The following is a 47,948-nucleotide window of genomic DNA, read 5'->3' as shown; positions in this document are numbered from 1 at the left end:
CGTATTGATATCATCCTTGCTACGGAAGCTGATAATCGCGCCGAGCAGCGTATCGCCGTCGTCGGAGCGGATGGTCGCCCGGTTGGCTATCACGCTCAGCCCGTTAAAGGTGAGAATGGCATCGCGCCGATCTTCATTGATGCGATCGGTGAAAAAGCCCGACGGCGAAACCACCTGGCTTATCGGCTGCCCCAGCCACTGGCGACCCGGCGCGCTTAGCCCCAGCATTTTGCGAGCATTGCGATTTATTGCCGTGATCTGTCCGTCAGGATCGACCGCAATCAGGCCCTCAAAGACCGCGCCGAACAGGGCCTCCATCTGACGCACCACCCGGGCTATCTGGCGCGGCTCCATCCCCATCATCTGTCGTCGGATATGCGCGGCAAATAGCCAGGAGAGCAGCATCAGCAGCAGCAGCACGCACACGAAGACCCCGGCCATGGGCAGCAGAAAGTCCAGGCGCCAGCTATCGATCTTGCTGACCAGATAGCCCAGGGAAACGACCCCGATCACCTGCCCCTGATGATCGAAAATGGGCGTTTTCGCGCGCAGCGCCTGGCCCAGAGAGCCTTTGCCTGAGATAAAGTAGCTCTCGCCCTTTTCAATGGCGCCCGGCTTATTGAACTGCATCTTGTGGCCGATTTTAGCCGGATTGGGGTGATACAGACGAATAGCGTTCCGATCGCCGATGACCACATAGTCAAAGTCAGTCCCGGTTCCCAGACGATCGGCAATCAACGCTAGACGGTGGGTATCGCGATCCTTCACCCCATCCACGATGCTGTCCATCGATGCGATGATCTTGGCCTGGTTCATCGCCATATCACGCACCTGCCTCATCATGTAGTCTTCAAAGCTGGCTGACAGGTACTTCCCCAGCGCGGCAAACAGGCAGCAGGAAACCAGCAGTAACAGTAAAAAAATACGCAGGGGGAACGCCATACGGCGAAAGAAATTCACCGCACTGTTATTCGGCATTCTTACCATCGTTACCTCACCTTTTAATACGTTTCGCTTACCTTTGAACGACTCAAATGTAATCGTTTTGTTTCCTGACACTCTGGCCATAATGCTTTTCTACTTTTGCAGATTATCGCTATTAAACTAATTAAGCAAATAAAAACCAGTCTATAAAAATCTTTATTTTAAATTACGAAGATAAAAACTATTAAGGCGATTTAAAACTGCTTTCCGTTTGTGAATCAGGTCAAAAATTCCCACCCGATTCCTATTTAGGATTAATTTAACAACAGCCAAGGGGAATAAAAATAGGCAGAAAAGTTTTATTACCTTTGATTGAAAATGAAAAGTTATTGAGTTGATAAAAGATACATTTATTTAACGTAACCATCGCGACGCAGAGCAGGAATCCTTATGTTCAGCAATACTGTTTTCACCCAGATTAAGCGCTCTGAGCAAAAAAGGATTGCCGACATCACTCATTTTCTGCGTGAAAATGGCCTCAACATTGATACATCAGTAGAAATATTTATTTGCGCACAGCGGGATAACAAAATCATCGCCTGCGGCGGTATCGCCGGCGATATCATAAAGTGTGTCGCCATCAGCGCCACCGCCCGCGGCGAAGGATTAGCCCTGACGCTGGCCACCGAATTGGTCAACCTGGCCTATGAATTAGGACGGAATAATCTTTTCATCTATACAAAAGAAGAAAACGAAGAGATGTTCCACCAGTGCGGTTTCTCTACCATTACCCGGGTTCCCGGGATTATGGTTCTGATGGAAAACAGTAAAGTACGTCTTCAACGCTATGCCGAAACATTAGCGACGCTGCGCCACCCAGGGAAAAAAATCGGTGCCATCGTGATGAACGCTAACCCGTTCACCAACGGACACCGTTACCTCGTCCGACAGGCCGCCAGTCAATGCGACTGGCTACACCTGTTTTTAGTCCGTGAGGATACCTCACGCTTTCCTTATGAAGATCGGCTGGCGCTGGTACGCTCCGGCGTTAGTGATATCGCCAATATCACGCTGCACCCGGGCTCTGAATACATCATCTCCCGCGCCACCTTCCCCTGCTATTTCATTAAAGAGCAGGGGGTAGCCGACAACTGCTACACCGAAATCGATATCAAGATATTCCGGCAGTATCTGGCGCCGGCACTGGGCATTACCCACCGCTTCGTCGGGACGGAGCCCTTCTGCCCGGTCACCGCCAAATACAATCAGGATATGCGTTACTGGCTGGAAACCCCGGCGCTGCCCTCTCCGCCGATCCATCTGGTTGAAGTGGCCAGGCTGACCTATCACAACACCCCCATTTCAGCCTCTTGGGTACGCAAGCTGCTGGTACGCAAAGATCTTCCGGCAATCACCCCACTGGTACCCGACGCGACGCGGGCCTATCTGGCCCGGCTGATCGCATCGATGCCGGCGGGTGCGGAGCGCCGGCCCCAGGAATCCGTCTTAGTTACAGGTGACAAATGAAAATAAACCACGCAGCCGTCGCCGGCACCCTAGAGTCAAGCGACGTGATGGTGCGCATCGCGCCCATTGAAGACGACCAGGCTCTCGATCTGCAAATTAGCAGCAGCGTCGAAAAACAGTTTGGCGACGCCATCCGCGCCACCGTGCTGGACGTCCTCAACCGCTACCAGGTTCGCGGCGTACAGCTGATCGTTGACGATAAAGGCGCGCTCGACTGTGTCCTGCGCGCACGTCTGGAAACCCTGCTGGCGCGCGCCGCCGATCTGGTCAGCCTGCCTTGGGAGGATCGCGCATGACACCGCAACAGAAAACCCGCACCCGTCGCAGCATGCTGTTTGTTCCCGGCTCCAACGCCGCCATGCTGAGCAACGCCTTTATCTATAAAGCCGATGCGCTGATGTTTGACCTGGAGGACTCCGTGGTGCTGCGTGAAAAAGACGCCGCCCGCCGTCTGGTCTACCACGCGCTGCAGCATCCTCTGTACCACGATATCGAAACCATCGTGCGCGTGAATGCCCTGGACTCTGCGTACGGCGTCGCCGATCTCGAGGCCGTCGTGCGCGCCGGCGTTGACGTCGTGCGCCTGCCGAAAACCGACTCCGCCGACGACGTCATCGCTATCGAAAACGAAATCGCCCGCATCGAACGCGCCTGCGGGCGCGAGGTGGGCAGCACCGGTCTGCTGGCCGCCATCGAGTCAGCCCAGGGGATCACCCAGGCCGTGGCCATCGCCCACGCCTCCCCGCGCCTGATCGGGATTGCGCTCGGCGCCGAAGACTATGTGCGCAATCTGCGCACGGAGCGCTCGGCAGAGGGCATCGAACTGCTGTTCGCCCGCTGCAGCATCCTGCAGGCGGCCCGCTCCGCCGGCATCCAGGCCTTTGACACCGTCTACTCCGATGCCAACAACGATGAGGGCTTCCTGCGCGAAGCGTCCCATATCAAACAGCTGGGCTTTGACGGTAAATCGCTGATCAACCCGCGTCAGATCGAGCTGCTGCACAACCTGTACGCGCCGACGCAGAAAGAGGTCGATCACGCCCGTCTGGTGGTCGACGCCGCCGAAGCCTCCGCCCGCGAAGGACGCGGCGTGGTTTCCCTGAACGGCAAGATGGTTGACAGCCCGGTGATCGAGCGCGCGCGTCTGGTACTTTCCCGCGCGGCCCTGTCCGGCATCCGTGAAGAATAAGGCGATAAAGATGACACAAGATACCCAACGAAACGCCCGCGTAGCCGCCTTTAGCCAACGGGACGGCGCGCTGCCGGCCTTCAACGACGTCAGCAAGGCGCAGTACCACGACGGTCGCGCGCGCGATCGCAAGCTGTGCACCTCTCTGGAAGAGGCCATCCGTCGCAGCGGCCTGCGCGACGGCATGACCATCTCCTTCCACCACGCCTTCCGCGGCGGCGATCTGACCCTGAATCAGGTGATGGACGCCATCGCCGCCATGGGCTTCAAAGATCTGACCCTGGCCTCCAGCTCCCTGAGCGACTGCCATGCGCCGCTGGTCGGCCATATTCGCAATGGCGTGGTACGCAAGATCTACACCTCTGGCCTGCGCGGCCCGCTGGCTGACGCCGTCTCCCACGGCCTGCTCGACGAACCGGTGCAGATCCACTCCCACGGTGGCCGAGTGCACCTGATCGACAGCGGCGAGCTGAGCATCGACGTCGCCTTTCTCGGGGTGCCGGCCTGCGACGCCTTCGGTAACGCCAACGGCTATACCGGCAACGCCTGCTGCGGGTCGCTGGGCTACGCCCGCGCCGATGCCGAAGCGGCCAACAGCGTCGTCCTGCTGACCGAGGAGATTCTGCCTTACCCGCACAACCCGGCCAGCCTGACGCAAGACCAGGTCGATCTGATCGTCCAGATCGATCACGTCGGCGACGCCAGCAAGATCGGCGCTGATGCCACCCGCATGACCTCTAACCCGCGTGAGCTGCTGATCGCCCGCAGCGCAGCAGAAGTAATCGCTCACTCCGGTTACTTTAACGAGGGCTTCTCGCTGCAGACCGGCACCGGCGGCGCCTCACTGGCCGTGACCCGCTTCTTGGAAGACAAGATGCGTCGCGCCGATATTCGCGCCGACTTTGCCCTGGGCGGCATTACCTCCACCATCGTCGATCTGCACGAGAAGGGATACATCCGTAAGCTGCTCGATGTGCAGAGCTTCGACCGCGCCGCCGCAGGCTCCCTGGCACGCAACCCGAACCACATCGAAATCAGCGCCAACCAATACGCCAACTGGAGCTCCAAAGGCGCATCGGTCGACCGTCTTGACGTGGTGGTGCTGAGCGCGCTGGAAGTGGACACTCACTTCAACGTTAACGTCCTGACCGGCTCCGACGGCGTTCTGCGCGGTGCCTCCGGCGGCCACTGCGACACCGCCATCGGCTCCGCGCTCTCCATCATCGTGGCGCCGCTGGTGCGCGGACGCATACCGACCATCGTCGATAGCGTGCTGACCTGCGTCACCCCCGGCTCCAGTATCGACATCCTGGTCACCGACCACGGCATCGCCGTCAACCCGGCGCGCCCGGAGCTGGCGCAGCGTCTGCGCGACGCCGGCCTGCCGTTGGTCAGCATCGAGTGGCTGCGCGATCGCGCGCTCTCCCTAACCGGCGAGCCGAAGCCGATCGCCTTTACCGACAAGGTTGTGGCCGTGGTGCGCTACCGCGATGGCAGCGTTATTGACGTGGTTCGCCAGGTCAAGGAATAAGCGATGATGACCCTGCTCCCCCATTTGGCGGCCAGCCATACCGTCACCCTACCGGAACTGCTCCTCAGCCGTGAATGCAGGCAGTCCCGGCAGGCGGCATGGCTGACCCGCCATACCTGTACGCTGATCTCCTTTACCGTGGTCGCCCCCGGCCCGGTCAAGGATAGCCCGCTGACGCGCCGCATCTTCAATGCGGGCATCGCGGCGCTGAACCAGCTAGCACAGCGTCAGGAATGGCCCCTGCGGGAGCAGCGTTCACTGGAGTTAGCCACCGGCCCGGAAGGGCTGATGGCCATCGATGCGCCGGCCGAGCAGGTCAAACGGGCGGCCATCGCACTGGAGCAGGCCCACCCCCTGGGTCGGCTCTGGGATATGGATGTCTTGGCCAGCGACGGACAGATCCTGTCGCGCAGCGATTATCAGCTGCCGGCCCGCCGCTGCCTGATTTGCCAACGCCCCGCCGTGCTGTGCGCCCGCGAGCGCCGCCACGACGTGGCCCAACTTCTCGCCCATATGGAGGCACTGGTTCACGATGCAACACCCAACAACGTATAGTCCGCATCGCCTTTCCCTGAGCCAGGCCTGTCGCCACTATGCCACGCTGGGCTGGCGCGCCATGCTGGCCGAGGTCAATCTGACGCCCAAGCCAGGGCTGGTCGATCGCCACAACAGCGGCGCCCACCGCGACATGGCCCACAGCGACTTTGTGCGTAGCGCCGATGCCATCGCCCCCTGGCTGGCTCGCTTTGTCGAATACGGCGCCGACAGCGCCGCGCTGGACGGCGGCAGCGTATTGCCCGGCCTGCGCGCGCTCGGCATCGCCTGCGAGGCGGACATGTTCCGCGCGACCGCCGGCGTCAATACCCATAAGGGCAGCATCTTTTCTCTCGGCCTGCTGTGCGCCGCCGCCGGGCGCAGCCACCAGCGCGGCCACCCCATTACCCCCGCGCGGCTGTGCGGCTATGCGGCTCAGTTTTGCCGCGGGCTGGTCGCACGCGAGCTGGCTCCCCTGCGCCCGGCGCAGGCGTCCACGGCCGGACAGCGTCTGTTTATGACGCTGGGCATTACCGGCGCCCGCGGCGAGGCGGAGGCCGGCTACCCCCTGGTGCTGAATCTGGCGCTTCCCCATTACCAGCGGACGCTGGCCGCCGGACGCGATCCGGAGCTGGCGCTGCTCGATACCCTGGTGCAGCTGATGGCGCATAACCAGGATACCAATGTCGCGGCGCGCGGCGGCGAGGACGGGCTGCGCTGGATGCAGCAGCGCGCCGCCGCGCTACTGGCAACCGGCGGCATCCGCACCCCGGCCGATCTGCAGGCGCTACGCCGCTTTGACGCCGAGTGTATTGACCGTCACCTGAGCCCGGGCGGCAGCGCGGATCTGCTGATCCTCACCTGGTTTCTGGCTCACCTCTGTTACCCGATTTTGCAAGCTGAACATTAAAAATATCATCCTTACCGGAGTCATCAGTTATGTCCAAAGAGAAAATAGGGAAACTACTCGCGCCCCTCGTGGTGATGGGGATTATGTTTATGATCCCAGTCCCCGATGGCATGCCGCCGCAGGCCTGGCACTATTTTGCCGTGTTTGTCGCCATGATCGTCGGGATGATCCTTGAGCCCATCCCGGCCACCGCCATCAGCTTTATCGCCGTGACCATCGTCGTTATCGGTAACCAGTTCCTGCTGTTTGACGCCAAAGAGCTGGCCGATCCCGCCTTCAACGCCAGTAAACAGGCGCTGAAGTGGGGCCTGGCCGGCTTCTCCAGCACCACCGTGTGGTTGGTGTTCGGCGCCTTTATCTTTGCCCTGGGCTATGAGGTCAGCGGACTGGGTCGGCGTATCGCCCTGCTGCTGGTCAAGTTCATGGGTAAGCGAACGCTCACTCTCGGCTACGCCATCGTCATCATTGATATTCTGCTGGCGCCCTTTACACCGTCTAACACCGCGCGTACCGGCGGCACCGTCTTTCCGGTGATCAAAAACCTGCCGCCGCTGTTCGACTCCCATCCCAACGATCCCTCTTCACGCCGCATCGGTAGCTATCTGATGTGGATGATGGTGATCAGTACCAGCATCAGCTCCTCCATGTTCGTCACCGGCGCCGCGCCGAACGTACTGGGCCTGGAGTTTGTCAGTAAAATCGCCGGTATCCAGATCTCCTGGATGCAGTGGTTCCTCGGCTTCCTGCCGGTGGGGCTGCTGCTGCTGATCGTCGCCCCGTGGCTCTCCTACGTGCTGTACAAGCCGACCGTGACCCACAGCGAGCAGGTCGCCACCTGGGCCGGTAGCGCGCTGAAAGAGATGGGCGCCCTGACCCGCCGTGAAATCACCCTGATCTGCCTGGTGCTGCTGAGCCTGGCGCTGTGGGTCTTTGGCGATGATTTCATCAACGCCACCGCCGTCGCCCTGCTGGCGGTTGCCCTGATGCTGGCGCTGCACGTGGTGCCGTGGAAGGATGTCACCAAGTACAGCGGCGCCTGGAATACCCTGGTCAACCTGTCTACCCTGGTGGTGATGGCCAACGGGCTGACCCGCTCCGGCTTTATCGAATGGTTCGCCAAAACCATGAGCACCCATCTGGCCGGTTTCTCACCGACCGCGACGGTCATCGCCCTGGTGCTGGTGTTCTACTTCGCCCACTACCTGTTCGCCAGCCTGACCGCCCACACCGCCACTATGCTGCCGGTGATCCTGGCCGTCGCCCAAAGCATTCCGGGGGTTCCGATGGACCAACTGTGTCTGCTGCTGGTGCTCTCTATCGGCCTGATGGGCTGTCTGACCCCTTACGCCACCGGCCCGGGGATCATCATCTACGGCTGTGGCTATGTGAAATCTCAGGATTACTGGCGACTTGGCGCCATCTTTGGGGTTATCTATATCGCCGCGCTGCTGGGCATCGGTTGGCCTATCATGGCCATGTGGAACTAACCACTCGCCTAACGCCCATTGTGTTATGTCATAACCCCCTGCGCATCAGCGCGGGGGGTTATGTTTTCCGACGCGGGCAACTGAGCATAAATCCATGGGCCCCCCTCTAAACGACACCTCGGTTACCAATGCGTCCACAGAATGCTGACCCAAACAAACAGCGCCAACCACAGCGCCACGAATACCGCCGCCGATCCCATATCTTTGGCGCGGCCGGACAGCTCATGGCGCTCGCTGCCAATCCGATCCACCACCGCCTCTATGGCGCTGTTGAGGATTTCCAGGATCACCACCAGCGTCACGCTGCCGATCAGCAAAATGCGCTCGACCGCCGTGACGTCAAGCCAGCAGGCCAGCGCCACCGCGGCAGCCAGCAGCAGACTCTCCTGACGGAACGCCGCCTCATGGCGCCATGCCGCCTGCAGCCCTTTGATCGAGTAACCGGCCGCTTTAATGATTCGAGTCAAACCTGTAGTACTATTCATAGATAATCCATAACGATGAGCATTGGCGGGCATTTTAGCTGCTTCCCGAGATCCCGGCACCACAGATCTCAGGGCCGCTTTCTGGTATTCTTGCCGCGCATTGCTAACAAGAGGCTGATACTTTTATGTCTGGATGGCGTAAAATATATTATAAGCTGTTGAATTTACCGCTTAAATTACTTGTAAAAAGTAAAGTTATCCCCACCGATCCGGTGGCCGAACTGCGTTTGGACACCACCCGGCCGGTCTTCTATGTTCTGCCCTACAACTCTAAGGCGGACTTACTGACCCTACGCGATCGCTGTCTGGCGCTGGATCTGCCCGACCCGCTGGATGACAATGAAATCGACGGCGTCATCCTGCCGCGCTATGTTTTTATAGACGATGGCCCGCGGGTCTTCCGCTACTACGCGCCCAAGCAGGCGTCGGTCAAACTGTTCCTCGACTATCTGGATCTGCACCGCGGTAACCCGGCGCTGGATATTCAGATGATACCGGTCTCCGTGATGTTTGGCCGCGCGCCGGGCCGCGAGGACCACAAGGGCGCCCCGCAGCTGCGCCTGCTCAACGGTATTCAGAAATTCTTCGCCGTGCTGTGGCTGGGACGCGACAGCTTTGTGCGCTTCTCCAATACCGTCTCACTGCGCTACATGGCCGATGAGCACGGCACCGACAAAACCATCGCCCAGAAGCTGGCGCGCGTGGCGCGTATGCACTTCTCCCGCCTGCGCTTGGCCGCCGTCGGCCCGCGCCTGCCGGACAGACAGGCGCTGTTCAATAAGCTGCTCGGCTCCAAGGCCATTGAAAAGGCCGTTGAAGACGAAGCCCGCAGCAAGAAAATCTCCCGCGAGAAGGCCCAGCAGAATGCGGTCGCGCTGATGGAAGAGATTGCGGCTGACTTTACCTATGAGGCGGTGCGTCTCTCCGACCGCGTACTCAGCTGGACCTGGAACCGCCTGTACCAAGGGATTAACGTCCATAACGCCGAGCGCGTGCGCCAGCTGGCCCAGGACGGTCACGAGATAGTCTATGTTCCCTGCCACCGCAGCCACATGGACTATCTGCTGCTCTCCTATGTGCTCTACCACCAGGGGCTGGTGCCGCCGCATATCGCCGCCGGCATCAACCTGAACTTTTGGCCGGCCGGGCCGATCTTCCGTCGGCTGGGCGCCTTCTTCATCCGCCGGACCTTTAAGGGCAATAAGCTCTACTCCACGGTGTTCCGCGAATACCTCGGCGAGCTGTTCAGCCGCGGCTACTCCGTCGAATACTTTATGGAGGGTGGGCGCTCACGTACCGGCCGCCTGCTGGAGCCGAAAACCGGCACCCTGGCCATGACGCTGCAGGCCATGCTGCGCGGCGGTAAGCGTCCGATCACTCTGGTACCGGTCTATATCGGCTACGAGCACGTGATGGAGGTCGCCACCTACGCCAAAGAGCTGCGCGGGGCGACGAAAGAGAAAGAGAGCCTGCCGCAGATGGTGCGCGGACTGCGTAAGCTGCGCAATCTGGGTCAGGGCTACGTCAACTTTGGCGAGCCAATCTCCCTGAACGTCTGGCTCAACCAGCACGTACCGGAGTGGCGTGAGGCTATCGATCCTATCGAGGCCCAGCGCCCGCACTGGCTCACGCCCAGCGTCAACAGCATCGCCGGCGAAGTGATGGTCAACATCAATAAGGCCGCCGCCGCTAACGCCATGAACCTGTGCGCCACGGCGCTGCTGGCCTCGCGTCAGCGCGCGCTGACCCGCGAGCAGCTGCTGGAGCAGCTGGAGTGCTATCTGCAGCTGCTGCGAAACGTGCCCTACGCACCAGATGCGACGCTGCCGCAGCGCACGCCGCAGGAGCTGTTGGACCACGCCCTGCAGATGAACAAGTTTGAGGTTGAAAAGGATAACATCGGCGATCTGATCATTCTGCCGCGCGAGCAGGCGGTGCTGATGACCTACTACCGCAATAACATTCAGCATATGCTGGTGCTGCCATCGCTGGTTGCCAGCATGGTTATCCACCATCGCCAAATCTCACGCGGCGAGCTGCTGCGCCAGGCGGCGGTGATCTACCCGATGCTGAAGCAGGAGCTGTTCATGCACTACGCGCCGGAAACGCTGCCGCAGGTGCTGAGCCCGGTCATCGATGAACTGTGTCGCCAGCAGCTGATCAGCCTGCAGGATGACACCCTGAGCATTAACCCGCCGCGTATCCGCGCCCTGCAGCTGCTGGCCGCCGGGGTGCGTGAAACCCTGCAGCGCTATGCCATCACGTTCTCGCTGCTGAGCGCCAACCCCAGCATCAGCCGCGGTGCCCTGGAGAAAGAGAGTCGGATCCTGGCCCAGCGTCTGTCGGTGCTGCACGGTATCAATGCGCCGGAGTTCTTCGACAAGGCGGTCTTCGCCACCCTGGTGACGACGCTGCGCGCGGAGGGCTATATCAACGACGTCGGCGATGCGGTGCGCGAGCAGACGCTGGAGATCTATAACCTGCTTGCCGATCTGCTGACCCCGGAGATCCGCCTGACCATCGAAAGCGTCAGCATCGCTGCGCTGGAGGATGCCAGCGGCGCGAGCGACGGCGCGGCGTAACGCACGCGACGATCCCCTCGACAACGCCCGGCCTGCGCCGGGCGTTTTTATCTTCGCCTACCCAAACAGCTGTCCGGCCTGCAGCAGCGTAATCCAGCATCCCCACAGCAGCGGCAGCCCCACGGCCAGCCAGGAGAGCGCGACCCACGGCCGGCTGCCGGCGTCCGCCGCCCAGCTTAGCTGGGCATTCGGGTTCACCTTATACAGAGAGCGCGCCTGCGCCAGCTGAGCCTCGCTCATCGAATGGCGTCGATCGACCGGGCGGATCAGCAGATTACACACCAGGCCGACCAGCAGTAGACCCGCCAGGATGTACAGCGTCTCGGAATAGGCCTGCGCGCGGGCGACGCCGCGGCTGAGCTGATACTCACGCAGATAGTTGACCAGCACCGGCCCCAGGATCCCCGCCGCCGACCAGGCGGTCAGCAGGCGACCATGGATCGCCCCCACCATCTGGGTACCGAAGAGATCCGCCAGATAGGCCGGCACCGTCGCAAAGCCACCGCCGTACATCGACACGATCAGGCAAAACGCCAGAACAAACAGCGTTACGCTACCCAGCGCACCCAGCGTCGGCAGCAGGCTATACAGCGCCACGCCGAGGGTAAAAAAGAGAAAAAACGTCCTCTTACGCCCGATGCGATCGGACAGCGAGGCCCAGAAAAAACGCCCACCGATATTGAACAGGCTCAGCAGGCCGGTGAACCCGGCGGCGATGGCGGCGATCTGCGCCAGCTGGGCGCTGGACAGCTCGGCAAAGGTCTGCGAGCCCCCCAGCAATCGCCCGGCAAAGACCTCCTGCAGCAGCGGGGAGGCCATGCCGATAATGCCGATACCCGCGGAGACGTTGAGACACAGCACCGCCCACACCAGCCAAAACTGCGGCGTACGGCAGGCCACGCTGACGTGCACCTCCACGTGCGTGAAGCCCCGCGCCGCGGGCGTCGCCGTCGCTGCCGCCATCCCCTGAGGACGCCAGCCGATGGGTGGAATGCGATAGGCCAACGCGCCGGACAGCATGAACACCCAGTAGATCAGCGCCAGCGTCAGAAAGGTCTGCCATACGCCGACGCCCCCGGCTGCGGCGTAGAAATGCATCAGGCTGTTCGCCAGGGGCGCCCCCACCATCGCGCCGCCGCCAAAGCCCATTATCGCCAGCCCCGTCGCCATGCCGCGCCGATCGGGAAACCAGCGGATCAGCGTCGATACCGGTGAAATATAGCCGAGCCCCAGGCCAATACCACCGATAACCCCAGACCCCAGCCACAGCATCCACAGCTGATGCAGGTAGACCCCCAGCGCGGAAAACATCAGGCCACCGCACCAGCAGCAGGCCGCGACGACCCCGACCTTACGCGGCCCCGCCTTCTCTAGCCAGCTTCCCCACAGCGCCGCCGAGCAGCCCAGAAAGATAAAGAAGAGAGTATAGGTCCAGCCCAGCATGGAGATGCGCCAGTCGCACTGGGTGGTAAAGAGCTCTTGCCAGGCGGACATCGGCGCCGGACAGGCGCGCGCCGCGCCGTCCCCCAGCGCCTGCGACAGCGGCAGCCAGAAGACGGAAAAGCCATAGGCCATGCCAATGCACAGGTGGATCGCCAGCGCCGCCGGCGGAACCAGCCAACGGTTAAACCCCGGGCGGGCAATGATACGCGCCTTACTGAAAAAACCGGGACGGACGTCAGCCGCCCTCCGCTCACCGTCCCGCGGCGTCGGCACTGAATTATCGACACTCATTATGCTTCTCCTGATCCTGAATGCGTTGCCGCTATGGTGAGCGGCGCATCCTGACATAGCAGAAGGCGTACCATGACTGGTCAAAATTTGTGCGACAACAAAATTCATCCTGGCTTTGTGACAGGTAACAAAGAAAGGTGAAATGTTAAATTACAGTTTCATTTTAGCGTTCGACTTTCGCGCTACTCGACGAGGATGAGACTATCAATGTGGGTCAAAATGGATGGAAAAATGATAATTGCGTGGCGATTATGAGAAAAATGGCGGGCATCATGCCCGCCATCTCGTTTACAGCGCCAGCAGGATCCCCAGAAACAGGATCAGCCCGACGTAGTTATTGTTCATAAACGCCCGAAAACAGGAGGTGCGCGCCCGCCGGACAATCAGCCGCTGCTGGTAAACGAACAGCGCCGCGGCCAGCAGTACGCCCCAGTAGTAGGCGCCCTGTAGCTGATTCAGATCGCCGACCCACAGCAGCAGCAGCAGCGTAGCGAACTGCAGTAGGCCGATCATCAGACGATCGTAACGGCCAAACAGGATCGCCGTCGACTTGATGCCGATCCGCAGATCGTCGTCGCGATCCACCATGGCGTACTGGGTATCATAGGCGACCGTCCAACAGATATTGGCCGCAAACAGCAGCCAGCAGCTGAGCGGCAGACTCTCGCCGACGGCCGCATAGGCCATCGGTATCGACCAGCCGAAGGCCATGCCCAGGATCACCTGCGGCAAATGGGAGAACCGCTTCATAAAGGGGTAGAGCCAGGCCAGCGTCAGCGCCGCCACCGACAGCCAGATCGTCATCGCATTCAGCGTCAGCACCAGGGCAAAAGAGAGCGCCACCAGCAGCACGAACAGCGTTTTGGCCTCGCGCTCGGACAGCGCACCGCAGGGTAACGGGCGCTGACAGGTACGTTTGACATGACCGTCGAAGTGACGATCGGCAAAATCATTAATCACGCAGCCTGCGGCGCGCATAAAAAACACCCCGCAGGTGAAAACCAGCAGCAGCTTTCCCCCCGGCGCCGCGCCGCCTGCCAGCCACAGCGCCCAATAGGTCGGCCACAGCAACAGCAGCGAACCGATGGGCTTGTCGATCCGCATCAGGCGGCAATACGCCAGCCACTTGCTTTGGGTCACACATCCCTCCACGCCTTGCTCTCTCCGCTTACGTGCGTTATCCATAGATAGGGGCATCGGCCAAGAACAGCTCCGTCAGCAGCAGCGGCTGACCGGCGACGCGCAGTCGGCTGCGACGGGCCCAGAGCGGGCCCAGACAGCCAACCCGCAGCGACTCGCGCTCCAGGGCGACCCCGCTGAACAGATAGCGCCCCAGCGGGGTACTCCCCAGCCGCCGCAGCGCCTCGCCTTCGCCCTGCAGCGTGCTGGAAGGCGTCAGGGTTCGGCCAAACAGCCAAGGGATACCATCGCCGAGCAGGATCACCTCTCGCAGCCAATACTGCGCACAGGGCGACAGCTGCCCGCGCTCATCGTCGCTCAGCTGCGTAGCGTCCACCGGCCCTTCGCGCAGCACCGTCACCTGTAGCCTGTCGCACCGCTGCTCCAGGCGGCGGGTCATCGATCCCTGCTCCGCCAGCCAGCTGCCGTAGTCCGCCGGCGCCGCCGCGTCAGCCAACGGCTGCCAGTCGATATTCGCCAGCGCAGCAGAATGTTCTGCCATGCCATACACCCCATCGTCTCAATTCCTGCGTCGCTGCGCTATCCGCGGCGCGCCTTATTACGTTTCAGTGTACCGCAGATTCACCGTCTGGGGCACTCTCGCAGCAATCCATGAGCATTTGGCTAACAAAAGAAAGCGGAAACCACAACAAGCGCGCAAACGCCTGCGCGGGCGGGAATAAATAAAAAAAAGGTGCGCCGCTGCGCACCAGTCATCAAGCCACATCCGTAACGCAGTACGGCGGGGCGCCTTTGCGCCCCGCCGCTTAACCCTTGCCTTTTACGCTGCGGATAAAGGTTTCCCGGGCCGTCGTCGACCCCAGTCGCTCCGCCTCATTCATCAGGCGCAGCGCTTTATCGATATCACCTTGGCGTACCGCGCTGCGGATGCTGCGATCGAAATAGGCAGCGGTGTCATCCAGCATCGGCGTCGCAGGGGCGGCGGCGACGGCCGCACTCGCCGGACTGCCGACCGCCACGTCGGCCGGCGTATCGCCACCCGGCAACAGCCCGCCGATCATCACATTGCCGCTTTGCCGTTCAACCCTGGCCTGAATGCTCAGCACCCCCTGTGACGCGTGCGCCGCCTGCGGATCGGGGATATCCGGCACCGCGTTACCGACGCCGGCGGCATAGGCCTTGGCGGGGTTAACCATGCGGGTCGTCGTGGCCAGATCCTGACGGGTCGTATAAATCAGCAGATAAATCTGCTGCTGACCCAGCACCGGCGTCAGCTTCAGCGTTCCCTCTAGCCGATCGCCGCTCATCACGCCGGGCTGGCGGTAGGTAAAGTAGCTGCCGGGGTAGTAGGCCGCCGGGCGCAGATGCTGATCGAGCACCAGCACATTGGGAACATACAGCCGTTTATTGTGCAGTCGGCTGCTTAAGGTTATCTCGAGCGAGCCCCGATTCGCCGGCAGAGCCAGCGCGGCGACGGCGCCCTGAATATCCCCCTGCGCCAGCGTCTGGCTGTCGGGGCCCAGGGTGATAGTGGTATCCACCGGCGGCGTCAGCGGCTGCCAGCGTAGCGCCTGCAGAGCGGTATGGCTCAGTTCTGGCGCGGCGGCCACATCCGTTGGAAGCAGCGTATCGGCGAACGCCTGCGGCGCGCTGCAGAGTGCACAGGCCAGCAGTACACCGCGGGAGAGACGGTTTAAGGCGGTTTTCATCATTATTATCCTTATTATCCTTCTTTCATACGGCACAGCCGGCGTCAGGCAAGGGACGCCGGCGTGCAATCCGGGCGGTGCAGGCACCGCCTCAGGCCCTTACCACCAGGCTTCCATCTGGGCGCCGAACGACCACCCTGGAACCCCCTCAGCGCGAATATCGCCCGGCTGAGTATTGACCTGGATACCGTCTTTATCGGTATTCCAGTTGTTCTTACCGTTCGCATAGGTGGCGAAGATACGGATAGCGGGGCGCGACCACACGCTGTCGCCCGCCTGCCACTGCTGCGCCAGCGTCAGCTTGTACAGCTCGTTGCGCGCGCCGGTTTTCTGCGATTTCACATTGTCATAGCCCGCTTCAAACAGGGTGCTCATCGTCGGCGTCCACTTGTACATCGGACGCACGCCGGCGGTATACCAGGTCGAACCGTTCTGAACATCGTGATCGACATCCTGATACATCGCGACATACATCAGGCCCCACTTATCGTTGAAGTCCATCGCACCGTGGTCGAGTACGCGGATCAGGTGACCGTCGTTGTTAACGCTAGAGCCGCTGGAGTGGCCCGCATTGTTGGTGTTGCTCATCGCGTCGGTCGCATACTGCACGACAAACTTGTTAAAGCCGCCCCACAGCGACTGGGTATGCTCGGCTGTGAACATGTAGCCATCTTTGGTCGCGCCCGGTGCCAGGTGATAACCGTCGTCCAGATTGGCGCGGCCATAGTCGAAACCCAACTCCAGCGAGCCGCCCGGGTTGGTCTGCAGCCCGGCCAGGCGGATGTCATACACATCGTTAGCCGTATTGCGGATATATTTCTCGTTGCTCTGATTCACAAAGTAGGAGTAAGAGCCGCCGGATTCGGTGTTACGGGTCACCGCCAGAGAGAGCTTACCGAAGCCGAGGTCGATATTTTCCAGACCGGCGCCCGGACCGGAGATATCCCAGTAGTAGAAGTCGATCATATGAACGTCATGACGCTGGTAGTAACGCTTACCGGCCCACAGGGTCGAGCCGGGCAGCCAGGTAATCACGTTCTTGCCCTGCACGTTGATCTCACGAAACGCCGGAGAGGTGGACTCCCAGTCGTTGGCCTGATCGATACCGTAGGCCACGTTGGTATCCAGGTAGAAGCTCTGATCGCCGCTCTTCCACAGCTCTTGGCCCAGCTTCAGTTCGGCGTAGGTATCACACTCATTGCCAAGACGGTATTTGGAACCGGCGCCATCAGCCTGAAAACACTTCTGATCGCCGCCCTTTGAGCTCCAGCCGATGCCGGAACGGGCGTAGCCGTGAAAGTCGACCGCCATGGCCTGAGCCGACAGCACGACGCTGGCAACGGCCAGCGCCAGCGGAAGTTTGCGCATATTCATCATCAATCTCCTGTTAGGGGTGCCTAACGGCGTTATTATTGCTTTTCAATGCGTTGTCACAGGGTAGGAGCTACACTCCCGGCTCCTGATACAACCGCTGACAGGCGCTGCCGTCCTCTCGAAACAGGTGGCAACGTTCCGCAGGCAGGCCGATGGCCAGCGTGGCGCCTTCATCGACCAACACCACGTCGTTCTGGCGGTACACCAGGTTTTGACGCAGGGCCGGGATTTGGATATGGATCTGGGTTTCGTTACCCAGCTGTTCGACAACCTGAACCTCGCCCGACAGCGTCACATCGGCCGCGGCGCTGGGCACCAGATGTTCGGGGCGGATCCCCAGCGACAGGTTGCTGCCGGGACGCAGTCCCTCTCCCGCCACCGGCAGCCAGATATGCTGGCCGTTGGGGAGCTCAACCCGTACGCGCTGCGGCTGCGCCTCGCTCACTTTGACCGGCAGGAAGTTCATTTTGGGGGAGCCGATAAAACCGGCGACAAACCGATCGGCGGGATAGTGATACAGCGCCAGCGGCTTACCAACCTGAGCAATGCGCCCGGCGTCCAGCACCACAATCTTGTCTGCCAGGGTCATCGCCTCAACCTGATCGTGGGTGACATAAATCATGGTGCGCTGCAGGCGCTTATGCAGGCGGGAGATCTCGATGCGCATCTGCACCCGCAGCGCGGCATCCAGGTTAGAGAGCGGCTCATCCAGCAGGAAGACATCCGGCTCCGCCACCAGGGTACGGCCAATGGCCACCCGCTGACGCTGGCCGCCGGAGAGCGCCTTGGGGCGCCTATCCAGCAGATGCGCCAGCTGCAGGATCTCCGCGACCTGATTCACCCGCCGCTGGATCTCCGCCTTGTTGACGCCGGCCAGCTTGAGGCCAAACGACATGTTGTCCGCGACCGACAGGTGCGGATACAGGGCGTAGGACTGAAACACCATGCCGATGCCGCGCTTCGCCGGCGGCACATCGTTCATCCGCACCCCGGCGATCTGCAGCTCGCCGGAGGTAATGTCCTCCAGGCCGGCGATCATGCGCAGCAGCGTCGATTTACCGCAGCCCGAGGGGCCAACGAACACCACAAACTCGCCATCCTCAATGTCCAGGTTAATATCCCGGGAGATCACGGCCTCACCGTACGCCTTATACACATTACGCAGTGATACGTTCGCCATGCGCCGCTCCTGTCCGTTGTCATGGGATGGCCGCAGCGCGCCGCAGAGGGCGGGGGAAAGGGCGCTGCGCCTCAATGAATGGACATGATAGTGCGCGAAAAACCCGCACCCGCGGATCATCCATCGGCGCTTTTTTGCTGGCGGAGGAGGCGGGAGGATAGCGCGCGCCGGATCGGGGCGAAGGACGCCGCGGCGGTGGAAGAATCGTGATCGTGGCTGCAAAATCGACCCAGAGATTTCGTGCCATTCACCACATATTGCCAAGTTGTGTTAAGCAGATCACAAGAAAGCCCCACAGGGCGTAGAGCGGGGGAGGATGAGAATCGGGCGGCTCTCGCGGACTATGACACAACATCGGCGCTCCTGCCCCCCGGTGACCGGCCGGAACACGGCGATAGCCCCATGAACGCAGCGTACGATACGCGGCCATCGACCCCCGACCCGCGTTCGTAAACTCCCCCGACAGGACTACAAGGACTGCACTATGACAAAGACATCCGCTATAAAAACCATCGCTCTTAGCGCACTGGCCGCACTGGTCATCTCTGCGCCGGCGCTGGCCAAGATCGAAGAGGGTAAACTGGTCATCTGGATCAACGGTGACAAGGGGTATAACGGTCTGGCGGACGTGGGTAAGAAGTTCGAGCAGGAGACCGGTATCAAGGTCACCGTAGAGCACCCGGACAAGCTGGAGGAGAAATTCCCCCAGGTTGCGGCCACCGGTGACGGACCAGACATTATCTTCTGGGCCCATGACCGCTTTGGCGGCTATGCCCAGTCCGGCCTGCTGGCCGAAATCCATCCGTCCAAAGCGTTTCAGGAGAAGCTCTACCCCTTTACCTGGGACGCCGTGCGCTACAACGGCAAGCTGATCGCCTACCCCATCGCCGTCGAGGCACTGTCGCTGATTTATAACAAAGACCTGCTGCCCAACCCGCCCAAGAGCTGGGAAGAAATCCCGGCGCTGGACAGCAAGCTGCGCGCCCAGGGCAAGAGCGCCATCATGTGGAACCTGCAGGAGCCCTACTTCACCTGGCCGCTGATCGCCGCCGACGGTGGCTACGCTTTCAAGTATGCCAACGGCCGCTACGAGACCAATAACGTCGGCGTCGACAACGCCGGATCGCGCGCCGGTCTGCAGTTCCTGGTCGATATGGTGAAAAACAAGCATATCAACGCCGATACCGACTACTCCATCGCCGAGGCGGCCTTTAACAAAGGGCAGACCGCCATGACCATCAACGGCCCCTGGGCCTGGTCCAATATCGACAAGAGCGGCATCAACTACGGCATCACCCTGCTGCCGACCTTCAAGGGTCATCCTTCCAAGCCCTTCGTCGGCGTGCTGAGCGCGGGGATCAACGCGGCCAGCCCGAACAAAGAGCTGGCGACCGAGTTCATTGAGAACTACCTGCTGACCGACAGCGGCCTGGCGATGGTCAACCAAGACAAGCCGCTGGGCGCCGTGGCGCTGAAGTCGTATCAGGAGATCCTGGAGAAGGATCCGCGCATCGCCGCCACCATGCAGAACTCGCAAAACGGTGAGATCATGCCGAATATCCCGCAGATGAGCGCCTTCTGGTACGCCGAGCGCGCCGCGATCATCAACGCGATCAACGGCCGTCAGAGCGTGACGCAGGCGTTGGAAAGCGCCAAGGAGCGGATCCTCAAAAAATAATCTCCGGCTGACCCGCCGCCTGCCCGTCTGTTCCCCCGCAGACGGACGCGGCGGGCTCATCACCGTATTAACCTGATGCCAACCGCGCCCGAACGGCGCGCCGTCACCGGTGTGGCAAGTAAAACGAGGGCGTGTCCATGTCACTATCTCAAACTGAATATCCGGCCAGCGAGCCGCGCCGGCTCTGCCCGCGCACCGGGCTAAAATGGCTGGCGGTCGGCCTGCTGACGCTGCTGACCGGCTATCTGACTATCGTCATGTATGCCCAAGGCGAATACCTATTCGCGATGCTAACCCTGATCCTGCTGGGGGGCGGACTGTATATCTTCGCCAATCGGCGCGCCTACGCTTGGCGCTATGTCTATCCGGGGCTGGCCGGCATGGGGCTGTTCGTCCTGTTTCCGCTGATCTGCACCATCGCCATCGCCTTTACCAACTACAGCAGCACCAACCAGCTCAGCCAGGAGCGCGCCCAGTCGGTCCTGCTGCAGCGCATGTTCACCAGCGGCCAGACCTACGCGTTCAGCCTGTATCCAGACGGCGACCAGTGGCGCCTGCAGCTCACCGATGCCCAGAACGGTCAACGCTACCTTTCCGGCCCCTTTACGCTGAGCCAGTCCGACCTACAGATTTCGATGGCGCCGGCAGACGGCGCGCCACAGGGCAGCGCTGCCACGCTGCGCACCGTGACCCAGCACCGGCAGACGCTGAACAGCCTGGTCGCCCTGCTGCCCGACGGCGCCGCGCTGCGCATGAGCTCGCTGCGCCAGTTTGCCGCCAGCCGCCCGCTCTACACCCTGGGCGACGATGGCCGCACCCTGACGGACAACCAAAGCGGCATCGCCTACCGCCCCAATATGCAAAGCGGCTTCTATCAGGCGGTCAACGCCGACGGCAACTGGCGCAGCGAGCGCCTGAGCCCGGGGTTTACCGTGACCACCGGCTGGAAAAACTTTCTACGGGTGCTCGACGATGAAGGAATCCGCCAGCCCTTCATCAGCATCTTTATCTGGACCCTCGTCTTCTCGGTGCTGACCGTCATCTTCACCGTGGCCGTCGGGATGGTGCTGGCCTGCGTGGTACAGTGGGAGGCGCTGCGCGGACGCGCCGCCTATCGGGTGCTGCTGATCTTGCCCTATGCGGTGCCGGCGTTTATCTCCATCCTGATCTTCAAGGGGCTGTTCAACCAGAGCTTCGGCGAGATCAACATGATGCTCAGCCAGCTGTTCGGCATTCGCCCGGCCTGGTTCAGCGATCCGCTCACCGCCAAGTGCATGATCCTGATCGTCAACACCTGGCTCGGCTATCCCTACATGATGATCCTGTGCATGGGGCTGCTGAAGGCGATCCCCGAGGATCTGTATGAGGCCTCGGCCATGGACGGCGCCGGGCCGCTGCAAAACTTCTTCCGGATTACGCTGCCGATGCTGATCAAGCCGCTGACGCCGCTGATGATCGCCAGCTTCGCCTTCAACTTTAATAACTTTGTGCTGATCCAGCTGTTAACCAACGGGGGGCCGGATATGCTGGGAACCTCGACGCCGGCCGGCTATACCGACCTGCTGGTCAGCTATACCTACCGCATCGCCTTCGAGGGCGGCGGCGGACAAGACTTTGGCCTGGCTGCCGCCATCGCGACCCTGATCTTCCTGCTGGTCGGGGCGCTGGCGATCCTCAATCTGAAAGCCAGCAAAATGAATTTTGACTAAGGAGACGCCTGACTATGGCCATGGTTCAACCCCAATCCCTGCGCTATCGCCTATGGCTCACCCATTTGCTGATGATTCTGTTTATCGCGCTGATCATGTTCCCCCTGCTGATGGTGATCGCCATTTCGCTGCGCGCCGGCAACTTTGCCACCGGTAGCCTGATCCCGGACCAGATCTCCTGGGAGCACTGGAAGCTGGCGCTGGGCATCAGCGTGACGGCGCCGGACGGCCGCGTGACCCCGCCGCCGTTTCCCGTGCTGCTGTGGCTGTGGAACTCGATCAAGGTCGCTGTCACCACCGCGCTGGGTATCCTGACGCTCTCCACCACCTGCGCCTATGCCTTCGCCCGCATGCGATTCCGCGGCAAATCCTCGCTGCTGAAAGGGATGCTGATTTTCCAGATGTTCCCGGCGGTACTGTCGCTGGTCGCGCTGTATGCCCTGTTCGATCGGATCGGCCAGTATGTGCCGTTCCTTGGCCTGAATACCCTGGGGGGCGTCATCTTCGCCTATATGGGCGGTATCGCCCTGCACGTTTGGACCATCAAGGGCTACTTTGAAACCATCGACGGCTCGCTGGAGGAGGCGGCGGCGCTGGATGGCGCCACGCCGTGGCAGGCGTTCCGACTGGTACTGCTGCCGCTTTCCGTACCGATACTGGCGGTGGTGTTCATCCTCTCCTTTATCGCCGCCATCACCGAGGTGCCGGTCGCCTCGCTGCTGCTGCGCGACGTCAACACCTATACGCTGGCGGTCGGCATGCAGCAGTATCTCAATCCGCAGAACTACCTGTGGGGGGATTTTGCCGCGGCGGCGGTGCTGTCGGCGATGCCGATAACCGCCGTCTTCCTGCTGGCGCAGCGTTGGCTGGTGGGCGGTCTGACCGCCGGCGGCGTGAAAGGCTAGTTTATGCGTTACCCTTAAAAAAGCAGTAACCTGTGTGCGTAACTGGCGGCCTACGGGCCGCCCTTTTTATGTCCGTATCCTGCGGCGTCTATTCGCGCTTCAGGCGATCGGTGTTAGCCAGGTACAGCGCGATCACCAGTACCAGAATGGCGAACGAATAGATCAGCGTATCGTTGGGGCTTTCGTGATCGACGATAATCAACCGGATGATCGCCGTGATGCCGATGTAGATAAAGTAGCGCAGCGGGAAGTGATAGCCTGATTGAAAATATTTAACAATCAATGCAATAAACTCGAAATACAGAAAATAGATCACGATCCCTTCCACCAGCATATAGGTCGACGCATTCTGGTTGGCGTCAAACAGCACCCCGGCCAGCGTGAACGTCTCCTTCGCCAGAAAAATCACCAGAATCGCCGCCAGCGCCATCAGGCCGATGTTCAGTATCCACTGCAATACCGTGGCGACACGGTTTGCGCGCTCGGTTCCCGGCATAAAGTAACTCCTTGCGTAATAGCTTTATAATGTGAGCTAGTTAACAATATTGCCGTTTTGCCGTCTATCCCCCGGCGCCAAAAAACCGCCGACGTCGCATGCGGCGCGGCGAGCGTCACACAAATTTGGCGCCGGCGGCGACAAGGGCAGATAATTAGCATAATCCGCCAGGATCAACACACCCTCCGCCGCCGCGCGGTGGCAAGAAAGGGCTCGACTGGGATACCCACACAATGCATATACTCCGACACTATACGTTTACCCTCTGCCTGCTACTGGGCATTATCCTCGGCGGGCTGGCCGGCATCCTGTTTGGCGAACGGGCGACCCTAGTTCAACCCATCGGCGAACTGTTCCTGAACCTGATGTTCGTAGTGATCGTTCCGCTGGTGTTCCTCAGCATCGCCTCCTCTATCGCCGACATGCGGCAGATGTCGCGCCTGGGCAAAATCATGGGAACGGTCTTCTCGGTCTTTATCGCCACCGCCCTGTTCGCCGCACTGATCGGCTTTGTCGCCACCCACCTGTTTAATCCGTTCCACAACGTGGATACCCAATCGCTGATAGCCCACCTGCCTCCGGCGCCGCAGGAGCAGAGCAAAGGGCTGGGCGAGGTGATCGTCTCCACCTTCACCGTACCCGATTTTCTACAGCTGTTTACCAAGTCCAACCTGCTGCCGCTGATCGTCTTCTCTATCCTGTTCGGCCTGGCCACGGCCTTCAGCGGTGAGCAGGGCCGTCCCGTCGCCCAGTTTCTCAGCGCCGGAACCACGGTGATCCTGAGGATGGTCAAGATCATTATGTACGCGGCGCCGCTGGGGCTGGGCTGCTACTTTGCCGCCACGGTCGGCGCGCTGGGGCCGCAAATCATCCACGGCTATCTGAATGCCTTCTTGCTGTACGTGGTGCTGACGGTGATCTACTTCTTCGGTGCCAATACGCTGTACGCCTTTATCGCCGGAGGGCGCCCCGCCGTCCGTCTCTTCTGGGGCAACGTATTTACACCGGCCATCACCGCCATCGCCACCGCTTCCAGCGCCGCCTGCATTCCGGTCAACCTGGTGGCCAGCAAGAAGATGGGCGTACCGGCGGATATCGCCGAGACGGTGATCCCGCTGGGTGCCAACACCCATAAGGACGGCTCGGTTATCGGCGGCATCATCAAGATCGTCTTTCTGTTCACGCTGTTCGGCCGCGACATGAGCGATCCGATGAGCATCGCGGCCATCATCAGCGTGGCGTTCCTGGTCGGCGCCGTCATGGGGGCTATTCCCAGCGGCGGCATGACCGGCGAACTGATGATCTGCGCCGTGTTCGGCTTTTCGCCGGAGTTGGTCGGCACCATCATGATCATCAGCACCATCATCGATATTCCGGCCACCCTACTGAACTCCACCGGCAATACGGTCTGCGCCATGCTGGTCACCCGCTTTGTTGAGGGTAAGGCGTGGCTACAGCGCCGATGGGAAACGGCGGAGTAACGCCGGCGCCAGACGTAAAAAAACCCGGACAAGTCCGGGTTTTTCTTTGGCTGCGCGTCGTTATGCCCGCCAGGCCTTGAAACGGTTGATCAGGGCATTGGTCGAACTATCGTGGCTGCGTACCGGCTGCGCATCCTCCAGCTCCGGCAGGATACGGTTAGCCAGCTGTTTACCCAGCTCAACCCCCCACTGATCGAAGGAGAAGATGTTCAGAATGGCGCCCTGGGTGAAGATCTTATGCTCATACAGCGCAATCAGCATCCCCAGGCTGTACGGCGTGATTTCACGCAGCAGGATGGAGTTGGTCGGGCGGTTCCCCTCAAACACCTTAAACGGCACGATATGCTGCACCTCTGCCGCGCTCTTGCCCGCCTTGGCAAACTCCTCTTCGACCGCCTCACGGGATTTACCGAACGCCAGCGCCTCGGTCTGGGCAAAGAAGTTGGACAGCAGCTTGCTGTGATGATCGCCCAGCGGGTTATGGCTGATGGCCGGCGCGATAAAGTCGCAGGGAATCAGCTTAGTGCCCTGGTGGATCAGCTGATAGAACGCGTGCTGGCCGTTGGTGCCCGGCTCGCCCCAGATGATGGGGCCGGTCTGGTAATCCACGGCCTGACCGTTGCGATCGACATATTTCCCGTTCGACTCCATATTGCCCTGCTGGAAATAGGCCGGGAAGCGGTGCATATACTGATCGTAGGGCAGAATGGCTTCGGTTTCGGCACCGAAGAAGTTGTTATACCAGATGCCGATCAGCGCCAGCAGTACCGGTAGGTTCTGCTGCAGCGGCGCGCTGGCAAAGTGGCGGTCCATGGCGTGGGCGCCGGCCAGCAGCTGCTCAAAGTTATCGTAGCCGATGCTCAGAGCGATAGAGAGCCCGATGGCTGACCACAGGCTGTAGCGGCCGCCGACCCAGTCCCAGAACTCAAACATGTTGGCGGTATCGATACCGAACGCCGCCACCGCCTGCGCATTGGTGGAGAGCGCGGCAAAATGCTTGGCCACGTGGCGCTCATCGCCGGCCGCCTGCAGGAACCAATCGCGAGCGCTGTGGGCATTGGTCATGGTCTCCTGGGTGGTGAAGGTCTTCGAGGCCACCAGGAACAGGGTCGTCTCCGGGTTCAGGCGCTGCAGCGTCTCGGCGATGTGCGTGCCGTCGACGTTGGAGACAAAGTGCATAGCCAGGTGATTTTTGTAAGGGCGCAGCGCCTCGGTCACCATGTAAGGGCCGAGATCGGAGCCGCCGATACCAATATTCACCACGTCGGTAATCGTCTTACCGGTGTAACCCCGCCACTCGCCGTCGATCACCCGCGCACAGAACTGCTTCATCTTAGCCAGTACGGCGTTAACCTCCGGCATCACGTCTTTACCGTCGACGTAGATCGGCGTATTGCTACGGTTGCGCAGTGCGATGTGCAGCACGGCGCGATCCTCGGTACGGTTGATTTTTTCACCGGCGAACATGGCGGCGATAGCGCCCTGCAGATCGGTTTCACGGGCCAGCGCCTGCAGCTTTTCCAGGGTCTCTGCGTTAATCCGGTTCTTGGAGTAATCGACCAGCATCTGATCGTCGAAGGTAGCAGAGAACTTAGAGAAACGGTCGGCATCCGCGGCGAACAGATCGCGCATCTGCACGGACTTCATCTGCTCGAAATGCTGCTGCAGCGCTTGCCAGGCAGCAGTACGGGTCGGGTTGATATTTTTCATAGCGACGCCTTATGCTTGAGTAACGGTCGGTGGTTTCCGAGGCGCCGTTCAGCGGCTGAACGCGCCCCGCACATTCCGGATAATCGCCGCTCCCGGGAACGACAGGGATGACGGCATAGGGTACCGGTTCATCTTTTCCTACGTGCGTTAAATTGTATCCATTTCACGCCGTGTTGCGATCCCTTTTATTGCGATCGACTAAAACTCTCACCCCTGATACTGCCTGATACTGACTCCATTCAGCAACCTTTGTTTCCCGCGCGGAAAATCACGGCGTCATCCGCGAGAGTCCGCGGGTGTGAACGGTCGGAACGCCAAGAGGCGGCGGTGATTTTTTAGGCGGCAACATTAGCGAATACGATGTCTATACGCCGCGATCCCGCGCGACCTAATTACCAAGTGATTATTTTTATTTCATATATTTCAATGCGATAAAAACAATAATCAGTAACGGTAATACTGCGCGGGTCAAATTGAAAATCACTCATCCCAATGCCATTGACACACCCGGCATAAGCCGTTATTTCTAAAAATGCCCTGTACATCCCGTGTACAGGCCCGTCTGCGCAAATCGTGGCGGCACGCCGCCCCCGGCATCGCCCTTCAGCAACGCGGCCCCGGATCGCCGGGCCAGCGCGCAGCGGCCTTCTGGGCACCCCCTTGGGCTGTCACCTCGTCCCCCTGCCTCGGTGGAAGGAACGGTAAGGTGGAGTACCTGCGGAGCGCGCATACGCCGCCCCGTACCGTTTAGCGCGCGCCCGGCGCCGGGCTAATGGACTGACCCGCCGGACAACACGGACACCGGCTCCTGACACGAGGCATCATATGCAACAGACAATCATTGCAAAGTTTGGCGGCACCAGCGTAGCCGACGCCGACGCCATGCTGCGCTGCGCTGACATCATTCTCTCCAATCCCGCCGTACGCATGGTGGTGCTTTCCGCCGCCGCGGGCGTCACCAACCACCTCATCGCGCTGGCCGAGGGGCAAGAGGCCGCGGAACGGCTGCGCCTGATAGGCGAGGTTCGCCGAATTCACGATGCGATCCTGGCGGCGCTCCCCGACGACGCCGTGGTACGCAGTGAAATTGAACGCATGCTGGAAAATATCGCCATGCTGGCCGAAGCCGCGGCGCTGGCCACCTCTGCGGCGCTGACCGATGAGCTGGTCAGCCACGGCGAACTGATGTCGACGCTGCTGTTCAGCGAGCTGCTGCGCGTCCGCGGCGTCAGCGTGGAGTGGTTTGATATCCGCAGGATCATGCGCACCGATGACCGCTTTGGCAAAGCCGAGCCGGATCGGGAGCAGCTGCAGGCGCTGGCGCAGCAGTCTCTGGCGCCGCGCCTGACCACGCACCTGATCATTACCCAGGGGTTTATCGGCAGCGAGCGCAAAGGTCGCACCACGACCCTGGGACGGGGCGGCAGCGACTACACCGCCGCCCTGCTGGCCGAGGCGCTGGACGCGGCGCGCGTCGATATCTGGACCGATGTGCCGGGGATCTATACCACCGATCCGCGCATCGTCCCCGCCGCCCGGCGCATCGATGAGATCGCCTTTTCCGAGGCGGCCGAAATGGCGACCTTCGGCGCGAAGGTGCTGCACCCGGCCACCCTGCTGCCGGCGGTACGCAGCGATATCCCGGTCTTCGTCGGCTCCAGCCGCGATCCCGGCGCCGGCGGCACCCTGGTATGCAACAAAAGTGCGCAGCCGCCGCTGTTCCGCGCGCTGGCGCTGCGGCGCAGCCAAACGCTGCTGACGCTGCACAGCCTGAATATGCTGCACGCCCGCGGCTTTCTGGCCGAGGTGTTCGGTATTCTGGCCCGCCACCGCATCTCCGTGGATCTGATCACCACCTCAGAGGTCAGTATCGCGCTAACGCTGGATACCACCGGCTCTTGCACCGGCGGCGCCAGCCTGCTGACCAGCGCCCTGCTGACCGAGCTTTCCGCCCAGTGCCGGGTAGAGGTTGAAGAGGATTTGGCGCTGGTGGCGCTGATCGGTAACCAGCTCAGCAGCGCCTGCGGCGTGGGTCGCCAGGTATTCGGCGCGATGGAGCCGTTCAATATCCGCATGATCTGCTACGGTGCCAGCAGCCATAACCTGTGCTTCCTGGTGCCGGGCAACGACGCCGATGCGGTGGTGCGCACCCTGCACGCGCGGCTGTTCGAATAGCCCGGCGGGGCGGTCATCCGGCCCTCTTGGGCCGGATACGCGAGAGCTCACGCCACCTCATAGCCCAGATTGGGCGCTAGCCAACGCTCGGCCTCCGCCAGCGTCATCCCTTTACGCGCGGCATAGTCCGCCACCTGATCGCGCTGCACGCGCGCGACGGCAAAGTACTTGCTGTGAGGGTGGCTGAAGTACCAGCCGGACACCGAGGCGCCCGGCCACATCGCGTAAGACTCCGTCAGCCGCATGCCGGTGTGGCGTTCGACGTCTAAAAGACGCCACAGCGTGGCCTTTTCACTGTGCTCCGGACAGGCCGGATAGCCCGGCGCCGGGCGAATGCCGCGATAGTTTTCGCGGATCAGCTGCTCGTTGTCCAGCGCCTCATCGGCGGCATAGCCCCAGTGCACTTTGCGCACCTGCTGATGCAGGTATTCGGCAAAGGCCTCCGCCAGACGATCCGCTAACGCCTTCACCATGATTTTATGGTAGTCATCGTGCTGCGCATCAAAGGCCTGCGCCAGCGCCTCCTCCTCCAGCCCGCCGGTCACGGCAAAGGCGCCGATATAGTCAGCGATCCCCTCATCCGCGGCGGCGACAAAGTCAGCCAGGCAGTAGTTGGGCCCCGCGCGTTTATCGCTCTGCTGGCGCAGATGGTGGCTGACGGCCAGCACCTCGCGGCGGCTCTCGTCGCGGTAAATCAGCACATCGTCCCCCCGCCGGTTCGCCGCGAACAGGCCGAACACCCCGCGCGGCGTCAGACTACCGGACGCCTCCAGCCTATCCAGTAACCCATTGGCATCCGCGAGCAGGCGCCGCGCCTCCTCACCGACCACCTCATCCTGCAGGATCCGCGGGTATTTCCCGGCCAATGACCAGGTGAGGAAAAACGGCGTCCAGTCGATATAGTCGCGCAGACGCGCAATCCCCGGCTGCACCGTCTGTACCCCTAAGCGCTGCGGCACCGGCGGCGGACAGGCTGACCAGTCGGTGACGACGCCATTGGCGCGCGCCTGCGCCAGCGTCACCGGCGGCGTGCGCGGCGTCTGGCGACCATGCTGGGCACGAGCCGCCTCATACTCCCGGCGCGTCCGTTCGATAAACGGACCCCGCTGCGCCTCCGACAGGAGGGCGGCCACCACGCCGACGGTGCGCGACGCGTTCTGCACATAGACCGTCGGCCCGCCGTAGGCGGGCGCAATCTTCACCGCCGTATGCGCCTTGGAGGTCGTCGCCCCGCCGATCAGCAGCGGCAGCGTGAACCCCTGCCGCTCCATTTCGCTGGCCACGTTGACCATTTCATCCAGCGAGGGGGTGATCAGCCCCGACAGCCCGATGATATCGACCCGCTCCTCGCGCGCCACCCGCAGGATTCGCTCGGCGGGCACCATCACCCCCAGATCGATAATTTCATAGTTATTGCACTGCAGCACTACGCCGACGATATTCTTGCCGATATCGTGCACGTCGCCCTTCACCGTCGCCAGCAGCACCTTACCGGCGCTGCTGCCGCGCTGCTTGCTGGCCTCGATAAACGGAGACAGATAGGCCACCGCCTGCTTCATCACGCGCGCCGACTTCACCACCTGCGGCAGAAACATCTTACCGTCGCCAAACAGATCGCCGACCCGGTTCATCCCCGCCATCAGCGGCCCTTCGATCACCGCAATCGGCCTGTCGGCCTCCAGACGCGCCGCCTCGGTATCCTGCGCAATGAACTCGCCGATGCCCTTGACCAAGGCATACTCCAGGCGCTGGGCCACCGGCCAGCTGCGCCACTCGGCCTGCTGCGCCTCCGCCTGCGCGCTGCCCTGCGTGTCGCGGTAGCGCTCCGCCAGCGCCAGCAGGCGATCGGTGGCGTCGGGGCTCTGGTTCAGGATCACCGCCTCGGCCGCCGTACGCAGATCGTCCGGCAGGTCGTCATAGATAGCCAGCTGTCCGGCGTTAACGATCCCCATGTCCATGCCGTGGCGAATCGCGTGATACAGAAAGACCGCGTGGATCGCCTCTCGCACCGCCTCGTTACCGCGGAAGGAAAAAGAGACGTTCGACACCCCGCCGGAGATCAGGGCGTGGGGTAATTGCGCCTTAATCTCCGCGCAGGATGCGATAAAATCGACGGCATAGTTACTGTGCTCCTCAATGCCAGTGGCCACGGCAAAAATATTGGGGTCAAAGATGATGTCTTCAGGCGGGAAACCGATGCGCTCGGTCAGCAACTGATAGGCGCGACGGCAGATGGCCACCTTACGCTCTCGGGTATCCGCCTGCCCCTGCTCATCGAAGGCCATCACCACCAGCGCGGCGCCAAAGCGGCGAACCTGACGGGCGTGCTCCAGAAAGTTCGCCTCTCCCTCTTTAAGAGAGAGCGAGTTGACGATGCCTTTCCCCTGGATGCACTTCAGCCCCGCCTCGATCACCGACCAGCGGGAGGAGTCGATCATCAGGGGCACCCGGGCGATATCCGGCTCGCCGGCAATCAGGTTGAGGAAGCGGACCATCGCCGCCTCGGCATCCAGCATGCCCTCATCCATATTGATATCGATGATCTGCGCGCCGCTCGCCACCTGCTGACGTGCCACGTCCAGCGCCTCATCATATTTATTCTCTTTAATCAGTCGCTTAAATTTAGCAGAGCCGGTCACGTTGGTGCGTTCGCCCACGTTGACGAACAGACTCGTTTCATCGATCGTCAGCGGCTCCAGACCGGACAGACGGCAGGCCACCGGCAGCGTGGGAAGGGCGCGCGGTGTGATGCCCTGCACCGCCCGGCTGATGGCGGCAATGTGCTCCGGCGTGGTACCGCAGCAGCCGCCGACGATATTCAGGTAGCCCGCGCGGGCCCATTCGGCAATCTGCTGCGCCATCGCCTGCGGCGAGAGATCATACTCGCCAAAGGCATTGGGCAGCCCGGCGTTGGGGTGGGCGCTGACGTGGCACTCGGCGACCCGGGACAGCTCCGCCACGTACTGGCGCAGATCCTCCGGGCCCAGAGCGCAGTTCAGACCGAAAGAGAGCGGACGGGCGTGGCGCAGGGCGTTATAAAACGCCTCGGTCGTCTGCCCCGACAGGGTACGCCCGGAGGCATCGGTAATGGTGCCGGAGATCATCACCGGCAGCGTGACGCCCAGCGCGGCAAACTCGCACTCCAGCGCATAAACCGCCGCCTTGGCATTCAGGGTATCAAAGACGGTTTCGATCATCAGCAGATCGACGCCGCCCTCAATCAGCGCCCGCGCCGACTCGCAATAGGCCGCCACCAGCTGATCGAAAGTAATATTGCGACAGGCGGGATCGTTGACCTCCGGCGAGATCGACGCCGTACGGTTGGTCGGCCCCAGCACGCCCGCCACGAAGCGCGGCTGGTGCGGCGTGCGCGCCGTCCACTCGTCGGCACAGGCCCGCGCAAGGCAGGCGGCCCGATAATTTATCTCCGGCGCCAGCGCCTCCATGCGGTAGTCCGCCATGGCGATGCGCGTTGCGTTAAAGGTGTTGGTTTCCAGAATGTCGGCGCCCGCCTCCAGGTAGGCATAATGAATCGCGCTGATGATATCGGGGCGGGTCAGCGCCAGCAGATCGTTGTTTCCCTTCAGATCGCAGGGCCAATCGGCAAAGCGTTCGGCGCGGAAATCCTGTTCGCTCAGCCCGTAACGCTGGATCATGGTTCCCATGCCGCCATCCAACACCAAAATCCGTTTCTCCAGCCGGCGGCGCAACCGTTCAAGCGTCGTATTCACACTCACTCCTTGTCCCGTCATGTCGGCAGCACGCTGCCCGATAAGCCCGCTGACGGTTTTACCCGCAAAACCGCCGTTTTTTCCATCCTAGCACAGCTGAAGTGGATAGCGACGGCGCGGCAGTTGAGGCTTTTTCATGTAGCGGAGGGCGGAGGAATGGCGGGGGAGATCGTCAGCATCACGCGACGACGTAGGGGAAGGATCCGGCGCGTAGGCGCTAAAGCGTGCGCCGCAATGGACACCCCCGCGAACGGCGCACTGCGCCCGCGGGGGAGATCGACCGCTATTGGGCGGGCTGAACCACCATCTGGCCGACGCTACCGCGATCGGCCAGCTCCAGGGTTCCACTGTAGAACAGAAACGGAAAGTGTTCGGATGAGGGCTGCGGGAAATAGACCAGCAGCGAGACTTCGCCGTCAACCCAGACGCTGTCTTTCCAGCCGCGATCCTCCACCAGCGGCGGCGCGTTGTTGACGCTTTTCACCAGGAACTGGGCCCCCTGAATGTAGAAAGACTGCGGCGTATCGGCGCGCACCGTCCAACGCTCCCAGGTACCTTGGCGCGCCTGTACATCGATACGCCCCGGATCCCACAGCGCCCCGTTAATCCCCGGACTGGAGGCACTGCCCAGCATGATGCTGCGGTTATTGACGACGTCCCCCTCCGGCAGCGGATCGGCGGCCAGACGCGCCGGCAGGGTATCGGTCATTAGCGGCAGCAGCCCGGTAGGACGCAGGGTCAACACCCGGGTAGACACCAGCATCGACGACGGTTCAAACAGCCCGCGCAGGCGATCCATTATCCCGGCGGCCTCGCCGGCCGTGATAGAGATCTCCTCGCCTTTGCTCATGTCGATCAGCACCTCCCGGCGCTCGCCCGGCGCCAGCGGCAGGGTGTCGGCCTGCAGCGGCGCCGGCAGCAGCCCCTGATCGCTGGCGATCACGAAGAAGGGTCGCCCATCGGAGAGCTGCAGCAGGTAGCGGCGCGCGTTGGAGGCGTTGAGCAGGCGTAGGCGTACCCATCCGCGCGATACCTCAACATAAGGGTCCTGTACGCCATTGACCAGCAGGGTATCGCCCAGAAAACCGCCGGAAGAGGGGGGATCGTATTCGGGAACCCCAAAGTTATCCAGACGCTTGTCCTGCAGGATCAGCGGAAAATCATCCACCCCATAGTGATTCGGCAGCGGTGCATTCTTGCTGTACTGATCCTCCACCAGCCATAGGCCGGCCAGGCCACTATAGACCTGGGGCGCCATATGCCGCGGCGTATCCGCGTGATACCACAGCGTCGCCGCCGCCTGGCGAATGGGCAGAACCGGAGACCAATCGACCCCGGGCGACATCTGGCGCGCGGGCCCCCCGGCCAGAGGGCCGGGCACCAGCAGACCGGCGACCTCCATCGCTACGGACTCGCTCAACCGGTTGCTGTAGATCAGCTTCACATCGTCACCGCTGTGCACCCTGACCGTCGGCCCCAGATATACGCCGTTCACGCCCCAGGTGCCCACTTTGCGCCCCCCCATGAAGGCCCAATGCGTACGCTCCAGCGACAGAAACAGCGGCTGACCGCGGCGTGATTCCAACAACGGCGGCACCGGCAGCACGGCCTGCGCCCCACTCGCCCGAGCCTGTAGCGGCAGTCCGCCGGCGCACAGCGCCAGCCCGGAGGCCTGAATAAACCGACGTCGACTGAGTGACATAACTTCTCCCGTAAATCAAAAATAGCGTCCGGCCAGACCACGCCGACGTCAGGCGCGTTTACCCGCCTGCGCCTCGCGCGCCGCGACTTCGGCATCCAGCTGCTCTATCTTTTCGGCCATCAGGGTACGACAGTGTTCAGCCAGCTCACGCACCTGATCTTTACCCCAGCGGCTGGTATCGATCGGCGGCAGCATCTCCACGATCACCACGCCATTATTCCAGCGATTGAGCTTCACCTTATCGTGGGTGCTGGAGACGCAGATCGGCACGATAGGCACCCCGGCGGCCAGCGCCGCGTGGAATGCCCCGGTTTTAAACGGCATCAGGCCGCGCCCGCGGCTGCGGGTCCCCTCGGGGAACATCCAGAATGAGATGCGACGGGTACGGAACTGCTCCACTACGGCGGCGATGGTATTGTGCGCCTTGGTACGGTTCTTACGGTCGATCAGCAGGTTACCGGTCAGCCAGTACAGCTGCCCAAAGAAAGGGATCCAGGCCAGGCTCTTTTTACCGACGGTCACCGTGTTCGGCTGCACCGCATTCGAGGCGGTCACCATGTCGTAGTTGTTCTGATGGTTGGCGATATAGATAGCGTTGCCATAGGTCGCGGCGTCCGGCGGCAGACGCGTTTCAACCTTCAGGCCAAACAGCGGCGATAAGCGGCCGAACCAGTGGCCAAAGCGCGCGACGTGGCGCGGGTTGCGCGGGCTGAACAGGCAATACAGCGAGCCGACAATGCAGATGACGAGACACAGCAGCGTGATCAGTATGACCCGGAAAATGAATAGCATAACAACCTCATAAACAGAATAGCGGGCCACACGCCCGGCGCGGTCGCCGCGGCGCAGGCCCTCTTCGGCCGCCGCTGGGCGGCCTTGGAATTACGCGTCGCCGTCGGCGTCCAGACGCAGCGACTGCGGCGCATCCACATCCACCCGCTCAATGCGCTGCAGCCCCCGCGGCAGCAGGGTTCCCTTACGCCCGCGTTCGGCGCGGAACTTCTGCAAATCCTGCGGCTTCATCACCAGTTTACGCTTACCGACATGCAGCGTCAGCGATGTCTGCGGCGCCAGCACCAGCAGCCATTTCAGCGTATCCTCACCGGCAGCGGCCTGTGCCGCGGGGATGGAGACGATCTTATTCCCCTTGCCCTTGGAGAGCTGCGGCAGATCGTGCACCGGGAACATCAGCATCCGTCCGGCCTCGGTAATGGCCAATAGCATGTCATCGTCACCGTTAATCTCCAGCGGCGTCAGCACCTTGGCATTTTCCGGCAGCGTCAGCATGGCCTTGCCTGCGCGGTTGCGCGCGACCAGATCGCTAAAGGTGCAGACAAAGCCATAGCCGGCGTCGGAGGCCATCAGCAGCTTCTGATTGTCCGCGGCCATCAGTACGTGTTCGATGGTTGCCCCCGGCGGCGGCGTCAGCTTACCGGTCAGCGGCTCACCCTGCCCGCGCGCCGACGGCAGCGTCAGCGGATCGAGGGCATAGCTGCGTCCGCTGGAGTCGATAAAGACCACCGGCTGGTTGCTCTTGCCGCGCGCGGCGGCGCGGAAAGCGTCGCCGGCCTTATAGTTCAGCCCGCTCGGATCAATATCATGCCCCTTGGCGCTGCGCACCCAGCCCCCTTCAGACAGGACGATGGTCACCGGTTCGCTCGGGACAAAGTCGTGCTCGCTCATCGCCCGCGCTTCAGAACGCTCTTGCAGCGGCGAACGCCGTGCGTCGCCGTACGTTTCGGCATCCGCCATGATCTCTTTCTTGATCAGCGTGCCCAGCTTACGCTCGGAGGCCAGCAGCGTCTGCAGGCGATCCCGCTCCTGCGCCAGCGCGTCCTGTTCGCCCCGGATCTTCACCTCTTCCAGACGGGCCAGGTGACGCAGCTTGAGCTCCAGAATCGCCTCAGCCTGGGTATCGCTGAGGCCAAAGCGCGCCACCAGCACCGGCTTGGGCTCATCCTCGCTGCGGATGATGTGGATCACCTCGTCGATATTCAAAAACGCGCACAGCAGACCCTCTAGAATATGCAGGCGCTTCAGCACCTTCTCCAGACGGTAGTTCAGGCGGCGACGCACCGTCTCACGGCGGTAGCTCAGCCACTCGCTGAGGATCTCACGCAGATCTTTCACCGCCGGACGCCGATCCAGACCGATCATGTTCATGTTGATACGGTAGCTTTTTTCCAGATCGGTGGTGGCGAACAGGTGATTCATCAGCTGATCGAGATCGACTCGGTTCGAGCGCGGTACGATCACCAGACGGGTCGGGTTTTCATGATCCGACTCATCGCGCAAATCGTCGACCATCGGCAGCTTCTTCGCGCGCATCTGGCTGGCTATCTGCTCCAGCACTTTGGCGCCGGAGGTCTGATGCGGCAGCGCGCTGATCACGATCTCGCTCTCTTCTTTGCGCCATACCGCCCGCATGCGTACCGATCCGCGACCGGTGCGGTAGATCTTACGGATCTCGTCACGCGGCGTGATGATTTCTGCCTCGGTCGGGAAATCCGGCCCCTGAATGTGCGTCAGCAGATCGTCCAGCGAGCTCTGCGGATTGTCCAGCAGAGCCACCAGCGCCGCCGCGACCTCACGCGCGTTGTGCGGTGGAATATCCGTCGCCATGCCGACCGCGATGCCGGTCGTGCCGTTCAGCAGGATATTGGGCAGCCGCGCCGGCAGGAATTTCGGCTCCTGCAGCGTGCCGTCGAAGTTGGCGACATAGTCCACCGTGCCCTGACCCAGTTCGCTGAGCAAAATCTCCGCGTAGCGCGACAGACGTGACTCGGTATAACGCATCGCCGCGAACGATTTCGGATCGTCCGGCGCCCCCCAGTTCCCCTGCCCATCCACCAGCGGATAGCGATAGGAGAAGGGCTGCGCCATCAGCACCATCGCCTCATAGCAGGCGCTGTCGCCGTGGGGGTGGTACTTACCCAGCACGTCACCGACGGTGCGCGCCGACTTTTTAAATTTTGCGCTGGCGGATAGCCCCAGCTCAGACATCGCATACACGATGCGGCGCTGAACCGGCTTCAGCCCGTCGCCGATAAAGGGCAACGCGCGATCCATGATGACGTACATGGAGTATTGCAGATAGGCGTCTTCAGTAAACGCATGGAGCGCTACACGCTCACTGTTGTCATGAGTCAGATCGCTCATTGGTCATCCTCTGGACGCGGCCACTGTCCCGCAGGACAGACGATCGCAGTAAAATCATGCAATGGCCGCGATAGTAACGTATTTTTTGTCCGACTGTCACAGCGCGTCGCGCAGGGCGGCGCCGTTTAAGGAGAAAACAGAACAGGCCACCCGCGGGCAGCCTGTCGGATGTATGGCGGGATGCGTCACACGTCCAGCTCAGCCAGATTGCCGTTTTCCTGCAGCCAGTTGCGGCGATCTTCGGCGCGCTTTTTGGCCAGCAGCATATCCATGACGGCAACGGTACGCTCCATATCCTCATCCTCAATGGTCAGCTGTACCAGACGGCGAGTATTGGGATCCAGCGTGGTTTCACGCAGCTGCAGCGGGTTCATCTCGCCCAGCCCTTTAAAGCGCTGTACGTTGGGTTTGCCTTTCTTGCGTTTCAGCTGCTCCAGCACCCCGGCCTTCTCTTCCTCGCTCAGGGCGTAGAACACCTCTTTGCCGAGATCGATACGGTACAGCGGCGGCATCGCGACATAGACGTGACCCGCCTGCACCAGCGGGCGGAAATGGCGAACGAACAGCGCGCACAGCAGCGTGGCGATATGCAGTCCATCCGAATCCGCATCGGCCAGGATACAGATTTTGCCGTAGCGCAGCTGGCTGAGGTCATCGCTGTCCGGATCGATACCGATAGCGACCGAAATATCGTGCACCTCCTGCGACGCCAGCACCTCATCGGAAGAGACCTCCCAGGTATTCAGGATCTTTCCCTTCAGCGGCATGATCGCCTGATATTCACGATCGCGCGCCTGCTTAGCCGAGCCGCCCGCCGAATCCCCTTCGACCAGGAACAGCTCGGTGCGGTTCAGATCCTGAGCGCTGCAGTCCGCCAGCTTACCCGGCAACGCGGGCCCGCTGGTCAGCTTCTTACGCACCACCTTCTTTGCCGCGCGCATGCGGCGCTGGGCGCTGTTGATCGCCAGCTCGGCCAGCAGCTCAGCCGACTGCACGTTTTGGTTCAGCCACAGGCTAAAGGCATCTTTGACCACCCCGGAGACGAAGGCAGCGCATTGGCGTGAGGAGAGACGCTCTTTGGTCTGCCCGGCAAACTGCGGATCCTGCATTTTAACCGACAGCACATAGGCGCAGCGCTCCCAGATGTCGTCGGCGGTCAGCTTGACGCCGCGCGGCAGCAGGTTACGGAACTCGCAGAATTCACGCATCGCATCCAGCAGCCCCTGACGCAGGCCGTTAACGTGGGTTCCGCCCTGCGGGGTCGGTATCAGGTTAACGTAGCTCTCCGTCAGCAGCTCCCCGCCCTCCGGCAGCCACAGCAGCGCCCAGTCGACCGCCTCGGTATCGGAGGCAAAGGTACCGGTAAACGGCTGCTCCGGCAGCGTCACCAGCCCATTGACCGACTCCATCAGATAGTCGGTCAGACCATCCTGATAGCACCAGCGCTGTTCGCTGCCGTTGACCAGATCGCGGAACAGGATCTCCACGCCGGGACACAGCACCGCTTTCGCCTTCAGCAAATGGGTCAGACGCGAAACCGAGAAGCGGGCGGAGTCAAAGAACTGCGCATCGGGCCAGAAGTGTACGCTGGTGCCGGTATTACGCCGCCCCACCGTGCCGCTGACGTGCAGATCCTCCACCTTTTCACCGTTTTCAAACGCCATCTGATAGATCTGGCCATCGCGGCGTACGCTCACTTCGACCCGGCGGGACAGGGCGTTGACTACCGAAATCCCCACGCCGTGCAGGCCGCCGGAAAACTGGTAGTTCTTGTTGGAGAATTTTCCCCCGGCGTGCAGGCGGCACAGGATCAGCTCAATGGCCGGAACGCCCTCCTCCGGGTGGATGTCGACCGGCATCCCGCGCCCGTTATCGATCACCTCGAGCGACTGATCGGGGTGCAGGATCACCTCAATACGCGTCGCGTGACCGGCCAGCGCCTCATCAACGCTGTTATCGATCACTTCCTGTCCCAAATGGTTGGGGCGGGTGGTATCGGTATACATTCCCGGACGGCGGCGCACGGGTTCAAGACCGCTGAGCACCTCAATGGCGTCAGCGTTATAGCTGGATTGCGTCATCTTATGATTCGTAAAAGTAGATGTTTATCAATCAGATGGGAAAAGCAGGGGAGACCGTTAGCGCATCCCCTGCTTTACCCACCCGTCGGTATCGGCCGGTGGCGCGCTATTCCGCGCTCAGCCCCAAAAAGTCTATGATTTGCGGGAAAAAGCGCTCAATCCCGACGAAGGCGTGATTGCCACCCTCTTCAATGGTCTGGCGGCATGGCGTGTAGTAGGTCACGGCCTGGCGGTAATCCAGTACTTCGTCGCCGGTCTGCTGCAGCAGCCAGATCAGATCCGGTGACTCCAGAGGGTCCACCTGCATCACCTTCAAATCAAAGACGTGGCGTGACTCTAGCACATATTGTTGCCCGGTGTAGGGGTTCTCATTCTGCCCCAAAAAGTCCAGCAACAGCTCAAAGGGCTTTACCGCCGGGTTAATGACCACCGCCGGCAGGGTGAAGCACTGGGAAAGCCAGGTGGCATAGTACCCCCCAAGAGAGGAGCCTACCAGCCCCAGGGGACGCCCCGCGCGCTCCATCACCAGCTCCTCCAGCATCTGCGCCGCATCGGCGGGGTACGGCGGCAGCTGCGGGATCAGCATGGTTATCTGTGGGTGGTGCTCGGCCAGCCAGCGCTGCAGCGCCGTCGCTTTGGCAGAGCGGGGAGAACTGTTAAAACCGTGAAGATAGAGAAGAGTAGGCATTATCAATAGCCGTCTGCGTCCAAATCCGGCCTGAACTCACTGCTGGCCAGGCGATGCACCGCCGTGGTCACACGCCCGTCAGGATACAGGGTCAGATAGCGCCAGCCCGGAGAAATGGTATCAATGGTAAAATTAGTGCACAGCGGTTTGAACTGAACGCAGGTCGACGGCGTCGCCAGCAGGCGGCAGCCGTTCCAGTCCAGATCCAGCTCCTGATGAATGTGGCCGCACACCAGCGTGTTGACCTGGGGATAGCGCCGCAGGATCTCATCCAACGCGTGCGCATTGCGCAGACTGTGCTGATCCAGCCAGGTACAGCCTGAAGGTAGCGGATGATGATGCAGCAGCAGCATCGTGTGGCGCTGCGGTTCACTGACCAGCGTCTGCTCCAGCCACTCGAGCTGATAATCGCTCAGCTCGCCGTGCGGCACGCCAACGACCTGGCTGTCCAGCAATACGATCTGCCAGCGGTCCCCCAGCAGAGCCCGCTTGTTTGCGTGTACACCGGCCTGCGCCAACGCGTCGACCATCGCTGGCTGAAAATCATGATTCCCCGGCAGCCACAGGCAGGGCCTGTGCAGCGCGGCAACACCCGCGGCGAAATGCTGATAGGCGGCAGCGGAGTGATCCTGCGCGAGGTCTCCCGTCGCGACGATAAGATCGAACGGATGCGCCTCGGCGCGGATCGCCGCCAGCACGGCCTGATAGCTGCGGTAGGTATTGACCCCCAGCAGGGTCTCTTGCTGCCCTGCAAATAGGTGGGTATCAGTAATTTGCAATATTCTGACCGGCGCCCCACTCGCTACGGCCAGATGAAACAGGCTTTCCAAATAACGTCCTTTATGACTTGAGTCTGTCAGAACCTGCAAAACGGCGGTTACACGGCTAAATCGAAATGAACAGTTAAAAAAACGCTCGGCATACGCGCCACCCCGGCGTCTGCGCCCCCCCCTGCGGAGCATCCGTTTGCCGAAATCCAGTTAATTTGATGCTTTTCATCGCACTGATGCAACTTTTTATTCGGGTTATCATAACGTGCTTTAAATCGGGAGATCTGCTGTATTGCACACAATTCCATAACACGGTATGCGCGCCATTGCGTCGCCGGCAACGCGCCGGGACAGAGGCTGTCGGCCACGGCAGAGAGTCGCGTTAATGGTATCGGCTCTCGCGCCGGTCCGGCAATCCCCCGAGAGTCTGAATTTTTACAGATCCGTACGCTCGCCGTCCGCTCAGGCCCACTGCGCCCGCAAACGCGAATGATTCAGCGCCAGCCACTGCAGGGCGATCACCGACGCCGCGTTGTCGATGACCCCCTGTTCGACCCAGCGGTATGCCTGCTCACGGCTGACCACGTGGACGCGAATATCCTCATGCTCCTCCGCCAGTCCATGCACCCCGGATGCCGTGGCCGCATCAACCTCACCGACCACAATGGACAACCGCTCGCTGGTGCCTCCCGGGCTGGCCAAATAGCTCAGCACCGGCTGACAGCGCCCCACGGTGATCCCGGCCTCCTCCTGCGCTTCACGTCGGGCCACCTGCTCTACGCTTTCACCCACCTCAATCATCCCCGCGACCATTTCCAACAGCCAGGGTGTGCGGCTGCTGGTGTAGGCGGGCATCCGCAGCTGTTCAATCAATACCACTTCATCGCGGCGCGGATCATAAGGCAGCAGCACCGCCGCATGACCGCGCTCAAAGACCTCGCGCACCACTTCGCCGCTCATTTCGCCGTTAAACAGACGGTGACGGAAACGGTAGCGATCGAGTGAAAAAAAACCACGGTAGCAGGTTTCCCGTGCAATAATTTCCACATCATCTTTACCGAAGGTGACGGGGCTGGGTTTGTCGACACACATAACGTAATATCCTTACTGATTGAAAGAGCACCGGACCTGAACCTAAGTAAGTCGTACACTTTAACGAGACGGTTAGCGCTCTTAAACTTGGATGATTTAGCAAGAATGGCACATTCGGCCACCCGTCCCAGAGGACGCTCTCTGGTAAAATTAGCAGTCTAAGACGTTAGGTCTGTGCCACGCTAACCATATTTTCTGCATAACAAGGAATGCAAATGAAGAAACTGCTCCCTCTTCTTATTGGCCTAAGCCTCAGTGGCTTCAGTGCATTAAGTCAGGCAGAAAACCTGATGCAGGTATATCAGCAGGCCAAAGAAAGCAACCCGGATCTCCGTCAGGCCGCCGCTAACCGCGACGCTGCGTTTGAAAAGATCAATGAGTCCCGCAGCCCGCTGCTGCCGCAGCTGGGGCTGGGCGCTGACTATACCTATACCAACGGCTTTCGCGACAGCAGCGGCCTGAACTCAAATAATTACGGGGCGAGCCTGGCGCTGACGCAGACAATCTTCGATATGTCCAAATGGCGTCAGCTCTCGCTGACTGAAAAGCAGGCCGGGATTCAGGATGTCTCCTATCAGTCCTCTGAACAGACGCTGATGCTGAATACTGCCACCGCCTACTTTAACGTGCTGCGCGCCATCGATCAGCTGACGTATACCGAAGCCAACAAACAGGCGATTTACAATCAGCTCGATCAGACAACCCAGCGCTTCAACGTCGGCCTGGTGGCCATTACCGACGTACAGAACGCCCGCGCGCAGTACGATCAGGTGCTGGCCCAAGAGGTCAGCGCACGCAACAATCTGGATAACTCGCTGGAGGCCCTGCGCCAGATCACCGGTCAGTACTATCCACAGCTCTCCGCCCTGAATATCGATCGCTTCAGCACCAAGCGCCCTGACGATGTGAAAGCGCTGCTGCAAGAGGCAGAGAAGCGCAACCTGCAGCTGTTAAGCGCCCGTCTGAGCCAGGACCTGGCGCGTCAGCAGATCAAGTATGCCGAAACCGGCTATATGCCGACCCTGAACCTGACGGCCTCCACCGGCGTCAGCAATACCGACTATAACTCCCTCTCCAACGCGCAGAAAGAAACGCTGCGGGGTGGCAACGGTAGCAGCTATCAGGGACAGAACACCGTGGGCCTGAGCTTTAACCTGCCGCTGTACTCCGGCGGCGCCACCAACTCACAGGTGAAACAGGCGCAGTACAACTTTGTCGGCGCCAGCGAGGCCCTGGACAGCGCCCACCGCAGCGTGGTGCAGAATGTCCGCTCCTCCTTCAACAACATCTCTGCCGCCATCAGCGGCGTATCGGCCTATAAGCAGGCCGTGGTCTCAGCCCAAAGCTCTTTGGACGCCACCCAGGCCGGCTATCAGGTGGGTACCCGCACCATCGTTGATGTGTTGAACGCCACCACGGCGCTGTACAACGCCAAGCAGAACCTGGCCAACGCGCGCTATGACTACCTGATCAGCCAGCTGAACATCAAGTATGCGCTGGGCACGCTCAACCAGAACGATCTGCTGGCGCTCAACGGCGATCTGAGTAAACCAGTCCCGACGGCGGCCGACAGCATTGCCCCTGACGATGCGGCCCAGGCCGCCAAAGCCAATGGACCGATCCCCGGCGGCGGCGTACGCTAAATAGCGGCGGCGCAAACGACAAAAGATAAAAAAGGGCGGATTTTCCGCCCTTTTTTTTCAACGTCGCCGCGCGATTACAATAAATCCTGCTGGGCAACGCCCTGCGGAGTATGCATTCGCGCCTCATAGGCGTGCGCCTTCGTACGATCGAACTGATGCTCCCACTTGGCTACCACCAGTACGGCCAATGCGTTGCCCACCACATTCAGCGCCGTGCGCGCCATATCCAGAATCCGATCGACCCCGGCAATAAAGGCCAGTCCCTCCAGCGGGATACCGACGCTGCCCAGCGTCGCCAGCAGCACCACAAACGAAACGCCGGGGACGCCAGCGATGCCTTTCGAGGTCACCATCAGGGTCAGCACCAGGATGATCTCCTGACCGAGCGACAGCTGAATACCGTACAGCTGGGCGATAAAGATCGCGGCGATGCTTTGGTATAGCGTCGAGCCATCCAGATTAAACGAATAGCCCGTCGGCACCACAAAGCTGGTGATCGACTTCGGCGCGCCATAGGCCTCCATCTTTTCCATAATGCGCGGCAGCACGGTTTCGGAGCTGGCGGTGGAGTAGGCAAGGATCAGCTCATCTTTCAATATCACGATTAGCGTCCAGATACGCAGGTGGCACAGGCGAGCTACGGTGCCTAACACCACCAGGGCAAAAAACAGGATCGCCGCGTAGACCAGCAGCACCAGCTTGGCCAGCGGGATCAGCGAAGCAAAGCCAAAGTTAGCCACCGTTACCGAGATCAGGCCAAAGACCCCGATCGGGGCATAGCGCATGATCATATGGGTTACTTTAAACATGCTTTCGGAAACCGCACGGAACACCCGCAGCAGCGGCTCCTTATGATCTGCCGGCAGAGAAGAGAGCCCCAGGCCAAACAGCACCGAGAAAAAAATAATCGGCAGGATCTCGCCCTTTGCCATGGCAGAGAACAGGTTTGCCGGTATCAGGGCCAGCAGCGTACCGACCAGGCTGTGTGCCCCGCTCTGCACCTGCTCGGTGGTCCGCTCATACTGTGAAATATCGACCGCCGCCAGATGGCTCATATCGACGCCCAGGCCCGGCTGAAACAGGTTAGCCAGCGTAATTCCCACGACGATGGCCACCGTGGTGATCAGCTCGAAATAGAGGATTGTCTTCAGGCCAATGCGTCCCAGCTTTTTCGCATCGCCGACGCCGGCAATCCCGACGATCAGCGTCGAGATAACAATCGGGATAACAATCATCTTAATCAGGCGAATAAAAATATCGCCTGCGGGCCCCAGCACGTTGCTGACCAGCCACTGGCGCGACTCGGTTTGATCATGCAGCGCCGCGCCCACCGCAATCCCTAAAATCAGTGCAATGACAATCTGCCACGCCAGGGTCAATGTAAATCGCTTCATCACGCTATAACCTCATTCTTATTGGGCGCCGCAGCGCCCTTTTTTATCTCTTGCCACTTCCCGACGGCGATTACCCGCCACAGCCTGTCCCGCTGTACGTCGCACACATAGAGGGATAAGCATAATTTATGCCACCAAACGGCATATCACTCCAGATGGCGATAATTCAACCTGAATAAAAGAACAATATGCTGTTATATAGCCAATAATTCGCCGGTGAATAAAACCAGAGGCAATCTTAACGATAGCGCAACGCGCCATGACCCCCGATGGCCCTTCTCTCCTCGACGCGGTATCTCACACGCACTAATTTGGGGCGCTAAGTTGGTGCAGTGCACTGTCGTTCAGCACGCGCTCGCTTCATCCGGGCATTCTCCGTGGTGCGCTGCCGCGCTGCGCTTTATTACGTGATCGTACGCGCAAAAAATGCACAACTCGCTAACCGAGGCTAAAATTAACTCTATATTGACATATCATTAACATCGGCGCGGAGACGCAGCATGAGCCAGATCCATACCTACCCTGTTCCGGCGGATATTGCCCGGCATGCCTTTATCAATGCGGAAATGTATCGTGAAATGTATCTGGCCTCTGTCGAGGACCCCGAGGCGTTCTGGGCGGAGCAGGGACAGATCATCAGCTGGATAACCCCCTATAGCCGGGTTAAGAATACCTCCTTCGATCCAGGCCATATCAATATCCGTTGGTTTGAGGATGGCACCCTCAACCTGGCGGCCAACTGCCTGGATCGCCATCTGGCCGAACGCGGCGAACAGACGGCCATCATCTGGGAGGGCGACGATCCGCAGGAGAGCCGCAGAGTAACCTATCGCCAGCTGCACGGTGAGGTGTGCCGCTTCGCCAACGTGCTGAAATCACTGCAGGTAGAAAAGGGCGACGTCGTCGCGATCTATATGCCCATGGTGGTCGAGGCGGCGGTTGCCATGCTGGCCTGCGCGCGAATTGGCGCCGTACACTCGGTGATCTTCGGTGGCTTCTCCCCAGAGGCGGTTGCCGGGCGCATTATCGACTCCGGAGCCAAACTGGTGATCACGGCAGATGAAGGGGTTCGCGCCGGGCGAACCATTCCACTCAAGCGCAACGTCGACGAAGCGCTGCAGCATCCTCAGGTCAACAGCGTGCACCATGTCGTGGTATTCCGCCGTACCGGCGGCGCCGGCGAATGGGACAGCGGCCGCGATCGTTGGTGGCATGAGCTGATGGCCCAGGCCGATGAACACTGCCCCGCGGTGGAGATGAACGCCGAAGATCCGCTGTTTATTCTGTATACCTCCGGATCGACCGGTAAACCGAAGGGCGTACTGCACAGTACCGGCGGCTATCTGGTATACGCGGCGACCACCTTTAAGTATGTGTTTGACTACCATCCCGGCGATATTTACTGGTGTACGGCGGACGTCGGCTGGGTCACCGGCCACAGCTATCTGCTGTATGGCCCCTTGGCCAACGGCGCCATAACGCTGATGTTTGAGGGGGTCCCCAACTATCCCGGCATTAATCGCCTCAGCCAGATCGTAGACAAGCATCAGGTCAATATTCTGTATACCGCGCCGACGGCGATCCGTGCGCTGATGGCAGAGGGGCAGCGCGCCGTCGCCGACACCCAGCGGACCTCGCTGCGCATAATGGGATCGGTCGGTGAGCCGATCAACCCCGAGGCCTGGGAGTGGTATTACCATACCATCGGCAACGGCCACTGCCCGATCATGGATACCTGGTGGCAGACCGAAACCGGCGGCTTTATGATCACCCCACTGCCCGGAGCCACCGTGCTTAAAGCCGGATCGGCCACCCGCCCCATTTTTTGGCGTACAGCCCGCCCTGGTCGATAACAGCGGGGAGATCCTGGAGGGCGCCAGTGAAGGCAATCTGGTGATCCTGGACTCTTGGCCCGGGCAGGCTCGTACGCTGTTTGGCGCCCATGAGCGCTTTGAACAGACCTACTTCTCCACCTTTAAGGGGATGTATTTCAGCGGCGACGGTGCCCGACGTGACGAAGACGGCTATTACTGGATAACCGGTCGCGTCGACGATGTACTCAACGTCTCAGGACACCGCCTGGGCACAGCGGAGATCGAATCTGCGCTGGTCGCGCACCCGAAGATCGCCGAGGCGGCCGTCGTCGGGATCCCCCACAGCATTAAAGGGCAGGCAATCTATGCCTATATCACGCTGAACGTAGGCGAGGAACCATCGCCCGCGCTGTACGCCGAGGTCCGAGACTGGGTACGTAAAGAGATCGGTCCCATCGCCACACCGGATATCCTGCACTGGACCGATGCGCTGCCCAAAACTCGCTCCGGCAAGATCATGCGCCGCATCCTGCGCAAAATTGCCAGCGGCGATATCAGCAATCTGGGCGATACCTCTACGCTGGCCGATCCTGGCGTCGTAGAAAAACTGCTGGAGGAGAAACAGGCTATGCAGCCGCGTTAACGTCGCTTACGGCGGGGAAGCGCGCTCCGCCTCATTCATAACACCGCACAGGCCAATATTATCGGCTACGGTACGAGGAGTCTTTATGCACAACGAACTGGCTAATCCCGCGCCGCTGGGGCTAATGGGATTCGGAATGACCACGGTGCTGCTCAATATGCACAATGCAGGCATATTCGCACTGGATGCGATGATCCTCGCAATGGGGATCTTTTTTGGCGGGCTAGCGCAGATCTTCGCCGGACTGCTGGAGTTTCGCAAGGGCAATACCTTCGGGCTGACCGCCTTTACCGCCTACGGCGCATTCTGGCTCACGCTGGTTACCCTACTGTTATTGCCTAAAATGGGGCTGGCGGATGCCGTCACGCCGCCGTCGCTGGCGGCCTATCTGGCGCTATGGGGGATCTTCACGCTCTTCATGTTCTTTGGCACCCTGCGCGCTAACCGGGCACTGCAGTTTGTCTTTGCCAGCCTCACCCTCCTGTTTTTTATGCTGGCCTACGGCAATCTGACCGGTAATGCGGGTTTGCTCCATATCGCCGGCGTTGAAGGGATTATCTGTGGCGCCAGCGCCATCTACCTGGCCATGGCCGAGGTGATCAATGGCCAGCTCGGCCGCTGCGTGCTGCCCATCGGAGAGCCCCGCTAACGCGCGTGGGTGCGCCAAAGATCAAAAGCCGCCGGGCGGATAAACCCAAGGCCCCCGGCTTTCAGACGTCGCTTCCTCGACGCCCCGTCCTGTTCCACGGCCGTTGACGATGGGGATGCTGT

34 protein-coding genes and 2 pseudogenes are annotated in these 47,948 nt (G+C 61.0%); 16 read left to right on the top strand and 20 right to left on the bottom strand.

The annotated features are described in order from the left end of the window. Positions 1-987: PAS domain-containing protein (locus tag BRD58_RS01450; RefSeq protein ID WP_139263910.1), on the bottom strand; the 987-nt coding region annotated here is incomplete at its 3' end. 387 nt (positions 988-1,374) lie between these two features. Between BRD58_RS01450 and citC the strand changes: the two genes are divergently transcribed. Genes citC through BRD58_RS01415 form a run of 7 tightly spaced genes read left to right on the top strand, consistent with a single transcriptional unit; the run spans position 1,375 to position 8,102 of the window. Beyond that, on the top strand, positions 1,375-2,451 hold the full coding sequence (gene citC / locus BRD58_RS01445; RefSeq protein ID WP_012847105.1) for a [citrate (pro-3S)-lyase] ligase: 1,077 nt from the start codon (positions 1,375-1,377) through the stop codon (positions 2,449-2,451). Then, on the top strand, positions 2,448-2,747 hold the full coding sequence (gene citD, locus BRD58_RS01440; protein WP_012847104.1) for a citrate lyase acyl carrier protein: 300 nt from the start codon (positions 2,448-2,450) through the stop codon (positions 2,745-2,747). The genes citC and citD overlap by 4 nt, the downstream gene beginning before the upstream one ends. Continuing rightward, positions 2,744-3,640 (top strand): citrate (pro-3S)-lyase subunit beta, encoded by an 897-nt coding sequence (gene citE, locus BRD58_RS01435; RefSeq protein WP_012847103.1) that lies wholly within the window; start codon positions 2,744-2,746, stop codon positions 3,638-3,640. Before citD ends, citE begins: the two co-directional genes overlap by 4 nt. Before the next feature lie 10 nt (positions 3,641-3,650). After that, positions 3,651-5,171: a citrate lyase subunit alpha gene (gene citF / locus BRD58_RS01430; RefSeq protein WP_012847102.1), complete on the top strand. Its 1,521-nt coding sequence runs from the start codon at positions 3,651-3,653 to the stop codon at positions 5,169-5,171. 6 nt (positions 5,172-5,177) lie between these two features. After that, the gene (citX, locus tag BRD58_RS01425) at positions 5,178-5,726 is read left to right on the top strand and encodes a citrate lyase holo-[acyl-carrier protein] synthase (protein ID WP_236721615.1); all 549 of its coding nucleotides are present in this window, start codon (positions 5,178-5,180) and stop codon (positions 5,724-5,726) included. Further along, positions 5,704-6,615, top strand: coding sequence for a triphosphoribosyl-dephospho-CoA synthase CitG (gene citG, locus BRD58_RS01420; RefSeq protein ID WP_073381434.1), 912 nt, complete (start codon positions 5,704-5,706; stop codon positions 6,613-6,615). The genes citX and citG overlap by 23 nt, the downstream gene beginning before the upstream one ends. Positions 6,616-6,644: 29 nt before the next feature. Then, the gene (locus BRD58_RS01415; protein ID WP_012847099.1) at positions 6,645-8,102 is read left to right on the top strand and encodes an anion permease; all 1,458 of its coding nucleotides are present in this window, start codon (positions 6,645-6,647) and stop codon (positions 8,100-8,102) included. Positions 8,103-8,224: 122 nt separating this feature from the next. Here the strand turns inward: BRD58_RS01415 and BRD58_RS01410 are convergent, their stop codons facing one another. Next, positions 8,225-8,587, bottom strand: coding sequence for a diacylglycerol kinase (locus BRD58_RS01410; protein WP_015460730.1), 363 nt, complete (start codon positions 8,585-8,587; stop codon positions 8,225-8,227). A 125-nt stretch (positions 8,588-8,712) separates the two neighbouring features. On the opposite strand from BRD58_RS01410, the gene plsB reads away from it, so the two are divergent. Further along, positions 8,713-11,169, top strand: a complete 2,457-nt coding sequence (gene plsB, locus BRD58_RS01405; RefSeq protein ID WP_012847097.1) for a glycerol-3-phosphate 1-O-acyltransferase PlsB — start codon at positions 8,713-8,715, stop codon at positions 11,167-11,169. A gap of 57 nt (positions 11,170-11,226) precedes the next feature. Here the strand turns inward: plsB and BRD58_RS01400 are convergent, their stop codons facing one another. The 6 genes from BRD58_RS01400 to malK form a co-directional block, all read right to left on the bottom strand. Then, positions 11,227-12,903: an OFA family MFS transporter gene (locus BRD58_RS01400; protein WP_012847096.1), complete on the bottom strand. Its 1,677-nt coding sequence runs from the start codon at positions 12,901-12,903 to the stop codon at positions 11,227-11,229. Positions 12,904-13,191: 288 nt separating this feature from the next. Beyond that, positions 13,192-14,088, bottom strand: coding sequence for a 4-hydroxybenzoate octaprenyltransferase (ubiA, locus tag BRD58_RS01395; RefSeq protein WP_173790600.1), 897 nt, complete (start codon positions 14,086-14,088; stop codon positions 13,192-13,194). Next, complete coding sequence (ubiC, locus tag BRD58_RS01390; RefSeq protein WP_015460726.1) at positions 14,081-14,584, bottom strand: chorismate lyase; 504 nt, start codon at positions 14,582-14,584, stop codon at positions 14,081-14,083. Before ubiC ends, ubiA begins: the two co-directional genes overlap by 8 nt. Positions 14,585-14,849: 265 nt before the next feature. Beyond that, positions 14,850-15,752 (bottom strand): maltose operon protein MalM, encoded by a 903-nt coding sequence (gene malM / locus BRD58_RS01385; RefSeq protein WP_073381431.1) that lies wholly within the window; start codon positions 15,750-15,752, stop codon positions 14,850-14,852. A gap of 99 nt (positions 15,753-15,851) precedes the next feature. Then, positions 15,852-17,132, bottom strand: coding sequence for a maltoporin (locus BRD58_RS01380; RefSeq protein WP_015460724.1), 1,281 nt, complete (start codon positions 17,130-17,132; stop codon positions 15,852-15,854). A gap of 64 nt (positions 17,133-17,196) precedes the next feature. Then, positions 17,197-18,306 carry a maltose/maltodextrin ABC transporter ATP-binding protein MalK gene (malK, locus tag BRD58_RS01375; protein WP_012847091.1) on the bottom strand — a complete coding sequence of 370 codons (1,110 nt, stop codon included), beginning with the start codon at positions 18,304-18,306 and terminating at the stop codon, positions 17,197-17,199. A 484-nt stretch (positions 18,307-18,790) separates the two neighbouring features. Here malK and malE point away from each other — a divergent pair, with 484 nt between their 5' ends. The 3 genes from malE (at position 18,791) to malG (ending at position 22,598) form a co-directional block, all read left to right on the top strand. Next, positions 18,791-19,984 carry a maltose/maltodextrin ABC transporter substrate-binding protein MalE gene (gene malE / locus BRD58_RS01370; protein WP_012847088.1) on the top strand — a complete coding sequence of 398 codons (1,194 nt, stop codon included), beginning with the start codon at positions 18,791-18,793 and terminating at the stop codon, positions 19,982-19,984. A 137-nt stretch (positions 19,985-20,121) separates the two neighbouring features. Next, positions 20,122-21,693, top strand: a complete 1,572-nt coding sequence (malF, locus tag BRD58_RS01365) for a maltose ABC transporter permease MalF (RefSeq protein ID WP_012847087.1) — start codon at positions 20,122-20,124, stop codon at positions 21,691-21,693. 14 nt (positions 21,694-21,707) lie between these two features. Continuing rightward, on the top strand, positions 21,708-22,598 hold the full coding sequence (gene malG, locus BRD58_RS01360) for a maltose ABC transporter permease MalG (RefSeq protein ID WP_012847086.1): 891 nt from the start codon (positions 21,708-21,710) through the stop codon (positions 22,596-22,598). A gap of 88 nt (positions 22,599-22,686) precedes the next feature. On the opposite strand, the gene psiE is transcribed toward malG, so the two are convergent. Continuing rightward, on the bottom strand, positions 22,687-23,094 hold the full coding sequence (gene psiE, locus BRD58_RS01355) for a phosphate-starvation-inducible protein PsiE (RefSeq protein ID WP_012847085.1): 408 nt from the start codon (positions 23,092-23,094) through the stop codon (positions 22,687-22,689). Between the two features lie 233 nt (positions 23,095-23,327). Between psiE and BRD58_RS01350 the strand changes: the two genes are divergently transcribed. Next, on the top strand, positions 23,328-24,575 hold the full coding sequence (locus tag BRD58_RS01350) for a dicarboxylate/amino acid:cation symporter (RefSeq protein ID WP_073381428.1): 1,248 nt from the start codon (positions 23,328-23,330) through the stop codon (positions 24,573-24,575). A gap of 60 nt (positions 24,576-24,635) precedes the next feature. On the opposite strand, the gene pgi is transcribed toward BRD58_RS01350, so the two are convergent. Further along, on the bottom strand, positions 24,636-26,285 hold the full coding sequence (pgi, locus tag BRD58_RS01345; protein WP_015460722.1) for a glucose-6-phosphate isomerase: 1,650 nt from the start codon (positions 26,283-26,285) through the stop codon (positions 24,636-24,638). Between the two features lie 825 nt (positions 26,286-27,110). On the opposite strand from pgi, the gene lysC reads away from it, so the two are divergent. After that, positions 27,111-28,460: a lysine-sensitive aspartokinase 3 gene (gene lysC, locus BRD58_RS01335; protein WP_073381425.1), complete on the top strand. Its 1,350-nt coding sequence runs from the start codon at positions 27,111-27,113 to the stop codon at positions 28,458-28,460. A 47-nt stretch (positions 28,461-28,507) separates the two neighbouring features. On the opposite strand, the gene metH is transcribed toward lysC, so the two are convergent. From metH to nudF, 9 genes and pseudogenes are all read right to left on the bottom strand, one after another. Next, a complete protein-coding gene (gene metH, locus BRD58_RS01330) occupies positions 28,508-32,212 on the bottom strand; it encodes a methionine synthase (protein ID WP_073381422.1) in 3,705 nt (1,234 codons plus the stop codon). Between the two features lie 262 nt (positions 32,213-32,474). Then, positions 32,475-33,893 carry a cell division protein FtsP gene (ftsP, locus tag BRD58_RS01325; RefSeq protein ID WP_012847077.1) on the bottom strand — a complete coding sequence of 473 codons (1,419 nt, stop codon included), beginning with the start codon at positions 33,891-33,893 and terminating at the stop codon, positions 32,475-32,477. A gap of 48 nt (positions 33,894-33,941) precedes the next feature. Beyond that, the gene (locus tag BRD58_RS01320; protein WP_015460719.1) at positions 33,942-34,685 is read right to left on the bottom strand and encodes a 1-acylglycerol-3-phosphate O-acyltransferase; all 744 of its coding nucleotides are present in this window, start codon (positions 34,683-34,685) and stop codon (positions 33,942-33,944) included. A gap of 90 nt (positions 34,686-34,775) precedes the next feature. After that, the gene (gene parC, locus BRD58_RS01315) at positions 34,776-37,052 is read right to left on the bottom strand and encodes a DNA topoisomerase IV subunit A (protein ID WP_012847075.1); all 2,277 of its coding nucleotides are present in this window, start codon (positions 37,050-37,052) and stop codon (positions 34,776-34,778) included. A 185-nt stretch (positions 37,053-37,237) separates the two neighbouring features. Next, complete coding sequence (gene parE, locus BRD58_RS01310; RefSeq protein ID WP_012847074.1) at positions 37,238-39,133, bottom strand: DNA topoisomerase IV subunit B; 1,896 nt, start codon at positions 39,131-39,133, stop codon at positions 37,238-37,240. A 106-nt stretch (positions 39,134-39,239) separates the two neighbouring features. Further along, on the bottom strand, positions 39,240-39,821 hold the full coding sequence (gene yqiA / locus BRD58_RS01305; protein WP_015460716.1) for an esterase YqiA: 582 nt from the start codon (positions 39,819-39,821) through the stop codon (positions 39,240-39,242). Between the two features lie 2 nt (positions 39,822-39,823). Then, positions 39,824-40,651 carry a 3',5'-cyclic-AMP phosphodiesterase gene (gene cpdA / locus BRD58_RS01300; RefSeq protein ID WP_073381419.1) on the bottom strand — a complete coding sequence of 276 codons (828 nt, stop codon included), beginning with the start codon at positions 40,649-40,651 and terminating at the stop codon, positions 39,824-39,826. A gap of 47 nt (positions 40,652-40,698) precedes the next feature. Then, a pseudogene (locus BRD58_RS18340) lies at positions 40,699-40,908 on the bottom strand (DUF1249 domain-containing protein); the annotation flags it as partial. A gap of 145 nt (positions 40,909-41,053) precedes the next feature. Then, positions 41,054-41,683, bottom strand: a complete 630-nt coding sequence (gene nudF / locus BRD58_RS01290; protein ID WP_012847070.1) for an ADP-ribose diphosphatase — start codon at positions 41,681-41,683, stop codon at positions 41,054-41,056. Positions 41,684-41,898: 215 nt separating this feature from the next. Between nudF and tolC the strand changes: the two genes are divergently transcribed. Beyond that, on the top strand, positions 41,899-43,326 hold the full coding sequence (gene tolC, locus BRD58_RS01285; protein WP_012847069.1) for an outer membrane channel protein TolC: 1,428 nt from the start codon (positions 41,899-41,901) through the stop codon (positions 43,324-43,326). Between the two features lie 74 nt (positions 43,327-43,400). On the opposite strand, the gene gltP is transcribed toward tolC, so the two are convergent. Then, complete coding sequence (gltP, locus tag BRD58_RS01280; protein WP_015460712.1) at positions 43,401-44,720, bottom strand: glutamate/aspartate:proton symporter GltP; 1,320 nt, start codon at positions 44,718-44,720, stop codon at positions 43,401-43,403. 500 nt (positions 44,721-45,220) lie between these two features. Between gltP and acs the strand changes: the two are divergent. Next, positions 45,221-47,177 (top strand): annotated as a pseudogene (acs, locus tag BRD58_RS01275) (acetate--CoA ligase). Between the two features lie 85 nt (positions 47,178-47,262). After that, positions 47,263-47,826: an acetate uptake transporter gene (gene satP, locus BRD58_RS01270; RefSeq protein WP_012847065.1), complete on the top strand. Its 564-nt coding sequence runs from the start codon at positions 47,263-47,265 to the stop codon at positions 47,824-47,826. Positions 47,827-47,948 lie beyond the last annotated feature (122 nt).

The organism is Edwardsiella piscicida, from assembly GCF_001896205.1.
Taxonomy (GTDB): Bacteria; Pseudomonadota; Gammaproteobacteria; order Enterobacterales; family Enterobacteriaceae; genus Edwardsiella; species Edwardsiella piscicida.
The sequence above is the reverse complement of the archived record's forward strand: the minus strand, read 5'-3'. Positions and strand labels throughout refer to the sequence as shown.

Bases quoted from the DNA above. Each gene is read 5' to 3' on its own strand.
- citC (WP_012847105.1), top strand. From the start codon at position 1,375: ATGTTCAGCAATACTGTTTTCACCCAGATTAAGCGCTCTGAGCAAAAA.
- citD (WP_012847104.1), top strand. From the start codon at position 2,448: ATGAAAATAAACCACGCAGCCGTCGCCGGCACCCTAGAGTCAAGCGAC.
- citE (WP_012847103.1), top strand. From the start codon at position 2,744: ATGACACCGCAACAGAAAACCCGCACCCGTCGCAGCATGCTGTTTGTT.
- citF (WP_012847102.1), top strand. From the start codon at position 3,651: ATGACACAAGATACCCAACGAAACGCCCGCGTAGCCGCCTTTAGCCAA.
- citX (WP_236721615.1), top strand. From the start codon at position 5,178: ATGACCCTGCTCCCCCATTTGGCGGCCAGCCATACCGTCACCCTACCG.
- citG (WP_073381434.1), top strand. From the start codon at position 5,704: ATGCAACACCCAACAACGTATAGTCCGCATCGCCTTTCCCTGAGCCAG.
- BRD58_RS01415 (WP_012847099.1), top strand. From the start codon at position 6,645: ATGTCCAAAGAGAAAATAGGGAAACTACTCGCGCCCCTCGTGGTGATG.
- BRD58_RS01410 (WP_015460730.1), bottom strand. From the start codon at position 8,587: ATGAATAGTACTACAGGTTTGACTCGAATCATTAAAGCGGCCGGTTAC.
- plsB (WP_012847097.1), top strand. From the start codon at position 8,713: ATGTCTGGATGGCGTAAAATATATTATAAGCTGTTGAATTTACCGCTT.
- BRD58_RS01400 (WP_012847096.1), bottom strand. From the start codon at position 12,903: ATGAGTGTCGATAATTCAGTGCCGACGCCGCGGGACGGTGAGCGGAGG.
- ubiA (WP_173790600.1), bottom strand. From the start codon at position 14,088: ATGGATAACGCACGTAAGCGGAGAGAGCAAGGCGTGGAGGGATGTGTG.
- ubiC (WP_015460726.1), bottom strand. From the start codon at position 14,584: ATGGCAGAACATTCTGCTGCGCTGGCGAATATCGACTGGCAGCCGTTG.
- malM (WP_073381431.1), bottom strand. From the start codon at position 15,752: ATGAAAACCGCCTTAAACCGTCTCTCCCGCGGTGTACTGCTGGCCTGT.
- malK (WP_012847091.1), bottom strand. From the start codon at position 18,306: ATGGCGAACGTATCACTGCGTAATGTGTATAAGGCGTACGGTGAGGCC.
- malE (WP_012847088.1), top strand. From the start codon at position 18,791: ATGACAAAGACATCCGCTATAAAAACCATCGCTCTTAGCGCACTGGCC.
- malF (WP_012847087.1), top strand. From the start codon at position 20,122: ATGTCACTATCTCAAACTGAATATCCGGCCAGCGAGCCGCGCCGGCTC.
- malG (WP_012847086.1), top strand. From the start codon at position 21,708: ATGGCCATGGTTCAACCCCAATCCCTGCGCTATCGCCTATGGCTCACC.
- psiE (WP_012847085.1), bottom strand. From the start codon at position 23,094: ATGCCGGGAACCGAGCGCGCAAACCGTGTCGCCACGGTATTGCAGTGG.
- BRD58_RS01350 (WP_073381428.1), top strand. From the start codon at position 23,328: ATGCATATACTCCGACACTATACGTTTACCCTCTGCCTGCTACTGGGC.
- pgi (WP_015460722.1), bottom strand. From the start codon at position 26,285: ATGAAAAATATCAACCCGACCCGTACTGCTGCCTGGCAAGCGCTGCAG.
- lysC (WP_073381425.1), top strand. From the start codon at position 27,111: ATGCAACAGACAATCATTGCAAAGTTTGGCGGCACCAGCGTAGCCGAC.
- metH (WP_073381422.1), bottom strand. From the start codon at position 32,212: ATGACGGGACAAGGAGTGAGTGTGAATACGACGCTTGAACGGTTGCGC.
- ftsP (WP_012847077.1), bottom strand. From the start codon at position 33,893: ATGTCACTCAGTCGACGTCGGTTTATTCAGGCCTCCGGGCTGGCGCTG.
- BRD58_RS01320 (WP_015460719.1), bottom strand. From the start codon at position 34,685: ATGCTATTCATTTTCCGGGTCATACTGATCACGCTGCTGTGTCTCGTC.
- parC (WP_012847075.1), bottom strand. From the start codon at position 37,052: ATGAGCGATCTGACTCATGACAACAGTGAGCGTGTAGCGCTCCATGCG.
- parE (WP_012847074.1), bottom strand. From the start codon at position 39,133: ATGACGCAATCCAGCTATAACGCTGACGCCATTGAGGTGCTCAGCGGT.
- yqiA (WP_015460716.1), bottom strand. From the start codon at position 39,821: ATGCCTACTCTTCTCTATCTTCACGGTTTTAACAGTTCTCCCCGCTCT.
- nudF (WP_012847070.1), bottom strand. From the start codon at position 41,683: ATGTGTGTCGACAAACCCAGCCCCGTCACCTTCGGTAAAGATGATGTG.
- tolC (WP_012847069.1), top strand. From the start codon at position 41,899: ATGAAGAAACTGCTCCCTCTTCTTATTGGCCTAAGCCTCAGTGGCTTC.
- gltP (WP_015460712.1), bottom strand. From the start codon at position 44,720: ATGAAGCGATTTACATTGACCCTGGCGTGGCAGATTGTCATTGCACTG.
- satP (WP_012847065.1), top strand. From the start codon at position 47,263: ATGCACAACGAACTGGCTAATCCCGCGCCGCTGGGGCTAATGGGATTC.